The 57,387-nt window shown below is 71.5% G+C and carries 40 protein-coding genes and 7 pseudogenes; 27 read left to right on the top strand and 20 right to left on the bottom strand.

All coding sequences use genetic code 11. The annotated features are described in order from the left end of the window. Positions 1–127: 127 nt before the first annotated feature. Positions 128–658: an ATP-binding protein gene (locus AB0L74_RS29930; RefSeq protein WP_365659126.1), complete on the bottom strand. Its 531-nt coding sequence runs from the start codon at positions 656–658 to the stop codon at positions 128–130. 172 nt (positions 659–830) lie between these two features. Further along, positions 831–1,154 (bottom strand): hypothetical protein, encoded by a 324-nt coding sequence (locus AB0L74_RS29925; RefSeq protein WP_365659124.1) that lies wholly within the window; start codon positions 1,152–1,154, stop codon positions 831–833. A 360-nt stretch (positions 1,155–1,514) separates the two neighbouring features. On the opposite strand from AB0L74_RS29925, the gene AB0L74_RS29920 reads away from it, so the two are divergent. Further along, a complete protein-coding gene (locus AB0L74_RS29920) occupies positions 1,515–2,639 on the top strand; it encodes a PLP-dependent cysteine synthase family protein (RefSeq protein ID WP_365659121.1) in 1,125 nt (374 codons plus the stop codon). A 32-nt stretch (positions 2,640–2,671) separates the two neighbouring features. Here the strand turns inward: AB0L74_RS29920 and AB0L74_RS29915 are convergent, their stop codons facing one another. Next, entirely contained in the window at positions 2,672–3,526 is an 855-nt protein-coding gene (locus AB0L74_RS29915; protein ID WP_365659118.1) for a DeoR/GlpR family DNA-binding transcription regulator, read from the bottom strand. Between the two features lie 419 nt (positions 3,527–3,945). On the opposite strand from AB0L74_RS29915, the gene AB0L74_RS29910 reads away from it, so the two are divergent. After that, positions 3,946–6,207 (top strand): hypothetical protein, encoded by a 2,262-nt coding sequence (locus tag AB0L74_RS29910; protein WP_365659140.1) that lies wholly within the window; start codon positions 3,946–3,948, stop codon positions 6,205–6,207. On the opposite strand, the gene AB0L74_RS29905 is transcribed toward AB0L74_RS29910, so the two are convergent. From AB0L74_RS29905 to AB0L74_RS29885, 5 genes are all read right to left on the bottom strand, one after another. Further along, a complete protein-coding gene (locus AB0L74_RS29905) occupies positions 6,177–8,627 on the bottom strand; it encodes a right-handed parallel beta-helix repeat-containing protein (protein WP_365659116.1) in 2,451 nt (816 codons plus the stop codon). The two genes, AB0L74_RS29910 and AB0L74_RS29905, sit on opposite strands and share 31 nt — an antisense overlap. A gap of 221 nt (positions 8,628–8,848) precedes the next feature. Continuing rightward, positions 8,849–9,454, bottom strand: coding sequence for a hypothetical protein (locus AB0L74_RS29900; protein WP_365659113.1), 606 nt, complete (start codon positions 9,452–9,454; stop codon positions 8,849–8,851). Positions 9,455–9,645: 191 nt separating this feature from the next. Beyond that, the gene (locus AB0L74_RS29895) at positions 9,646–10,470 is read right to left on the bottom strand and encodes an MOSC N-terminal beta barrel domain-containing protein (protein WP_365659111.1); all 825 of its coding nucleotides are present in this window, start codon (positions 10,468–10,470) and stop codon (positions 9,646–9,648) included. A gap of 39 nt (positions 10,471–10,509) precedes the next feature. After that, positions 10,510–10,941, bottom strand: coding sequence for a DUF6643 family protein (locus AB0L74_RS29890; protein WP_365659108.1), 432 nt, complete (start codon positions 10,939–10,941; stop codon positions 10,510–10,512). A 240-nt stretch (positions 10,942–11,181) separates the two neighbouring features. Continuing rightward, positions 11,182–12,378, bottom strand: a complete 1,197-nt coding sequence (locus AB0L74_RS29885; protein ID WP_365659105.1) for a glycosyltransferase — start codon at positions 12,376–12,378, stop codon at positions 11,182–11,184. A gap of 39 nt (positions 12,379–12,417) precedes the next feature. Here AB0L74_RS29885 and AB0L74_RS29880 point away from each other — a divergent pair, with 39 nt between their 5' ends. From AB0L74_RS29880 to AB0L74_RS29855, 6 genes are all read left to right on the top strand, one after another. Beyond that, complete coding sequence (locus tag AB0L74_RS29880; protein WP_365659102.1) at positions 12,418–13,203, top strand: aspartate/glutamate racemase family protein; 786 nt, start codon at positions 12,418–12,420, stop codon at positions 13,201–13,203. Positions 13,204–13,307: 104 nt separating this feature from the next. Then, positions 13,308–13,853 (top strand): hypothetical protein, encoded by a 546-nt coding sequence (locus AB0L74_RS29875; protein WP_365659099.1) that lies wholly within the window; start codon positions 13,308–13,310, stop codon positions 13,851–13,853. Positions 13,854–14,139: 286 nt separating this feature from the next. After that, positions 14,140–15,750 carry an apolipoprotein N-acyltransferase gene (lnt, locus tag AB0L74_RS29870; RefSeq protein WP_365659096.1) on the top strand — a complete coding sequence of 537 codons (1,611 nt, stop codon included), beginning with the start codon at positions 14,140–14,142 and terminating at the stop codon, positions 15,748–15,750. A 68-nt stretch (positions 15,751–15,818) separates the two neighbouring features. After that, positions 15,819–16,298: an NUDIX domain-containing protein gene (locus tag AB0L74_RS29865; protein WP_365659092.1), complete on the top strand. Its 480-nt coding sequence runs from the start codon at positions 15,819–15,821 to the stop codon at positions 16,296–16,298. Positions 16,299–16,352: 54 nt separating this feature from the next. Continuing rightward, positions 16,353–17,153, top strand: a complete 801-nt coding sequence (locus AB0L74_RS29860) for a 3-hydroxybutyrate dehydrogenase (RefSeq protein WP_365659090.1) — start codon at positions 16,353–16,355, stop codon at positions 17,151–17,153. A 76-nt stretch (positions 17,154–17,229) separates the two neighbouring features. Next, complete coding sequence (locus AB0L74_RS29855; protein WP_365659087.1) at positions 17,230–19,320, top strand: GAF domain-containing protein; 2,091 nt, start codon at positions 17,230–17,232, stop codon at positions 19,318–19,320. Positions 19,321–19,365: 45 nt separating this feature from the next. Here the strand turns inward: AB0L74_RS29855 and AB0L74_RS29850 are convergent, their stop codons facing one another. After that, positions 19,366–20,739 carry an MFS transporter gene (locus AB0L74_RS29850; RefSeq protein ID WP_365659084.1) on the bottom strand — a complete coding sequence of 458 codons (1,374 nt, stop codon included), beginning with the start codon at positions 20,737–20,739 and terminating at the stop codon, positions 19,366–19,368. A gap of 369 nt (positions 20,740–21,108) precedes the next feature. Here AB0L74_RS29850 and AB0L74_RS29845 point away from each other — a divergent pair, with 369 nt between their 5' ends. Then, positions 21,109–25,533, top strand: coding sequence for a hypothetical protein (locus AB0L74_RS29845; RefSeq protein WP_365659081.1), 4,425 nt, complete (start codon positions 21,109–21,111; stop codon positions 25,531–25,533). A 119-nt stretch (positions 25,534–25,652) separates the two neighbouring features. Here AB0L74_RS29845 and AB0L74_RS29840 read toward each other — a convergent pair. Then, positions 25,653–25,977 (bottom strand): annotated as a pseudogene (locus tag AB0L74_RS29840) (transposase); the annotation flags it as partial. A 146-nt stretch (positions 25,978–26,123) separates the two neighbouring features. Next, entirely contained in the window at positions 26,124–27,062 is a 939-nt protein-coding gene (locus AB0L74_RS29835; RefSeq protein ID WP_365659078.1) for a helix-turn-helix domain-containing protein, read from the bottom strand. Between the two features lie 201 nt (positions 27,063–27,263). Here AB0L74_RS29835 and AB0L74_RS29830 point away from each other — a divergent pair, with 201 nt between their 5' ends. Both AB0L74_RS29830 and AB0L74_RS29825 read left to right on the top strand, forming a co-directional pair. Next, positions 27,264–27,953: a DJ-1/PfpI family protein gene (locus AB0L74_RS29830; RefSeq protein ID WP_365659075.1), complete on the top strand. Its 690-nt coding sequence runs from the start codon at positions 27,264–27,266 to the stop codon at positions 27,951–27,953. A gap of 309 nt (positions 27,954–28,262) precedes the next feature. Next, positions 28,263–28,703, top strand: a complete 441-nt coding sequence (locus AB0L74_RS29825) for a DUF6010 family protein (RefSeq protein ID WP_365659072.1) — start codon at positions 28,263–28,265, stop codon at positions 28,701–28,703. A 277-nt stretch (positions 28,704–28,980) separates the two neighbouring features. Here the strand turns inward: AB0L74_RS29825 and AB0L74_RS29820 are convergent, their stop codons facing one another. Next, positions 28,981–29,154, bottom strand: a complete 174-nt coding sequence (locus AB0L74_RS29820) for a transposase (protein ID WP_365659069.1) — start codon at positions 29,152–29,154, stop codon at positions 28,981–28,983. Between the two features lie 41 nt (positions 29,155–29,195). Here AB0L74_RS29820 and AB0L74_RS29815 point away from each other — a divergent pair, with 41 nt between their 5' ends. Continuing rightward, positions 29,196–29,834 (top strand): LysE family translocator, encoded by a 639-nt coding sequence (locus tag AB0L74_RS29815; protein ID WP_365659066.1) that lies wholly within the window; start codon positions 29,196–29,198, stop codon positions 29,832–29,834. Positions 29,835–29,911: 77 nt separating this feature from the next. Here AB0L74_RS29815 and AB0L74_RS29810 read toward each other — a convergent pair. Further along, positions 29,912–30,049: pseudogene (locus tag AB0L74_RS29810) on the bottom strand (IS5/IS1182 family transposase); the annotation flags it as partial. Between the two features lie 113 nt (positions 30,050–30,162). After that, positions 30,163–30,228 (bottom strand): annotated as a pseudogene (locus tag AB0L74_RS29805) (hypothetical protein); the annotation flags it as partial. 129 nt (positions 30,229–30,357) lie between these two features. Here AB0L74_RS29805 and AB0L74_RS29800 point away from each other — a divergent pair. Next, positions 30,358–30,677, top strand: a pseudogene (locus tag AB0L74_RS29800) (transporter); the annotation flags it as partial. A gap of 243 nt (positions 30,678–30,920) precedes the next feature. On the opposite strand, the gene AB0L74_RS29795 reads toward AB0L74_RS29800, so the two are convergent. After that, the gene (locus AB0L74_RS29795; protein WP_365659137.1) at positions 30,921–32,633 is read right to left on the bottom strand and encodes a discoidin domain-containing protein; all 1,713 of its coding nucleotides are present in this window, start codon (positions 32,631–32,633) and stop codon (positions 30,921–30,923) included. A gap of 438 nt (positions 32,634–33,071) precedes the next feature. On the opposite strand from AB0L74_RS29795, the gene AB0L74_RS29790 reads away from it, so the two are divergent. The 4 genes from AB0L74_RS29790 to AB0L74_RS29775 all read left to right on the top strand — a co-directional run bounded on the left by AB0L74_RS29790 (position 33,072) and on the right by AB0L74_RS29775 (position 41,461). Further along, a complete protein-coding gene (locus AB0L74_RS29790; RefSeq protein WP_365659064.1) occupies positions 33,072–35,267 on the top strand; it encodes a discoidin domain-containing protein in 2,196 nt (731 codons plus the stop codon). Positions 35,268–35,601: 334 nt separating this feature from the next. Continuing rightward, a complete protein-coding gene (locus AB0L74_RS29785; protein WP_365659134.1) occupies positions 35,602–37,716 on the top strand; it encodes a discoidin domain-containing protein in 2,115 nt (704 codons plus the stop codon). A gap of 89 nt (positions 37,717–37,805) precedes the next feature. Continuing rightward, positions 37,806–38,882, top strand: a complete 1,077-nt coding sequence (locus AB0L74_RS29780; protein WP_365659061.1) for a DUF1996 domain-containing protein — start codon at positions 37,806–37,808, stop codon at positions 38,880–38,882. Positions 38,883–39,001: 119 nt separating this feature from the next. Next, entirely contained in the window at positions 39,002–41,461 is a 2,460-nt protein-coding gene (locus AB0L74_RS29775; RefSeq protein WP_365659058.1) for a glycoside hydrolase family 3 C-terminal domain-containing protein, read from the top strand. Between the two features lie 6 nt (positions 41,462–41,467). Here the strand turns inward: AB0L74_RS29775 and AB0L74_RS29770 are convergent, their stop codons facing one another. Further along, a complete protein-coding gene (locus AB0L74_RS29770; RefSeq protein WP_365659055.1) occupies positions 41,468–42,790 on the bottom strand; it encodes an ROK family protein in 1,323 nt (440 codons plus the stop codon). Between the two features lie 195 nt (positions 42,791–42,985). Here AB0L74_RS29770 and AB0L74_RS29765 point away from each other — a divergent pair, with 195 nt between their 5' ends. From AB0L74_RS29765 to AB0L74_RS29740, 6 genes and pseudogenes are all read left to right on the top strand, one after another. Continuing rightward, positions 42,986–44,302, top strand: a complete 1,317-nt coding sequence (locus tag AB0L74_RS29765; protein ID WP_365659052.1) for an extracellular solute-binding protein — start codon at positions 42,986–42,988, stop codon at positions 44,300–44,302. Positions 44,303–44,316: 14 nt separating this feature from the next. Further along, the gene (locus AB0L74_RS29760) at positions 44,317–45,312 is read left to right on the top strand and encodes a sugar ABC transporter permease (protein ID WP_365659048.1); all 996 of its coding nucleotides are present in this window, start codon (positions 44,317–44,319) and stop codon (positions 45,310–45,312) included. A 28-nt stretch (positions 45,313–45,340) separates the two neighbouring features. Beyond that, positions 45,341–46,180 (top strand): carbohydrate ABC transporter permease, encoded by an 840-nt coding sequence (locus AB0L74_RS29755; RefSeq protein ID WP_365659132.1) that lies wholly within the window; start codon positions 45,341–45,343, stop codon positions 46,178–46,180. A 55-nt stretch (positions 46,181–46,235) separates the two neighbouring features. Then, positions 46,236–47,591, top strand: a complete 1,356-nt coding sequence (locus AB0L74_RS29750) for a GH1 family beta-glucosidase (protein WP_365659045.1) — start codon at positions 46,236–46,238, stop codon at positions 47,589–47,591. A 120-nt stretch (positions 47,592–47,711) separates the two neighbouring features. Next, positions 47,712–47,930: pseudogene (locus AB0L74_RS29745) on the top strand (KR domain-containing protein); the annotation flags it as partial. Beyond that, positions 47,867–48,130: pseudogene (locus tag AB0L74_RS29740) on the top strand (IS5/IS1182 family transposase); the annotation flags it as partial. The pseudogenes AB0L74_RS29745 and AB0L74_RS29740, both read left to right, overlap by 64 nt. Positions 48,131–48,271: 141 nt before the next feature. Here AB0L74_RS29740 and AB0L74_RS29735 read toward each other — a convergent pair. The 3 genes from AB0L74_RS29735 to AB0L74_RS29725 all read right to left on the bottom strand — a co-directional run bounded on the left by AB0L74_RS29735 (position 48,272) and on the right by AB0L74_RS29725 (position 50,406). Beyond that, positions 48,272–49,075: a maleylpyruvate isomerase family mycothiol-dependent enzyme gene (locus tag AB0L74_RS29735; protein WP_365659042.1), complete on the bottom strand. Its 804-nt coding sequence runs from the start codon at positions 49,073–49,075 to the stop codon at positions 48,272–48,274. A gap of 204 nt (positions 49,076–49,279) precedes the next feature. After that, the gene (locus AB0L74_RS29730) at positions 49,280–50,047 is read right to left on the bottom strand and encodes a TSUP family transporter (protein ID WP_365659039.1); all 768 of its coding nucleotides are present in this window, start codon (positions 50,045–50,047) and stop codon (positions 49,280–49,282) included. After that, on the bottom strand, positions 50,014–50,406 hold the full coding sequence (locus tag AB0L74_RS29725; protein WP_365659036.1) for a serine hydrolase: 393 nt from the start codon (positions 50,404–50,406) through the stop codon (positions 50,014–50,016). The genes AB0L74_RS29730 and AB0L74_RS29725 overlap by 34 nt, the downstream gene beginning before the upstream one ends. Positions 50,407–51,218: 812 nt before the next feature. Here AB0L74_RS29725 and AB0L74_RS29720 point away from each other — a divergent pair. The 3 genes and pseudogenes from AB0L74_RS29720 to erm (AB0L74_RS29710) all read left to right on the top strand — a co-directional run. Then, positions 51,219–51,929 carry a glycoside hydrolase family 11 protein gene (locus AB0L74_RS29720; RefSeq protein WP_365659033.1) on the top strand — a complete coding sequence of 237 codons (711 nt, stop codon included), beginning with the start codon at positions 51,219–51,221 and terminating at the stop codon, positions 51,927–51,929. Positions 51,930–52,179: 250 nt separating this feature from the next. Continuing rightward, positions 52,180–52,518 (top strand): hypothetical protein, encoded by a 339-nt coding sequence (locus tag AB0L74_RS29715; protein WP_365659030.1) that lies wholly within the window; start codon positions 52,180–52,182, stop codon positions 52,516–52,518. Between the two features lie 214 nt (positions 52,519–52,732). Then, a pseudogene (gene erm / locus AB0L74_RS29710) lies at positions 52,733–53,542 on the top strand (23S ribosomal RNA methyltransferase Erm); the annotation flags it as partial. Positions 53,543–53,789: 247 nt separating this feature from the next. Here erm (AB0L74_RS29710) and erm (AB0L74_RS29705) read toward each other — a convergent pair. After that, positions 53,790–54,752, bottom strand: a complete 963-nt coding sequence (erm, locus tag AB0L74_RS29705; RefSeq protein ID WP_365659027.1) for a 23S ribosomal RNA methyltransferase Erm — start codon at positions 54,750–54,752, stop codon at positions 53,790–53,792. Positions 54,753–55,904: 1,152 nt separating this feature from the next. Between erm (AB0L74_RS29705) and AB0L74_RS29700 the strand changes: the two genes are divergently transcribed. Next, the coding region (locus AB0L74_RS29700) for a beta-ketoacyl synthase N-terminal-like domain-containing protein (RefSeq protein ID WP_365659129.1) at positions 55,905–57,387 on the top strand (1,483 nt) is incomplete at its 3' end.

Raw genomic sequence — 57,387 nt, 5'->3', positions numbered from 1 at the left:
ATCGAGACACCGCAAGGCGGCGACCGCCGCGGGAGAACCGCGGGGGAGAGGCGAAGCTCCGGAGCGGCCGACCGAACCGGGAGAGGGAGTGAGGGAGAGAGAGGAAGGGGGCCGGGCCGCCGCCCGGTCAGCCGGCGACGGCGGACCGGGCCGGAGCGGGTTGGGGCCGGCCGAGGCCGACCTGCTCGACCTCGGGGAAGGGATGGGCGGGCGCCTCCTGGACCGTGCGCCGCGGCGGGCGCGCGGCGGCCCGTGGCGCGGGCGCGGCCGTGGGAAGCGTGAACCAGACGACCTTGCCGGAATCCCCGTCCGGCCGGGCGCCCCAGCTGTCGCTCATCGCGGCCACCATCGCCAGACCGCGCCCGCGGGTCGCCAGCGGGTCGGCGTCGTCCACCACGGGCAGACGCGGGTCGTGGTCGCGCACCGAGACCGTGAGCCGGTCGAGCAGCAGCTCCAGCTCCACGGTGCACGTCTTGTCGGGCCGGGCGTGCAGATGGACGTTGGTCAACAGCTCCGTCACGCCGAGCGCCGCCCGGTCGATCAGGGAATCGAGATGCCAGTAGCGCAACTGCGCAGATACGATTCTGCGGACCTGGCCGATCCGCGACGGCAGGGCTTGGAGCTCCACCGTGCAGTGCCTGCTTGGGTGACTGATCACGGCTGCGACTCCCCGACGTGAGGTCCGGAAGAACACGGAGAACGGATCCAGCGGGGCGTCTGCGCCCGCTGTCATGGCCGGCGGGCTGGTTCGCAGCGTTATCGCCGGTAAACCCAGAGTGACGTGAGACCAGAGTGACGCAAGGGGTACGGCACCGCAACTCACGGACACCTCAGCCACCGCGCCCCGCCGCGCGGTGCACGGCCTCGATGAAACGGCGCGCCGAGGGCGGCCCCGGCTCGCCCGGAGCGGGATCGCTCTCCCGGAGGGTCAGCACATACCGCTTGCCGCCCAGGTCCGCGAGCGCCCGGTCCGCCCCCGCGAACCACGGCTTGGAAGCGCGCACCGCCTGTACCGGAGCACTGTCGATCACCCGGCCGTAACTGGTGAGCAACTCCAGCCTGCCGTCGCTGATCCGGACCTGCCCGGCCCGGGTGAGCGAACGCAGCCGCTGCTCGATCCGCACCCCCGAGGCCGTGAACTCCGGCTCCGCCATGCCGCCGCCCCCTCCCGCGCGTCGGTGTGCCGGTCGAGCCCCTGCGGGCCGGTACCGGCGCGTGTCGTGACCGCATGTGCCGCTGCCCCCGTGCGGGGCCCTGGTCCCGGCCCGCCCGGTGCAGTCTGCCCGCACGGCGTCCCCAGCACCAGTACATGTGTGCGCCCCCGGACAGCACGTGGGAGCACGCGCGCGCGGCGCAGCGCCCGCATGCGCCCCCCTGGCCCGGCGCGCCGCCCCAGGGGCCTCTTGGGGTGGCTCAAAGGCCTGTTTATGCAGGTGAGAAGCGTGCGCCGGGCACTTATGATCGATGTACCGGCCAGCGCCGCGCTGTCGGCGCGCAGCGTGAGGAGCCCTGTCGTGAGCACCACCGAGCAGCCCCGTACCGGCGACACCCTGGACGTCGACCGCAGCGACGCCGCCTACCGCGCGTGGCTGAAGGAAGCCGTCCGCAAGGTCCAGGCCGACGCCAACCGCTCGGCCGACACCCACCTGCTCCGCTTCCCGCTGCCCGAGCCGTGGGGCATCGACCTGTACCTGAAGGACGAGTCGACCCACCCGACCGGCAGCCTCAAGCACCGCCTCGCCCGCTCGCTCTTCCTCTACGGCCTGTGCAACGGCTGGATCCGGCCGGACCGCCCGGTGATCGAGGCGTCCAGCGGCTCGACGGCCGTCTCCGAGGCGTACTTCGCGAAGCTGATCGGTGTGCCCTTCATCGCCGTCATGCCGCGCACGACGAGCACCGAGAAGATCCGCCTCATCGAATTCCACGGCGGGCGGTGCCACTTCGTCGACGACTCACGCAGGATGTACGAGGAGTCCGCCCGCCTCGCGGCCGAGACCGGCGGCCACTACATGGACCAGTTCACCTACGCCGAACGGGCCACCGACTGGCGCGGCAACAACAACATCGCCGAGTCGATCTTCCGCCAGCTGAGGCTGGAGCGGTTCCCGGAACCGGCGTGGATCGTCGCCACGGCCGGCACCGGCGGCACCTCCGCCACCCTGGCGCGCTACGTCCACTACATGCAGTACGACACCCGCGTCTGCGTCGCCGACCCGGAGAACTCCTGCTTCTTCGACGGCTGGACGACCGGCGACCCGGACGTCACCTGCGACTGCGGGTCCCGCATCGAGGGCATCGGCCGGCCGCGGATGGAACCGAGCTTCGTGCCCGGTGCGATCGACCGGATGATGAAGGTGCCGGACGCGGCGAGCGTCGCCGCCGTACGGGCCCTGGAGCGGGCCATCGGCCGCAAGGCCGGCGGCTCGACCGGCACCGGGCTGTGGAGCGCCCTGAAGATCGTCGCCGAGATGGTGGCCGAGGGCCGCCGGGGCAGTGTGGTGACGCTGCTGTGCGATCCTGGGGACCGGTACCTCGACAAGTACTACTCGGACCGGTGGCTGGCCGGACAGGGCCTGGACATCGCGCCGTACGCGGCGGCGATCGAGTCGCTGCTGGAGACCGGCGTCTGGCCCCGCTGACCGCGTCGCGCGACGACGGGCGGCGCCGGCCCTCAGGCGGGCTCCCGCCCCTCGTCCCCGCGGTCCCCGCCGTCCTCGCCCGGCCCCCCGGCGACCACCACCCGCAGATGCTCCGCGATCTCCGCGCGCGCGTCGGCCGGCAGTCCCGCGTCGGTCACCAGGGTGTCGACCTGCTCCAGCTTCGCGAAGGAACTCAGGCCCACCACACCCCACTTGGTGTGGTCCGCGACCACCACGACCCGCCGGGCCGACCGCACCAGCCGGCGGTTGGTCTCGGCCTCCGCCAGGTTGGGCGTCGACAGGCCCGCCTCCACCGATATCCCGTGCACCCCGAGGAACAGCACGTCGAAGTGGAGCGCCGCGATCGCCTGGTCGGCCACCGGGCCCACCAGCGAGTCGGACGGTGTGCGCACCCCGCCGGTCAGCACCACCGTGGCCGCGCCCGGCCGCGCGCCCGAGGTGCGCTGCGCCGCGTGGAAGACATCGGCCACCCGCACCGAGTTGGTGACCACCGTCAGGTCCGGCACGTCGAGCAGCCGGTGGGCCAGGGCGTACGTCGTCGTCCCGCCCGACAGCGCGATCGCCGCGCCCGGCGCGACCAGCTCGGCCGCGGCCCGCGCGATGTCCTCCTTGGCGGTCTGCTCCAGGCCCGACTTGGCTTCGAACCCCGGTTCGTGGGTGCTCGCCTCGACCACCGGCACCGCGCCCCCGTGCACCTTCTCCAGCACGCCTTGCCGGGCCAGCGCGTCGAGGTCGCGGCGGACCGTCATGTCCGACACCCCGAGCCGCCGGGTCAGCTCGTTGACCCGGACACCGCCCCGGCGGCGGACCTCGTCCAGGATCAGGGCGCGCCGCTGCTCCGCGAGGAGGTTCTGATTCTCGCTCACGTACGCTCCCGGTCCTTTCGCCTCAAGTCGCCTCAAACCCGCCCGGCACGCTCGGCGAACCCGTCCCACGAGGACATTCTTCCGGCTCCGGCGCGCGGCGTCCCATCCTCGCACGCCCGCTCACCGGACGCGCCACCACCTGACCGACGCGCACATGTCACTCAGGTCTCACCTCTGCGTCACTCCCGCCACGGATCGGGGAAATTCCGTGACAGGGGGTGCACACCGCCCGCGGAGCGGAGATCCTGTGCCCGCACGGACACAGCCGACGGCACGTCACGGGGGAAGTGCGCACAGTGGAACAAGCACGGGAACACGCCGCGGCGGGCGGGCAGCACGGCTCCGCCCCACCACGCACGGCGACCGGAACGGCACTGGAACTCCTGGTCCACGGAGTCGGCGGCACCACACCCGACGCCATGCTGGACGATCCACGGACCGTACGCGTCACCGGCGACGACGTCGCCGCCGTCTTCCGGCGGTCCGAGGACGCCGACGCCGAATCGCGGCCGGGGGACTACCAGGGGCGGCCGGTGCCCGAGGCATACGTCTGGTGCAACCTGACCTCCGGCAACGGCACCCGCGCCCTGTGGCTGCTGCTCCTGCCGTTCATGGTGGTCAACCTCGCCCACTGGATGCGGCCCCCCGCACACGGCCGCATCCGCATGATCCGCCTCTACGGCCTGCTGGTCCGGCTCGCCGGCCTGACCCTCACGGTGCTGCTGGTCGCGGCGGCCTGCGAAGTCGCCCTGGACCTGGCGGCCTGGCAGTGCGCGGGCACCCGCGCGTGCGCCGAACGGCACTCCTGGCTCGGCTTTCTGTCACCCGCCGTCTCCGGCGGCGGGTGGTGGAGCCAGCCCGGCCGCCGGCTCGCCCTCGCGGCCGTGGTGCCCGCCGCCCTCACCGGCCTGCTGTGGTTCCTGTCGCTGCGCACCTGGAGCGCGTACGAGTCCCAGCAGCCGCTGGACCGCGCGGGCGAGCCCGGCGAGGACCCCGCCCGCACCGCGCTGGGCCGGCCCGGCTTCTGGTACGGGCGCCGCCTGGTGGCCCGGCTGCGCGCCGCGCACACCGCCGCGGCGCTCCTGACGGTCGCCGCAGCGCTCGCCGCCCCGGCCGCGCGCTTCGACCGCGGACCCGGCGGCCCCGCGCTCCTCGACGCCCTGGGATGGCTGCTGACCGCCGCCGTCGCCGCCTGCGCCGCCGCCGTGGTCGGAGCGGTCTGCCGGCGGGGCCGCAGCGAGCGGCGCCTGGACCGGGACCTCGACGTGCGCCTCGTACGGTGGCTGCCGCTCGCCGCGCTCGCCCTGCTGGCCCTCGCCCTGCTGTACGCCGGGTGGGAACGCCCGGCGTGGGTGTCGGCCGGACGGCTGCCCGGCGACACGGCCTTCGGCGGCGTCAACCTCGTGCAGGGCCTGCTCGTGATCGCCCTCGGCGTGGTCGCCCACCTGCTCCACCGCGCCCACCCCGACCGCCGCGCCGCCATGCGCGGCCTCGGCGGCCCCGCCGTCGCCATGCTGGCCTGCGCGCTCGGCGGGGTGATGTCCGGCGGCGTCGCCCAGCGGGTGTCGGACTGGCTCGACGGCACCGGCGCCGCCATCAAGGGGCCGCCGGTCCTGCTCACCTGGCAGGCGTCCGTGATCCCGCCGCTGCTGGTGGTGCTCCTGACGCTGTTCGCCTGGCTCGCCCACCGCGCCTGGCGGCTGGCCCGCGCGGAACGGGCCGCCGTGGCGCGCGACTACCCCGGCGAGCCCGGCGACACCGAGCGGACCCGCCGCATCGCCCGCGCCCGGGCGATGGCCGCCCTCACCGACCGGGGCCCCCGCGTCATCGCCGTCGTCGCCGCCACGACCCTGCTGCTGGGCCTCGGCGCGCTCGCCGGCGCCCTGGCGACCGGCCGGACCCCGGCCGGCGCCGCCGCCGGCGCACCGGCGTTCGTCCGCGGCGCGGCCGAGACGGCCCAGGCCCTGGGCTCGTGGCTGATCGGACTCGGCTTCGTCCTGCTCGTCACCTGCGGCCGCCGCGCCTACAAGGACGCCTCCGCCCGGCGCACCATCGGCATCCTGTGGGACGTGGGCACCTTCTGGCCGCGCGCCGCCCACCCGTTCGCGCCGCCCTGCTACGCCGAGCGCGCGGTGCCCGACCTGACCTGGCGCATGGCGACCTGGACGCGGGCGCACGGCGGGCGGCTGGTCATCTCCGGGCACTCCCAGGGCAGCGTCCTGGCCGCCGCAGCCGCCTGGCAGCTCGCGACCGCCGAACGCAAGCGGGTCGCCCTGCTGACGTACGGCTCCCCGCTGGAGCGTCTGTACGGCCGCTGGTTCCCGGCCCACTTCGGCCCCGCCGCGCTCGGCTCCCTGCACCAGGACGTCGACTGCTGGCGCAACCTGTACCGGCTCACCGACCCCATCGGCGGCCCGGTGGGGCTGCCCGGCGACCGCGGCCCCGCGGTGGACCGGGAGCCCCTGAAGGACCCCCTGGCCTACGGCCGCACCGAGGCCCACCCCCTGCCCGGACCCATCCTCGGCCACTCCGACTACCAGGCGGACCCGGCCTTCGCCGAGGAACGGCAGCGGCTGCTGGCCCGGCTGCGCCCGGAGGTGCCGGCACCGCGCCCCACCGAGGACCCCGTACCGGGCGCGGACGGCGGCCCTCAGAGCTGTTCGGGCAGATCCTCGGCGTAAAGGAGGGTCAGGTCGTCCGTGCTGGGGTCCGCCAGCTGGGCGACCCGGCTCGCATGCCGCTCCACCATCGCCTCGAAGGTCTGCCGGGCGGTGCGGCCGTTGCCGAACGCCGGCCCCTTGGGGAGCGCCGCGAAGTACCGCAGCAGCGCCTCGGCCGCGCCGGACGCCAGCCGGTACTCGTGCTCCACGGCCTGCTGCTCCACGATTCGCAGCAGCTCCTCGGGGCCGTAGTCGCCGAAGGTGATGGTCCGTGAGAAGCGGGAGGCCACACCGGGGTTGACGGACAGGAACCGTTCCATCTCCGCCGTGTAGCCCGCGACGATCACCACGACGGCGTCCCGGTGGTCCTCCATCAGCTTCACCAGGGTGTCGATGGCCTCCTTGCCGAAGTCCCGCCCGGCGTCCTCCGGAGACAGCGCGTACGCCTCGTCGATGAACAGCACACCGCCGCGCGCCCGCTCGAACGCCTCCTGGGTGCGGATCGCCGTGGACCCGATGTGCTCGCCCACCAGGTCGACCCGGGACACCTCGACGAGATGGCCCTTCTCCAGGACGCCGAGCGAGGCGAGGATCTCGCCGTACAGCCGGGCGACCGTGGTCTTGCCGGTGCCGGGGGAGCCCGTGAAGACCAGATGGCGCTTGACCGAGGCCGCCTTCAGACCGGCCCGCTGCCGGCGCCGGCCCACCTCGATCATGTCGGTCAGGGCCCGCACCTCGCGCTTGACGCTCTCCAGGCCCACCAGCGCGTCCAGTTCGCCGAGCACGTCCTTCGACGTCCGCGCGGGCCGCTCGGGCGGTACGGGGACCACCGGCGGCTCCGGCTCGGCCGCCGGCGGGCCGGGGAACGTTCCCAGCAGGCCGGGTGACCCGGCGGACGGGCGGCTCACCGTCTGCACGGCCGTCTCGCGGACCGTGTGCGCCCGCAGGCCGCCGCTCTCGTCGCTCGTGCAGTCCTCGACCACCGGGCCCGCCTCCACGCCCGTGGCGGGACCGCCGTCCGCGAATTCGTACCCGCCGCGCGCGCACCGCTCCGTGCGGCACCGCCGCAGCGTCGTACGGCAGCCGTCGATCACGTGGAAGCCGTAGCCGCCGCTGCCGGTCACCCGGCAGTCGAGGAAGCTGCCGCGCCCGCCCGCCGACACGTAGAAGCCGGCTTCCGAGGGGGAGTCGACCGTGCAGCGCTCGACGGTGGGGTCGGCGCCCTTGGTGACGATCACGCCGGTCTGGGTGCCGTCCAGGGTGCAGTTGCCGAGCGCGCCGCCGCTGCCGTGGTCGCGGAACCAGGCCCCCGTCGCCGCGTCCCGGATCCGGCAGTCGTCGAGCTGCGCGGTGGCGCCGTCGCTCACCGACACGGCCGTATTGCGGACCTGGAACAGGTCGCTGTCGACGACGTCCGCGCGGGAGCCGCGGTCCAGGACGAACAGGGCGTCCGGCACATCGTGCACCCGGCAGGAGTCCAGGACCGCCGTGGCGCCGTCGCTGACCCACACCGCCGGGTAGTCGCCGGTGCTGTCGAAGATCTCGCACTGGTTGGCGTCCACCCGCGTGCCCGGGTCCCACACCGACAGGCCGTTGCGCCCGAACTGCCGCACGCTGGTGCGGGTGAGCGTCAGGACCGAGCGGGAGCGCAGGTCGACCGCGTTCTCCGGGATGTCGTGGATCCGGCAGTCGGCGAGCGTGAGCACGGCGTCGGTGTCGAGCGTCACGCCGTCGGCGGTGGTGCGGTGCACATCGCAGTCGGTCAGGTGCGCGGTGGCCCGGCCGGCGACCTGCACGCCGCTGCCCCGCACCTCGTAGATCTCGCAGCCCACCGCCTCCAGCGCGGAGGTCTCGCCCGTCACCGTCAGCCCCGAACCCGCGGCGTGATGGACGCGGCACCGCTCCAGCCGGGGGCGCCCGCCGGTGCGCACCGCGACGCCCGCCTGTCCGGCCGCGACGACCTCGCACTCCTCGAACACGCCGCCCCCGCCGTCGAGGACGGCGACACCGACGCCCGCCGGATTGTCGACCGTGCAGTGCCGCACCGTCGGCCGGGCGCCGCCGCGCACCTCGATCCCGGCCGCCGACCGCGTGACGACCCGCACGCCGGACAGTTCCGGCGTGCCCTCCTCGATCAGCACGGCGGGTGCCGCCGCGTCCTGGCCCTCCACGTGCAGGTCCCGCACCACCGCCGAGGCGCGCACGGTCAGCGGCACCCCGTCCACCGGTGCGATCCGCACCGATCCGTGTCCCCCCTCGGGGGCGCGCAGGGTGACCGCCCGCTGGACGACGAGGTTCTCCCGGTAGGTCCCGGGAGCGACGGTGAGGACGTCACCGTCGGCCGCGGCCTCCAGGGCGGCGGCGAGCGATGCGTACTCACCCGTGCGGCGCCGCCACCGCGACGTGCCGGTGTGCGTCACCTGGACCGTGCCCTGTGCCATGGCGTTGCTGTGCCCCCACCTCGTCGTACTGATGGCTCGTTCGCCGTCGGGGCGTCCCGGCCGGGAGCGCGACCGTGCTCGGCCCCGCGGGCCTTCGCGCGCTCGCGCTCTCCGACCCGGCGCCCCTGTGGCTGTCTTCCGCGCGGGTCGTTGCCGAAGCGGTTCGGCCGGTCCACCGTAGCGTGCGCGCCGACGGCGGACGGACCGGAGTCGGCAGCCGGTCAACTGCCGGTGCCCGTCCGGCCCCAGTCCGGGCCCACGCGGTCCCATGCCCGGTCCAGGCGCGCGTACCGGCGGCGGACCATGCGCCAGACGGTCAGCCGCCGGGCGGCCTCCACACCTCCCACCGCCACCAGCGCGGCACCGAACCCGGCGAGGACGGCGTGCGTGGCCGCGGTGGCGGGGTCCAGCGGACGGGCCGCCGTCCGGCCCCGGCCGTCCGTCCACACCCGGAACCGGTCGCCGGCCTGCGGGGCCTTCAGGCTCGTCATCACCGCGCCGTGGCGCTCGGTGCCGTCCGGTGCGGTCCAGCCGGCGAGGACACGGGTGCGCAGGTCCTGGGCCGCGCCGGTCTCCGGGTCGATGTCGAGAGCCGCACGCTCCAGCACCCGTACGACGGTGGCGGTCACCGGGTGCCGGGAGGCGTGCTGCTCCCGGACGGACCGCTGCAAGACGTCCTGGGCGGCGCCGCCGGCGAGCACGCCGGCCAGGGGTGCCGCCAGCAGCGTCAGCAGGAGGGCGGCGAGTGCCACCCACGCCTCGGCGAGGTCGGTCGTGCGGCACAGCGGGTTGTGCCGCCAGCGCCACAGTCCGCTGATCGTCCGCACTCTCCGCACCCCCTTCCCGCTGCGTAACACCCCTCGGCGGAGCCGTTCGCGAACGGCACCCTCCACGAGCGGGCCGCACACCTCCCGAAGCGGCGCCGTCTCGTGGCCGGACCTCTCACGGACTCCTCACGCCACGCCAACGCGCGGGCACCTGAGGGGGTTCCGCGGCCGGGCCGCGCGTGAGGGCTTCTTCACCCGACGGCCTCGACCGGGTCACCGACGCGGACCGTGCCCGCGTGGAGGGGCACCAGGTTCTGCCCGAAGACGAGCTTGCCGCCGATGAGCCGGTGGCGTCCGAGCGTGTGCAGGGGTTCCCGGCCGCGCACGGCGACCGCCTGGTCGGTGGTGGTCACCACGCACCGCCCGCACGGTTTGGCGACACGGAAGGCGACCTCGCCGACGGTGACGCGCGTCCAGCCGTCCTCGGCCCAGGCGGCGGTGCCCGACACGACCAGGTTCGGCCGGAAGCGGTTCATGGGCAGCGGCCCCTCGGCCGCGTGGTCGCCCTCGGCCACCAGGGAGTTGAGGGCGTCGAGGGAGGCCGTCGTCGTGAGCAGCAGCGGATAGCCGTCGGCGAAGGAGACGGTCTCACCCGGCCGCGCGTACAGCGGGTCGACGGGCCGGCGCGTCGCGGGGTCGTCCATGTACACCAGCCGTACGTCGGCGCCGAGGTAGGCGCTGCACCAGGCGTGCGCCGCCGCCTCCCCGGCCGGGACGGCCTCGACCTTGTCCCCGAGGATTTCCACCGGGACGGTGCTCTGCGCGAGCGGCACCGGCACCGTCAGCGGTTCCATACCGGGCGCGGACAGCCGGACGCCGCCGGGCAGAAGCTCGGCGGCGGCCAGAGCGAGTCGTGGTTGCTGCCGCTGTGTGACGACCTTTCCCCCGTCGTCGATCAGCATCCAGCGGCGGTCTCCGGCCAGCCCCCAGGGCTCCACGACGGCCTCCCGGGACGCCAGGCCCCGGAACGACTTGACCGGATGAACATGAATCGCTTGCAGTCGCGCGTTCCCCATGGGGCCATCCTGCCAGGAGGCACCGACAGCCCCGGTGGATCAGTAGCCGCGATACTGCTGGTTGTTGTACGGATCCTGGTACGGCGCGGGCGCCGGCCGCGGAGCCGCGGGGCGCATCGCCTCGTACCCCGCGGGGGCGGGCGCCGCCGGACGCGGCGGCTGCGGGCCGGGATAGCCGCGCGGCCCGGTCGCCTGCTGCGGGATGTACGGGGCGGGCGCCTGGTGCAGCGGAGCGTGCTGCGGCGCCTGCTGCTGGTAGCCGTGGACGGGCTGGGGCGGAGGTGCCGGAAGGGCGGGCACCGCCGACGGGAGCGCGGGCAGCTGGCTGCCCGGCGCGTCGTACGCGGCCGGGACCCGGATCGGGGCGATCTGCGGGGTGCCCCGCTCGGCCACGAGTGAGTCGTAGATAGGGGTGTCCCGGAAGGAGGCGGAGTAGTAGCCGCCGCCATAGGTGGAGCGGGGGGAGGTCATGGCACCTAAGTTAATCCCACGATGTGCTGGTTGGGGAGACCGATAAGAGGGTTGTTTTCCGCGCCCGTCGTGACGGGGGATCCCCAATAAGAACGAACCTGACAAAAATGGGCGTCACGCCCGGCGATCTTCCGGTAATGGCCGTGTTTCGGGTGGGTTGCCGACGGCCCCCCGAGGGCCTCTCCGGGCGGTCGGCGGACGGGTACCGCAGGGGGGCGGCCGGGGCGCGCCGCGCGGTGCTCAGCCCTCGTCCGGCACGGCGTCCGGACGCGCGTACGTACGGCCCTTCCAGGCCGCGCCCCGCCCCCGGTAGTGCCGCACGGCGGAGTCGACCGTCATCAGCAGATACAGCGACGCGGTGAACGGCAGCAGGGGAGCGAGCCACCACGGCTGCCGGTAGTAGCGCAGCGTCGGCAGGTACGTTCCCGTCATCACCAGCCACGCCAGGCCGCCGAGAACCGCCGCCGCCGTACCACCGCCGGCCGCGCCCGCGGCGACGGCCGCCGGCGGCACCAGGTACACCAGCGCAAGCCCGGCGACCGTCCCGGCCAGCACGAGCGGGTTGTGCCGCAGCTGGGCGTAGGCGCTGCGCGACACCATCCGCCACAGGTCGCCCAGCCGCGGATACGGACGCACGCTGTCGACCCGGTCGGCCAGCCCCAGCCAGATGCGCCCGCCGCCCTTCTTGACGGCCCGCGCGAGCGCCACGTCGTCGATGACCGCGTGCCGGATCGCCTCCGGGATCCGCGCCCGGTCGGCGGCCCCGGCCCGCAGCAGTACGCAGCCGCCCGCCGCGGCGGCCGTCCGCGCGCCCGGCCGGCCGACCCGGCGGAACGGGTACAGCTGCGCGAAGAAGTACACGAAGGCCGGCACGACGAGCCGCTCCCACCGGCCGCGCACCCGCAGCCGGGCCATCTGCGAGACGAGGTCGAAGCCGCCGGTGCGGGCCGCCGCCACCAGCTGTCGCAGACTGTCGGGGGCGTGGGCGATGTCGGCGTCCGTCAGCAGCAGGTACTCGGGGGCACGCGCGCGTGCCAGCCCGATGCCGTGCCGGACCGCCCAGAGCTTGCCGGTCCAGCCCGCGGGCGGCTCACCGCCGGGCGAGTCCACCGTGAGCGGCAGTCCGCCGTGGCGCCGCGCCAGCGCGCGGGCGAGCTCGCCGGTGCCGTCCGAGCTGCCGTCGTCGATCAGGAAGACCTCCGCCCGCCCCGGATAGTCCTGCGCGAGCAGCGACGGCAGGCTCGCCGGCAGGACCGCGGCCTCGTCGCGGGCCGGCACCACCACGCACACCGGCGGCCACACCGCCGGCTCCCGGCGCGGTGGCAGCCTGACGTCCGCGCGCCAGAACAGGCCCTGGCCGAGCAGCAGCCACACCCAGGCGGCGAGTGATACGGCAGCGGTCCACACAACGGCGCTCACGTGCGCAGTGTGCCCCACGCGACCGCCCCGGCGAGGGCCATCGTCTATCGTGGCCGGGTGAAGATCGCGCTCATGGACTCCGGAATCGGGCTGCTGGCGGCCACCGCCGCGGTGCGGCGTCTGCGGCCCGACGCCGATCTCGTGCTCTCGCTGGACCCGGACGGGATGCCCTGGGGCCCGCGGACCCCCGAGGACCTGACGGAGCGTGCCCTGGCCGTCGCCGAGGCCGCCGCCGCCCACCGGCCGGACGCCCTGATCGTCGGCTGCAACACGGCGACCGTGCACGCGCTGCCGACGCTGCGCGCCCGGCTCGAACCCGAGGTTCCGGTCATCGGCACCGTCCCGGCGATCAAGCCCGCCGCGGCCGGCGGCGGCCCCGTCGCGATCTGGGCGACGCCCGCGACCACCGGCAGTCCCTACCAGCGCGGGCTCATCCGCGACTTCGCCGACGGCGTCCCGGTCGCCGAGGTGCCCTGCCCGGGACTCGCCGACGCCGTCGAACGGGCGGACGAGACGGCGATCGACGCCGCCGTCGCGGCGGCCGCCGCCCGGACCCCGGACGGGGTGAGGACCGTCGTCCTGGGCTGCACCCACTACGAGCTCGTCGCCGAACGCATCCGGGCCGCCGTGCAGCGCCCCGGCTCCCCGCCCCTCGTCCTGCACGGCTCCGCCGGGGCCGTCGCCGCCCAGGCGCTGCGCCGGATCGGTGCCCGGCCCGAGCCCGGCGCCCCGGCCGACGGCGGTCTGACCGTGCTGCTCAGCGGACGGCCGGGCCCGCTGCCCGCCGCCGCCCTGGCCTACGAGGAAGGCAAGCTGCTGGAGGCCGTCGCCCCCGTCCGGTGAACGGCGGGCCGCGCCGTCCGACCGCGTCGGCGCGCGCCCGGGCCGGCCCAGTCACCCTTCGCGACGGCGTACCCGCGGAGCGAAACCTGAGTAACCTCGTATCCATGAGGGACCACCGGCACGGCGAGCACACCCCGCCGCCCGACGTCTGGACCGGGCGGGCCACGAACCGGGCGCAGTGGCTGCTGGCGCTCATCGGCGCGGCGTGCCTGGCCCTGGGTATCGCGCTGGCCGTCGACTCGGCGTGGGAGTCCGGCATCGCCCCCCTCGTCATGGCCGTCGTCGGCTGCATCGCGGCGGGCCTGCTGGTCCTCTTCGGCACGCTGGCCTTCGTCCACGTGGCGCTCCGGGTCGACGAGGACTGCCTGGAAGTGCGCTGCGGGCACATCGGCGTGCCCCGGCGGCGCATCCCGCTCTCCCATGTGGCGGGTGCGGAGTTCGCGCCGCACGTCACACCGCGCCACTGGGGCGGCTGGGGCTACCGCTGGCGTCCCGAGAAGGGCACCGCCGTCGTCGTCCGGCGCGGCGAGGGGATCATCCTGCGCCTGTGGGACGGCCACACGTTCACGGTGACCGTGGACGACGCGGAGGCGGCCGTCCGCGTCATCAAGGACCGGCTGCGGCCGAAGGCGCCCGGCCCCGCCCACTGAGCCTCCCCGCGCCCTCCGCCCCGCCCGGTGGTGGGGGAGACGCCGGCTGGGCCGGGTTCCGGTCGGTCAGCCGGGGGAGAGCCGTGGCCGGCCGGCGGAGTCGGCGGGGGACGGGACGGCCGGCTTCCGCGCGTTTGGGCCGGCGGGTGGGCTCCGCCGGCGGGTGCGGGCGCGGCACCGCGGTGCCAGGCGCCGCCATCACAGCAGATCAGTGGCCCGATGGCGTCCGCGCCGGCCCCTGGACCGCGTTTGCCGGCCGCACAGGCACCCGCCGTACACTCCGGGAGTGACCGTCACCGCAACCTCCGTCGGCGAGCCGGACCGGCTGCGGTCGCGGACCGCGCGCACCTCGCGCGGCCCGCGGCTCGCGCGCCTGCTGCCCGCCGTCGCGGCCGCGTTCTCCGGAGCGCTGCTCTACCTCAGCTTCCCGCCCCGCACCCTGTGGTGGCTGGCCGTGCCCGCCTTCGCCGTTCTCGGGTGGGCGCTGCGCGGGCGCGGCTGGAAGGCGGGCCTCGGTCTCGGTTACCTCTTCGGGCTCGGATTCCTGCTGCCGCTGCTGGTGTGGACCGGCGTCGAGGTCGGCCCCGGCCCCTGGCTCGCCCTCGTGGCCATCGAGGCGGTCTTCGTCGCGCTGGTCGGCGCGGGGGTGGCGGCGGTGTCGAAGCTGCCGGCCGGGCCGGTGTGGGCCGCCGCCCTGTGGACCGCCGGGGAGGCCGCACGCGCGCGCGTGCCCTTCGACGGCTTCCCCTGGGGAAAGATCGCCTTCGGCCAGGCCGACGGGGTGTTCCTGCCGCTCGCGGCGGCGGGCGGCACGCCGCTGCTCGGCTTCGCGGTCGTCCTGTGCGGCTTCGGCCTGTACGACCTCGTACGCCTGGCACCGCGGGCCCGCCACACCCGTGCCGTGCGGCGGGGCGCGGCGGCCGCGGCCTTGCTGAGCGTGGCCGTTCCGGTGGCGGGGGCCGTGGCCGCCCGCCCGCTGGTCAGCGACGAGGCCGAGGACGGCACCGCGACCGTGGCCGTCGTCCAGGGCAACGTGCCCCGCGCGGGACTCGACTTCAACGCCCAGCGACGGGCCGTACTCGACTACCACGCGCGCGAGACCGAGCGGCTCGCCGCCGCGGTCGAGGCCGGCGAGGTGGCGCGGCCCGACTTCGTGCTGTGGCCGGAGAACTCCTCCGACATCGACCCGTTCGCCAACGCCGACGCGCGCGCCGTCATCGACGCGGCGGCCCGGGCGATCGGTGTGCCCATCTCGGTCGGCGGCGTCGTGGAACGTGACGGGAAGCTCTACAACGAGCAGATCCTCTGGGACCCGGCCAAGGGCCCCGTCGACATCTACGACAAGCGGCAGATCCAGCCGTTCGGCGAGTACCTCCCGCTGCGCTCGCTCATCGGCGCGATCAACAGCGAGTGGACCTCGATGGTCCGCCAGGACTTCAGCCGGGGCGGCGAGCCCGGCGTGTTCACCATGGACGGCACCCGGGTCGGCCTGGTCACCTGTTACGAGGCCGCCTTCGACTGGGCCGTGCGCTCCGAGGTCGCCGACGGCGCCCAGATGATCTCCGTGCCCAGCAACAACGCGACGTTCGACCGCAGCGAGATGACCTACCAGCAGCTCGCCATGTCCCGCGTCCGCGCGGTCGAGCACAGCAGGACCGTGACCGTGCCGGTGACCAGCGGCGTCAGCGCGATCATCATGCCCGACGGGCGGATCACGCAGCAGACCGGCATGTTCGTCGCCGGTTCCCTGGTGCGGGAGGTGCCCCTGCGCTCCTCGCAGACGCCCGCCACGCGGCTGGGCGTCCTTCCGGAGATCGCCCTCGTCCTGGTCGCCGCGGGCGGGCTCGGCTGGGCGATCGGCGCGGCTGTGCGCGGGCGACGCGCCGGTGACGTGTAGCCGTACGCCCGTCGCACGCCCCTTGCCGGTGCGGGAGGCGGCCGATGCCGCCCCTTAGGGTCGGGCCCATGGCTACTCCCGATTTCATCCGCGCCCTCCGCGCCTCGGCCGGGCACCAGCTGCTGTGGCTCCCCGGCGTCACCGCCGTCGTCTTCGACGACCGGGGCAGAGTGCTGCTGAACCGGAGGTCCGACACGCGCCGGTGGTCGGTGATCGGCGGCATCCCGGATCCGGGTGAGCAGCCCGCCGCCTGCGCCGTGCGCGAGGTGTACGAGGAGACCGCGGTACGGTGCGAGGCGGAGCGAGTCGTCCTGGTCCAGGCGCTGAGCCCGGTCAGGTACGACAACGGCGACGTCTGCCAGTACATGGACGTCACGTTCCGCTGCCGGGCCCTGGCGGGCGAGGCGCGGGTCAACGACGACGAGTCGCTGGAGGTGGGCTGGTTCACGGTGGACGCGCTGCCGGACCTCAAGGAGTTCGCGCTGTTCCGGATCAAGCAGGCCATGTCGGACGCGCCCACGTGGTTCGATGCCACCGATTTCGGCTGAACTATAGGGCGTGACCACATGGGGTGGGGCGCGAAGGCTGCCTAGGGTCGTGCCATGACCTCGCCCAGCGCCCTTCCGGGACCCCAGGCCCCCGTCCTCGACCTCGGCGGCCGCACCGCACTCGTCACCGGCGCCGCCGGCGGCATCGGCCGTGCCTGCGCACTGCGGCTGGCGGCCGCCGGGGCCAAGGTGAGAGCGGTCGACCGGGACGCCGCGGGCCTGGAGGCGCTCGCCGGGCACGCAGGGGATCTGGCGGGCACCGTGGAGCCGCGCGTCGTCGACCTGACCGACCTCGACGCCGCCGAGCTCGTCGCCGCCGGCACCGACGTCCTCGTCAACAACGCCGGATCGCAACTGGTGCGGCCGCTGGAGGACTTCCCTCCCGACGTCTTCCACACCATGCTCACCGTGATGCTGGAGGCGCCGTTCCGGCTGATCCGCGGGGCCCTGCCCCACATGTACGGGCAGGGCTGGGGCCGCATCGTCAACGTGTCCTCCGTCCACGGACTGCGCGCCTCGCCCTACAAGGCCGCCTACGTCGCCGCCAAGCACGGTCTGGAAGGGCTGTCCAAGACCGCCGCCCTCGAAGGCGCCGCCCGCGGCGTCACGTCGAACTGCGTGAACCCGGGCTACGTCCGCACCCCGCTGGTCGAGAAGCAGCTCACCGACCAGTCCCGGGCGCACGGCCTGCCCGAGGACCGGGTCCTGACCGACGTGCTGCTGCGGGACAGCGCGGTCAAGCGGCTCATCGAACCGGAGGAGGTCGCCGAGGCCGTGGCGTACCTGTGCGGCCCGCGGGCGTCCTTCGTGACCGGCACCTCGCTCGTCCTGGACGGCGGCTGGACGGCGCACTGAACCCGGCGCGGTCCCGGTCCCGCCGAGTTTTCCACAGGGCTGCCGCGGCGGCCCGCCGATGGGGAATCCTGTGACCATGTCCCGCGATCATGTGCAGTCCACCGGGCGCCCCGCCACCGCCGCCGGGGAGCCGGCCGGCCACGGCGCCGCCACGGGCCGGAGGCCCGCCGGTCCCGGAGAGGTACCGGCGGGCGGCCCCGGCGGCTTCGGCCCCGCCCGCGCGGGGACGTCCGCGGCGGGCGGGCCTGCGGGCGGCGCGAGCACCGCGGACCCGGCGGCCGGGAGCACCGAGACACCGTTCCTGGAGCTGCTGGCCCGGGGCGCGTCCGCCGACGCCTACGAGCAGCCGGTGTCGCTCGCCCGCGCCGAAGGCCGGTCGGCCGAGCGGATCGCCGCGCTGGAGCGCGCCAAACTGCTCGCCCTGCGGGTGCGTTCGGAGCTGGAGGGACGGCGCCGCCGGGAGGCCGAACTGTCCGCCCTCTTCGAGACCGCCCACGACCTGGCCGGACTGCGGGACGTGGACGCCGTCCTGCGGGCGATCGTGCAGCGCGCCCGCTCCCTGCTCGGCACGGACGTGGCCTACCTCAGCCTGAACGACCCGGCCCGGGGCGACACCTACATGCGCGTGACCGAGGGCTCGGTCGCCGCCCGCTTCCAGCAGCTGCGTCTGGGCATGGGGGAGGGCCTCGGCGGCCTCGTCGCCCAGACCGCCCGCCCCTACGTCACCGACGACTACTTCCAGGACGACCGCTTCCAGCACACACGCACCATCGACGTGGCCGTACGCGACGAGGGGCTGGTGGCCATCCTCGGCGTCCCCCTGATGCTCGGACACCACGTCATCGGCGTGCTGTTCGCCGCCGACCGGCGGGCCCGGGTCTTCGAACGGGAACAGATAGCCCTCCTCGGCTCCTTCGCCGCCCTCGCGGCAGCGGCCATCGACACCGCGAACCTGCTCACCGAGACCCGCTCCGCCCTCGCCGACCTGGAACGGGCCAACGAGATCATCCGGGACCGCAGCGGCGTCATCGAACGCGCCTCCGACGTCCACGACCGCCTCGCCGAACTGGTCCTGCGCGGCGGCGGAGTGCACGACGTGGCCGCCGCGGTCTCCGAGGTCCTCGGCGGCCACGTCGAGTTCACCGAAGCCGCTGCCGCACCGGCCGGCGCCCTGGAGGCGTCCCGCACCGAGGGGCACGCGGTACGCCACGGGGACGACTGGATCGCCGCCGTCACCGCGGGCGGCGAACAGCTCGGCGCGCTCGTGCTGCGCGGCCACCCCGGACTCGACCCGGTCGACCAGCGCACCCTGGAACGCGCCGCGATGGTCACCTCGCTCCTGCTGCTCGCACGCCGGTCCGCCGCCGAAGCCGAGCAGCGCGTCCGGGGCGAGCTGCTCGACGACCTCCTGGACGCCCGTGACCGCGACCCGCGGCTGCTGCGTGACCGCGCCCGGCGGCTGGACGCCGACCTCGGCACCACGCACACCGTGCTCGCGGCCCGCCTCGACGGCCCCGCGGCCGACGCCGACCAGGAGGCGGACGCCCGCCGCCGCCTGTGGGCCGCCGCCTCCCACCTCGCCGCGACGAGACACGGCCTGGCCGCCGCCCGTGACGGCGGCACCGTCCTGCTGCTGCCCCTCGGCCCGGCCCAGACCGCCGCCGAGGTGGCCCGCCGCACCGCCCGGCACCTGGGCGCGGCCGTCCACGAGGCGGTCACCGTCGGCGCCTCCGCCCCCGTCGAGGATCCGGCGGCCCACCCCGAAGCGGTGGCCGCCGCCTACGCGGAAGCCCGGCGCTGCCTGGAGGCCCTGCGGCTGCTCGGCCGCTCCGGAGACGGCGCGGCCGCCGAGGACTTCGGCTTCCTGGGGCTCCTCCTGGCCGGGGACGGCGACATCGGGGGCTTCGTCGACAGGACCATCGGCGAAGTCGTCTCCTACGACGAGCGGCGCGGCACGGAACTGCTGCGCACCCTGGAGGCGTACTTCGCCTGCGGGATGAGCCCCGCCCGCACCAAGAACGAGCTCCACGTCCACGTGAACACGGTGGCGCAGCGTCTGGAACGCGTCGGCCGCCTGCTGGGCGACGACTGGCACAGCCCCGCCCGCGCCCTGGAGATACAACTCGCCCTGCGCCTGCACCGCCTGTCGGCGCCGGCACCGCGCTGACCCCCCGTACGCGCGGGAGGGCACGGGGGGCAGGGTCCGGGCGGATCACCTGGCGCGGGCGTCCTCCTGCCGGGTCGCGGCCGGTGCGGCGCCGGCGGCGGACGTGATGTCGGCCAGGTCCCGGTGGCGGGTCTCCTTGCCCGCCGCCACGGCGACGACGGTCAGCACGGCCGCGGCGATCACGTACAGCGAGATCGGGGTGGAGCTGTCGTAGTCGGACAGCAGCGCGGTGGCGATCAGCGGCGCCGGGGCGCCCGCCGCGACCGAGGCGAACTGGGCACCGATGGAGGCACCGGAGTAGCGCATCCGCGTCGCGAACATCTCGGAGAAGAAGGCCGCCTGAGGCGCGTACATCGCCCCGTGCAGGACCAGGCCCACGGTCACCGCGAGGAGCACGCTGCCGAACTCACCCGTGTCGATCAGCCCGAAGAACGGGAACATCCACAGGCCCACGCCGACCGCGCCCAGCAGGTACACCGGACGCCGGCCGATCCGGTCCGACAACGCGCCCCAGGCCGGGATGACCGCGAAGTGCACGGCGGAGGCGACCAGCACCGCGTTGAGCGCGGTCTGCTTGGAGACGCCGGCCGAGGTGGTGGCGTAGACGAGGATGAAGGCGGTGATGACGTAGTAGCTGATGTTCTCCGCCATACGGGCTCCCATCGCGACCAGCACGTCGCGCCAGTGGTACCGCAGCACGGAGACCAGCGGCAGCCGCTCGGCCTGCGCGGACTTGGCCGCCGCCCGCTCCAACGCCTGCTTGAAAACCGGCGATTCGTCGACGGACAGACGGATCCACAGACCGACGATCACCAGGACCCCGGAGAGGAGGAACGGGATCCGCCAGCCCCAGTCGCCGAACGCCGCGTCCGACAGGAGGGCGGTCAGCAGGGACAGCACTCCCGTCGCCAGCAACTGCCCGGCGGGCGCGCCCGTCTGCGGCCAGGAGGCCCAGAACCCGCGCCGCCGCGCGTCCCCGTGCTCCGACACCAGCAGCACCGCCCCGCCCCACTCACCGCCGAGCGCGAACCCCTGGACCAGCCGCAGCACGGTCAGCAGCACGGGCGCGGCGGTCCCGATGGTCGCGTGCGTGGGCAGCAGCCCGATCGCGAAGGTCGCCCCGCCCATCAGCAGCAGACTCAGCACCAGCAGCTTCTTGCGCCCGAGCCGGTCGCCGTAGTGACCGAACACCAGGGCGCCCAGGGGCCGGGCGGCGAACCCGACGGCGTACGTCAGGAACGACAGGAGCGTGCCGACGAGCGGGTCCGACTCGGGAAAGAACAGCTCGTTGAAGACGAGCGCGGCGGCGGAGCCGTACAGGAAGAAGTCGTACCACTCGATGGTGGTGCCGATGAGGGACGCGGCGACGATGCGCTTGAGGTTGTTCGGTGCTGGTGGGGCGGCTGCGGGCGACGACATCGGCACCACTTCCTGGCGTTCGACGGGAACGATTGCGTGTCGCCACACGGTAGGAACGCGCAGGTCAGAGGCGTATGTGGCGGGACGCCATAGTTCGGGGGGCGGCTATGCGCGCGGCCACCATGCCGGGACGGGGGAGGGAGACGGTGCATCGGTCCGGGAGGCACGGCCCGACGGTGATCCTGTGCGCTGCCTCCGTCGTCGCCGCTCAGCTTGGTCGCGCGTTCGCGCGCTTGGTCAGCGGAGGGAGACCGGGGCGATTGTCAGTGGGAGCCGGAGAATGGGGGAGTGACAGGTTCTGTGTTCGGCTTCCGTGTCCCTCGGGTGTGCAGGGTGCGAGGTGAGCGAGTCGCCGCCGAAGATCTGATCGTGCAGGCCGCCGAAGCGTTCCGAGCGGACGATGACGACGTGGTCATGGATGCGGGGCGACTTCGTCAGGGAGTCCTGGCGCTTCCCGCTGTCGTCGCGGCGGCAGGAGCCACGGTCGTGTTGGGAGAGCCGGGCGCCGGCAAGACTTCCGTGCTAGAGCAGCTCACCGACGAGATGCCCCGTGTCCACGACACCTGGAGCGGGGCCTCCGACGCGTGCCTGTGGGTGACAGGTGGGGATCTCACCGAGTACTCCTACCAGGAAGAGCTTGGATGTCATCTCGTCTCCCTGCCTTTGCAAGGAGACGCTGCGGGGACTGTCGGAGTGCTGACGGTAGTCCTGGACCAGGCCGACGAGAGTCCCCTTCTGCCACACCTTTCGAGATGGTTGAGAAGGTCGCTGAGCGGCCGGGACACCAGTCGGGTTCGGTTTCTCATGGCCTGCCGCACGGCTGACTATCCGGCGGCGCTGACGTCTGTGCTGGCCGAGGCGTTCGGTGCGTGCCGGTGCGTCGATCTGGCTCCGTTGAGTCGCAGGGAGGCTGTGTCTTTGGCCGACAGCGCCGGTGTGCCGGGAGAAGAGCTGGTGGAGGCGGCTGAGGCGGCCGGCGCCGCTGTGCTGGTCGGCGTACCGCTGACCTTGGAATTGTTGGTGTTGACCTATCGGGCTGATGGCCGACTGCACGGGCGGCCGGAGGAGTTGTTCGCCCGCGGAGTGGCGCGCCTTGCTGAAGACCCCGACCCGCACCGTCTCAAGAAGGCGGTGATCACCACGGCCCCTCAGCGTCTGATGGTGGCGGGACGCATTGCCGCGTGGATGCTGCTGTCCGGTCACCGGACCGTTTGGCACGGCGGTACCTTCGAGGCCGGCGCCTACGATCTGCCGGGCGACGTACTGGTGGGGGGAACGGAGCGGACCGCCGCCGGCGCGTTCCAGGTCACGCCCCAAGTGGTCGAAGAATGCCTGGCGACCGCGCTGTTCACAGCGCCGGACGACGGCAGGTCGGCATTCCGCCACTCTTCCGTGGCGGCCTACCTCGCGGCCCGGTACCTGACCGACCGGAAGACCACGCCGAGGCAACTGGAGAATCTGTTCCTGATCGGCGCACCGGACGGGGAGACGGCGACCATTCCGGCACCGCTGCGGGAGACGGCGGCCTGGCTGGTGGCCATGGATCCCTCGGCCAGCGGCTGGCTGGCCGACGCCGATCCCGAGAGCCTGGCGGTGCACAGCGCACTCGTGCGTTCCGACGAGGTCCGCCGGCTCACCGTGAGCAGACTGCTGGAACGTGCGGCACAGGTCGAACTGGGCGACACGAGATGGCAGCTCTCCCGCTGGGACCTGCGCCATCCCGCGCTCGCTGACCAGCTCGCCGACGTCCTGGAGTCCAGTTCCGCCGAAGGCGGGGCCGAGTGGCAGTCCACGGCGCGAGTCCGTCTGGCGATCCAGCTGGCCCAGGAGGCCGGCACCGCTCATTCCAGGCTGGCCGACGCGCTGCTGAGGTTGGTGCGGAACGACGCGTGGCATCAAACGGAGCGTCGATTGGCGGCGCGCGCAGCGTTCGCCTGCGACCCAGGCCGTGCCGTGCCCGTCCTCGTGGAGGTGCTCGACTCGCTGTCCGATCCGTCCCGCGCCGAGCGGGTGGATCCCGACCATGAGCTGCGAGGCACGCTACTGAACCTGCTGTGGCCGCACCATCTGGACGCGGCGACGATGCTCGGTGCCCTTCGCCCTCCGTCCCCTGATCTGTACGGCAACTACGCCCACTTCTTGAGGAACATGCCGGCGGAGTGCGGGGACGAGGACCTGCCGCGTCTTCTGGCTTGGGTATCAGAAGCAGTGTCCCGGCCGGACAGCGGCTTCGTCTTCTCGTCCGACCGCTTCGAGATCTCGCTGATCAACGGGGTGATCGACCGCGCTCTCAAGGCTCCGGACGCGGCTCGGCACGCGGGCACCTTGGCGAAGATCATTTTCAGCTTCCTGCACGACCACCGCAAGGTCCAGGTGCCGGACTGCCTGCAACCGGATGAGCACGGACACGAGGCACCCGGGACACGGTCACTACGGAGGCTTCTGGCACAAGCCCTGGTCACGGAAGCTCTGCGAACAGAGGCCGCCCCGCGCTTGGCGGCCTGTCAGATCGCGTACGACTGGGAAGGGCGCTCACCGATGCGGCTCGGCACATCCTCGGTGCCCGAGCCGCCGACCCGCGACCAGCTCATCGACCGCGAGGACTTCCCGTGGGTCCTGAAGCAGGCCGCCGAGGCGGCGGCGACCGGCGACGACGCGGCCGTCCAGGTGTACGGCGAGCTGGCTTCCTGCACGTTCCCCCCGGACGACCCCCACGCACTCGAACTGGCCTACGACGATACGCACCCGGCCTGGCCGTATCTGCGCTCCTTCTACGAGGCCATCCCCATCGACAGTCCGCTTGCCCGGAGGTTGCGCCGCAGCCACAGCGCCGGCAAGAGGCACTGGCCGGAAGCAGCGGAGTTCATGGCCGATCTGGCGCGGCTCCTCGTCGAAGCCAGGGCGGGCGACAACGACGGTCTGTGGCAGTTCCTGTGGGGCCTGCGCGTGGACCCGCAGACGGGGAGCTTCGCGCAGGATGCGCGGGGCGCCATCGCCACCTGGCCCGCCGCTGTAGCTCTCGGCGACGATCTGTCCGACGTGCCCGAGCTCGCTCTCCGCTACCTCACCGCCGAGCACGACCGCGCCGATTCCTGGCTCCCGCACGCCAGCGGCAACAAACGCTCCTGGGCCGGATACGCCCTGCTCACCGAGCTGCACCGGACGGACCGCCTGCCCGAACTCCCCACGCGGACATGGAGTTCCTGGGCCGCCGCGATACTCACCGAGTATCTGGGCATGGCCACGAGCTACACGGAACCCGCACGGGTGGACCTGCTGCGCCTGGCAGCCCGCCACGCGCCCGAGTCCTTGGCCCATCGCGTCACCCAGGCAGCACGAGCAGCGCTCAGGACGGGCCGGCAACCCATCGAACTCAACGCGGTCGATCCCCGCTGGGCGGCGGAACTGCGTAAGTGCATGGAGCACCTCGCCACTGAGCTCTCCACCTGTCTCGGACTCGTGCCCGAGGCGGCGGACAACGTCCTGGCAGGCTCGCCAGCGATCGAAGACCATCCCATGTGCTTGCCCGATAACGATGAGGCGCGTGACGCGGCGCTGCGCACCTGGCACAGCATCCTGGCCGCTCTTCTCACCACCGACAGCCACACCGCGCACGGCATCCTTGACGCCAGTATCGACGGGCCCCGGGAAACCCCGCTTGCCGCACGAGCCGCCGTCCTCGCCGCCCAGGCCCTGCTGGCCGCAGATGCCGAGGCGCACTGGACACGAGTCAAGGCGTTCGCAACCGGTCCAGAACTCGGCCGCGAGCTGGCCGAGGCATGCGCTAGGACCGCGGCGGAACGTATCCACAGCAACCTCGGCGAGGCTCTCATCGCCGACCTGTATCTCTGGCTCAGCGGTTTGTACGGCCCTGAGGAGGACCAGCCTCTTCGCGGCGTTCGCTGGGTCACCGCCGATGAGGAAGCCCGGAGATGGAGAGACCGCCTGCTCCCTGAGCTGAGCCGACGAGGCACCGCAGAGGCGGTTCGGCAACTGCGCCGCCTCGCGGCCCTGTACCCCAGTCGACTCTCTGTCGCGGCAGCACTTGTAGCCGCGACCAAGCAATACGCCGCCGCGAGTTGGAGCCAGGTGCGTGCAGAGGACGTCATACGGCTGCTGCAGGATCCGGCGCGGCGGGTCATCCGCACCAGCACAGACCTCTTGGACGTGGTTCATGAGGCCCTGGAGGAGGTGGGCCGGGCACTTCCCTCACACTGCGAACTGCTGTGGGACCGCACACCGGGCACGAGCCCTCGAAAGCCGTCCGCGGAGAACCCGGTCGTCCCTGACGTCTGGCGCCCGAAACCCGAAGCGGCCCTGTGTGCTTACCTCGCACACGAGCTGACTCTGCGGCTGGCCGGCCATCGTGTCGCGGTCAACCGGGAAGTGCTGATCCATCCGACCGACCCGTACGGCGCGGGCGACCGCACCGACCTACTCGTCGAGGCGACGCCCGCACCGGGCGACCACCCCGACATCGCTTCAAGCGAGTCGGTCAAGCTGGTCATCGAGGTCAAGGGCTCCTGGAACGTCGAGGTTCCGACGGCTCAGGCGGAACAGCTGGCGGGTCGCTATCTGCCGGAAGCAGGAACGGATGCAGGCATCTACATCGTCGGCTGGTATCCGATCGACCTCTGGGACGCCACGGGTGACAGCCGTAAGACCCAGGCAAAAAAGCTCCAGCTCGACACACTCCTCGCCGAGCTACAGGACCAGGCGGCGAGCCTCTCCCAAGCGGGCGCACTTCACCTCCGCCCGATGGTGATCAACGTTCCACGGCCGTACAGGCAGTAGGTGATCGACAGAGTTCGGTACGGTGCTCGTGCAACTGCGTGCTGGGAGCGGTCGCAGTCTTCTGAGACGCAACATCGAGGCACCGTGACGTCCATGTCTTCCCGATGACGCATCATGTGGAAAGCGACGTTGGAGAGCCAGCCGCGTCGCGGGGGGGGGGAGGGGACCAGACCCCTTCGACGGGTTGCGGTCGGGTGCGTAAGGCGGCAGGTAGTAGATGGTCAGCCAGTCCCGGGTCGCGGCCCATTCCCGCAGGCCGGCGGCCTTACGGACGTTGAGGTCGTCCCAGATGAGCACGATCGGGCCGCCGAGCCGCTGGTGGGCCGCGATCAGCAGGTCGCGGTAGTCGCGCCAGGAGAAACTCTTGCGCCCGTCCCGGCTGCCGTCGTCCCGGCGGGGCCGGTAGACCAGCCTCGACCGGCGGCCGGGTTTGTAGCAGGTCAGCGGCGAAACTGCTGCCGTTCGGCCGACAGCCCGCCCCCTTGTGGTTACCGCAGGTGCCGGTGATACCGCAGCCGACGACCAGCCGTCAGCCCCTACGACTCCACGAGTTCGACCTCAGTGCAGTAGAGGCCATCTCATTTGGCTGTTCAACTGAACGTGCGCCGGTAGGTCTGTGGGCTGACGCCGGTGGTGCGTTTGAAGCGGTCACGGAAGGTGGTGGGTGAGCCGAAGCCGACCTGGCTGCCGATGCGCTCCACGGAGTGCTCCGTGGTTTCCAGCAAGTGCTGTGCCTGGCGGATGCGGGCCCGGTGGAGCCACTGGAGCGGCGTGGTGCCGGTCTGGTCGCGGAAGCGCCGGATCAGGGTTCGGGTGCTGGTTCCGGCCCGCTCGGCGATGTCGGCAAGGGTGAGGTCGCGGGCCAGGTTTTCCTGTAGCCAGGTGAGCAGCGTCTCAAGCTCGGAGCCCCGCGGTGTGGGTGCGTGGTCGTAGACGATGAACTGCGCCTGCCCGCCCTCTCGTTCGAGAGGCATCACTGACAGGCGGGCGGCGTCGGCGGCGACGGCCGAGCCGTAGTCACGGCGGATCATGTGCAGACACAAATCCATGCCCGCCGCGGCGCCGGCCGAGGTGAGCAACTGGCCGTTGTCGACATAGAGGACGTCCGGGTCGACGTCGAGGTCCGGGCGGGCGGCAGCCAGCAGACCGGCCGCGCGCCAGTGGGTCGTGACGCGCAGTCCGTCGAGGAGCCCGGTCTCAGCCAAGGGGAAGGTGCCCACGCAGATGGAGGCGATCCGGGTGCCGTCGGCAGCGGCCGACCGCAGCGCGTCGTGCACGGCGGGAGGGAGTGAGGCAGCGAGATCGGCGACGCCCGGCACGATGATCGTGTCCGCGCCCTGAAGGCCCTCCAGGCCCCAGGGGGCACGCAGGGTGAAGGCTCCGGCGTCGACCTCGTCGCGCTCGGCGCACACCCGTACCTGGTAGCCGGGCCGCCCGTCGGGCAGGCGGGTCCGGGAGAAGACCTCGATCGGGGTGGACAGGTCGAACGGGATCACCTGATCCAACGCGAGCACGGCAACCGTATGCATGGCCAGAACTTACCTCCCCACCAGCTTGACGGACCCGGGCCGTCGTTCCGGAGGGCCCACGTCAGCGCAGTCCACACGCGTTAAGGAAGTATTGGCACTATTCCGTTGCAACCTGTCGCTAGTGCCACTGGGCGAGCACCCAGGAAGCCGGTTGACTTCGGAGCGTCCCGATGGAATCGACGCCGAAGGAACCCCACACCCATGCACACCCAGGTCGTCCTGTTCGATGGCTTCGACCCGCTCGATGCCATTGCCCCCTACGAGGTCCTGTCCGCCGGCGGCTCGGCGACGGACGGCGCGGTGACCGTCGAACTGGTCACCGCAGAGGGCCCTCGTGAGGTCGTCAGCGGCACCGGAGGACTGACGCTGCGCGCCGTCGGCGCCCTCGATCTGGAGCGCGCCGACATGCTTCTGCTACCCGGCGCCTCCGGCCGCGTGGGCGAACCCGGCGAGGCCCCGGAAGAAGAGGCGGGCGTCGGCGAGCGGAAGCGGGACGAGTTCATCCCGGTGCTGCTGGGCCGCACGCTGACCACCGAACTCCCTGCGCTCCTCAAGCGGGCGATGGACGACCCGGACATCACCGTCGCCACCGTCTGCGGCGGCTCGCTCGTCCTGGCCATGGCCGGCCTGCTGGAGGGACGTCACGCCACCACCCACCACATGGGCCTCGACATGCTGGACGCCACCGGCGCCCACGCGGTCCGCGCCCGCATCGTGGACGACGGCGACCTGATCACCGGCGCCGGCGTGACCTCCGGTCTCGATCTGGGTCTGTACCTACTGGAGCGCGAGGTGGGCCCCCGCGTCGCGCACGCCGTCGAAGAACTCATCTCCCACGAGCGGCGCGGCACCGTCTGGCGCGCGCAGGGTCCAACGCCCACCACTTACTGAGCGCCCGTCCCTTCGCAGACAGTCGCTCACCATCCCCCTGCACAAGCAGGAAGAACATCGGCATGCACGTCGAAGGCACCGTCGCCGTCGACCCGATCACCGTCCCCGCGAGCATGTTCCCCGCGACGCCGCGCCCTCGCCGACACCTGACTGATCGCCTCGATCCTGCTGACCGCGACGGCCGCCAGCGTACGGGCACTCCTGATCCTGCTCGCCCGGGACCGCGCTCTGGCCAAGACGTCGGTGCTCGCGCTGCGACAGCTCGACCGCGGCGATTCGGCCCGCCCCAGGAGAAGAAGACATCCCCTCATGAACCTTGTGTCACCAGTGATCGTCGGCATCATCTACTGCCTGCTGATGTCCCTGATCAAAGAACCGCACCGACGCCACTTCAACGCGATCATGGTGGGCGGAGCCGGCGCCGCCTATCTGAGCGGGGGCGGCTTCGGCCCGTGGGAGCTCCCATTCGTCGCACTCACGGCCTACGTCGCCTACCGCGGCCTGGACTCCTGGGCCTTCATCGGCGTCGGCTGGCTGCTCCACACGGCCTGGGACACGGCCCACCACCTCAAGGGCAATCCGATCCTGCCGTTCTACCACGACGCATCTCTGGCATGTGCCATCTGTGATCCGGTCATCGCCCTGTGGTGCTTCCGCGGAGGACCTCCCCTGATCGCGCTCGTCCGCCGCCGGTTCCGGCCCGGCCGGACAGCAGTCCACGCGCACGATCACGTCTCGGCCCCCTCCTGACCGGACCGCACCGGCACCCGACGGTCAGCCTGGGAGCCGGAAGACCGCCCCCGCCTCTTAAACCGTGTCCTACGTGGTGAGGCGGACGAGCCGCTTGTAGCAGCAGAGGGCGGCGGCTCGGTCACCGGGGACGTGGAGAAGGTGCTGGGCCGCCCGCCCCGCGACTTCACCGACTACGCCCGCACCGCTGCCACACACGGTGCGAAGCGGCCAAGGACTGGAGCCTGGTGAGGATTGGGTGCCAGGTGCCGTTCCGCCGCCATCGACGGAACAGGTCCTAGACCCGATCCCACGAACCGTACTCGACAGGCACGTCCCGCCACGGAACACCGGTGCGGACCCGGAACCGTATGCCGTCGATCAGCTGCCGCCGAGCCCAGGCGGGTGGCGCCTGCCTTGTTGGCAGGTCCGGTAGATCTTGCGCTGGTCTGCCTCTACTCCGAAGAGACACGACCTACGCCGGGGCGATCTGGTGGGGTAGGCTGGCATTCCATGGCAATAAGCTCCGCCCTGTGGTCCTTCGCCCTAGTGGTAGGGCTTCTCACTGTGACTCCCGGACTCGACACGGCGCTGATCTTGCGCACGTCGGCCCTCGGGCGGCGCAGGAGAGCCTGGGGCGTCGTCCTCGGAATCCAGACCGGCACCCTGGTGTGGGGGGCGTTCACCTCCCTCGGAGTGACCGCGCTTCTCACGGCCTCCCATCTCGCTTACACCGCGTTGCGCTGGATCGGCGCCGCTTACCTGGTCTGGATGGGGTTCCGCATGCTCCGGGACACCTTCCGGGGGCTGCCCATGGCAGACACCGACGATTCTGCTCCGGCCGCCGGCGCGGACTCGCTCAGCGGCGGTTGGCGGCAGGGGACGCTCACCAACCTCCTGAACCCGAAGATGGGCGCCTTCTACGTCGCCGTCCTGCCTCAGTTCATCCCTCCAGGCACCGGCCACTTCACCATGGGCCTCCTGCTCACCACGGTGCACATCTTGATCGGTCTGCTCTGGTCCGCCGTCCTCATCGGCTTCGCCCGCGTCCTGCATGGGTGGCTCCGCAAGCCCCAGGCTCGCCGTCTGCTCGACCGGATCACCGGCACCGTCATCGGCGTCTTCGGTATCAGGCTGGCACTCGGCAACTGACGATCCGAACGTCCGGGTCCAGCCACCTGCTCAGCACCGGACCCAGACCAGGTGGACGCGACGTGGAGGGCGGCCTCGTAGGCGATGGCGAGTTTGTCCGTCCGCAGGGCCAGGCCGCTCCACTGCTTGAGCCGGGCGATGCACCGCTCGACGGCATTGCGCTCCTTGTACTTCTCGGCGTCGAAGCCGGGCGGGCGGCCTCCGGCGCGACCGCGCCGCAGACGGTGACCGAGTCTGGTCGGCGGGCTGCGGGATGACGGCCCCGATGCCTCCATGAGACCCGAGTTCGATGGGGGGCACGCCAAGGTGAGCAGGTGCGGTACTTCCACGCGATGGCCTCAAGGGTGCGGCGGTGGTCGGCCCGTCGTCGTCCACGGACCGGATCGGGCGGCATCAGCGGCTCGATCCGCCCCCACATCGCATGAGTGATCACTCACCGGACAGACACGTCCGATCAACTGACTAACCGGTCAAAGGGGCACGCTCTAGTCCTCCCCGCCGAGGCCGGACTGACTCGCTCGGCCTGGACGAGACCGGATCCCCCCTCGTCGTGGAGTACAAGCGCGGTGTCGACGCCGGCGTCATCAACCAGGGGCTGTTCTACCTGAGCCGGCTCGTGGACCACCGGGCGGAGTTCGAGCACCTGGTCGCGACCGGCTCGGGCCACGGCCGCGGGCCAGGTGCTGTGGAGCAGCCCGAGGCTGAGCTGTAGCGCCGGGGGCTTCACCCGCTACGACGTGCCACGCCGTGCGCGAGCACCGGCGCAGCGTCGGCCTGGTCCGCTACCGACTCTTCGGCAGCGACCTGCTCGGCCTGAAGGCCGTGGCCTCGGTCAGCGGCGGGCCGCCGGCCGTGCGATGGGTCCGCAGGTCGAGGGCCGCGCACCAGCCCTGCCGCTCCCACGGCACCGGGCCCCGCGCCCGGGCGGTGTCCGCGTCACCTCGGACGGAAGTGGGCCCCCAGCGCGTTCGAGCCGATCTGGACGCGGCGCGCGGAGTGGCCGGGATCGGCGGTCCCGGCCACATGGTTCGCGGTCGGCCGGTGACGGCCGACGAGGTTCGTCCGGTGACGGTCACGAATGACACGTCACTGGTAGACCCGCACGTAGTCCACCAGCATCTTCGCCGGGAACGGGGTCGAAGCGTCGGGTGGTCCGGGCCAGTCGCCGCCGACGGCGAGGTTGAGGATCAGGTAGAAGGGGTGGTCGAAGACCCACGGACCGCGAGTCTGCTCGATCTGGGCCTTGTCGAGTGTGAGGACGGTCCGGCCGTCGAGGCTGTAGACGATGCCCTTGCTGTCCCAGTGGGCGGCCCACACGTGGAAGTCGTCCGAGTAGTCGGCGTCACCCGGCAGCTTGTAGGGGGCGCCGATCCCGCCGCCGCCGTTGTAGGCCGGCGCGTGGACGGTCGAGTACGAGGTCTTCACGTCCTTGCCGAGGATCTCCATGATGTCGATCTCGCCGTTGTACGGCCACGGACGGCCGTCGAGGAAGTCGGCACCCATCATCCAGAAGGCGGGCCACAGACCGTTGCCCTTGGGCACCTTGATCCGCGCCTCGACCCGGCCGTACGTGAACTCGAACTTGTTACCGGTGTTGATCCGGGCGGATGTGTACTGGCAGGTGCCGCTCCCGGTGAGCGGGTCGGTCGGGCACGAGGTGCCGGGGGTGGCCTGTTTGCGTGCCTCTATGACGAGGTGACCCGCGCCGTCCATGCTCACGTTGTCGTGGTTGGTGTAGTACTCCAGCTCGTTGTTGGGGCCGGTGCCGGGGTCCGCGGACCATTTGGCCGGGTCGGGCTTGGTGCCCGCCGGGGAGTTGAACTCGTCCTGCCAGACGATCCGGGGCGGGTCGGCGGGGTCGGGCGGCAGCGGGGACGGGGTGATCGGGTCTCCGCCGGTGCCGTACACCTGGAACTCCCACAGGGAGTAGCCGTACTGGGTGGCCCGCTGCGTGCCGTACACGCGGACGTACCGACCGGTGCCGGACACGGCCAGGGTCTGCTTGAACCCGGTGCCGGCCGTGGTCGAGTAGATCGAGGTCCAGTTCGTGTTGTCGGGTGAGACCTGGATCTGGAACGACCTGGCGTAGGCCGGGTCCCACTGGAGCACCACCTTGCTGATCCGCGCCGTCGCGCCCAGGTCGACGGATATCCAGCCGGGGTCGGTCCAGCCGTTCGTGGGGCTGGTCGCCCAGCGGGTGGCGGGATCGCGGTCGAAGGCGCGGGCCGGGGCGCATTCCCGGCAGTGACCGTCGTTCTGCGAGCTGGACGCCGCGCCGGTCCTGCCGTAGGACAGGAGCTTCTCGCCGGGGGCGGGATCCGGGTCGCCGCCGGTGTCCTTGGTGCCGTACACCTGGAACTCCCACAGGGAGTAGCCGTACTGGGTGGCCCGCTGCGTGCCGTACACGCGGACGTACCGGCCGGTTCCCGAGACGGTCAGCCGCTGGTGGCCGCCGGTGCCCGCGGCGGTCTCGTGGACCGTGGACCAGGTGCGGGCGTCGGCGGACACCTGGACCTGGAACGCCTTGGCGTAGGCGGCTTCCCAGTTCAGGGCGACCTCGCTGATCCTCGCCGAACCCCCCAGGTCGACCTGGATCCACTGAGGGTCGGCGAAGGCGCTGGACCAGCGCGTGCCGGGATCGCCGTCCACGGCGTTGGCGCCGGCGAACGGGTCCTCCGTGGACGAGACCGTCACCGGTCTGCCCTGGGAGAGCAGAGGGTCGGCGGCGTGGGCGGGCGGGGGGCCCGGTATGCCGGCGAACGACAGCAGGGTGACCGCGAGGGCTATGAGCAGGCCCATGCGGCGGCGCAGCGGACTCACGATGACTCCTCAAGGCGATCGGGTGGGGCGAGAAGGACAGGGAGCGCTCTCTGGAGGGGGAGCCTGCTGGCGCCGAGGGGGCGTGTCAAGGGTTTACGTTCACCTTGAGAAAACGGGTAATCCGGACCTGGCGGAGGGTCAACTCGCCTTGTGCCGGCGAACGGTTCCCCGTGTGTCATGCCTGTCGGCGGTAACCCTCCGGAAACCTTCCCGGCCGCAGCGCGGTGCGGCTGATCGGTGAGGGCCGGTTCCCCGTCGGTGCCACACCGGGCCGTGCCCTGGATGCACCGGCACTCAACCGCTACTTAATGAAAGATGAAAGATAAGTGATGACAGATCCTTGACCGCCCCGTCTCGTTACGGGCAAGGTTCCGGAGAGCGCTCTCCCGTGTCGTTCTCGTTTCCAAGGAGCCCCAGGTGCCCGTAGTCGGCATACCGTCAGTTGCGCCTCCGCCACCGCGCAGATCCGTTCGCCGAGGCGTCGTCGGCGCGGTGGTCACCGCTCTCGCCGCCACCCTTCTCACCTTCGCGCCCGCCCAGGAAGCCGAGGCCGCGCCCGTACTGCTCTCCCAGGGCAAGCCGGTCACCGCCTCCAGCCAGGAGCACGGCGGCACCCCGGCCGCCGACGCCGTCGACGGCAACGCCGGCACCCGCTGGTCCAGTGCCCACTCCGACCCGCAGTGGATCCGCGTCGACCTCGGCGCGACCACCAAGGTGAGCCAGGTGGTCCTGGACTGGGAGGCGGCGTACGGCAAGGGCTACCGCATCGAGCTCTCCACCAACGGCTCCGACTGGACGACGGCCTACCAGACCACCACCGGCGACGGCGGCACGGACACCATCGCCGTGGCGGGCGAGGCCCGTTACCTGCGGATGTACGGCACGGCCCGCGGCACCCAGTACGGCTACTCGCTCTGGGAGTTCAAGGTGTACGGCGAGAGCGGCACCGGAGGCCCGCAGCTCCCCGGCGGGGGAGACCTCGGCCCGAACGTGCACGTCTTCGACCCGTCGACGCCGGGTATCCAGTCCAAGCTGGACGAGGTGTTCCGCCAGCAGGAGTCGGCGCAGTTCGGCAGCGGCCGGCACGCGTTCCTGTTCAAGCCGGGCACGTACAACGGCCTCAACGCGCAGATCGGCTTCTACACCCAGATCGCGGGCCTCGGCCTGAAGCCCGACGACACGACCATCAACGGTGACGTGACGGTCGACGCGGGCTGGTTCAACGGCAACGCCACGCAGAACTTCTGGCGGGCGGCCGAGAACCTGGCGCTGAACCCGGTGAGCGGGACCAACCGGTGGGCGGTCTCCCAGGCGGCGTCGTTCCGTCGCATGCACGTCAAGGGCGGGCTGAACCTCGCGCCCAACGGCTACGGCTGGGCCAGCGGCGGCTACATCGCCGACTCGAAGATCGACGGCCAGGTCGGCAACTACTCGCAGCAGCAGTGGTACACCCGGGACAGCGCCATCGGCGGCTGGTCCAACTCCGTGTGGAATCAGGTCTTCTCCGGTGTCGAGGGTGCCCCGGCGACCAGCTTCCCCGAGCCCCGCTACACGACCCTGAACACCACCCCCATCTCCCGCGAGAAGCCGTTCCTCTACCTCGACGGCAACGAGTACAAGGTGTTCGCGCCGGCCAAGCGCACAGGCGCCCGCGGCACCACCTGGGCGAACGGCACCCCGCAGGGCGAGTCGATCCCGCTGAGCCGGTTCTACGTCGTCAAGCCCGGTGCCACCGCCGCCACCATCAACCAGGCACTCGCCCAAGGGCTGCACCTGCTGTTCACCCCGGGCGTCTACCACGTCGACCAGACCATCAACGTCGACCGGGCGAACACCATCGTCCTGGGCCTCGGCCTGGCCACGATCATCCCCGACAACGGGGTGACCGCGATGAAGGTCGCCGACGTCGACGGCGTGCGACTGGCCGGGTTCCTCATCGACGCCGGCCCCGTCAACTCCCAGACGCTGCTGGAGGTCGGCCCGCAGAACGCCTCGGCCGACCACGCCGCCAACCCCACCACCGTCCAGGACGTCTATATCCGGATCGGCGGCGCCGGCGCGGGCAAGGCGACCACCAGCATGGTCGTCAACAGCGACGACACGATCATCGATCACACCTGGGTGTGGCGCGCCGACCACGGTGAGGGCGTCGGCTGGGAGACCAACCGCGCCGACTACGGCGTCCGCGTCAACGGCGACGACGTGCTGGCCACCGGCCTGTTCGTCGAGCACTTCAACAAGTACGACGTCGAGTGGTACGGCGAGCGCGGCCGCACGATCTTCTACCAGAACGAGAAGGCGTACGACGCGCCCAACCAGGCGGCCATCCAGAACGGCTCCACCCAGGGGTACGCCGCCTACCGCGTCGACGACTCCGTCGACACCCACGAGGCGTGGGGCCTGGGCAGCTACTGCAACTACAACGTGGACCCCTCCATCCGTCAGCACCACGGCTTCAAGACCCCGGTCAAGCCGGGCGTGAAGTTCCACAGCCTGCTGGTGGTGTCCCTCGGCGGCATGGGCCACTACAACCACGTCATCAACGACACCGGAGCGTCCACGGTCCCCGCGGGAACCTCGACCGTGCCGTCCACCCTCGTGTCCTTCCCCTGACACACCGTCCGCCGGCCGCCGGGTGATCCGGCAAGTGGGCCGGCACCGACTCCCCACCGGTCCGGGTGACATCCCCGCGCCCCGGCCCGGAGGGGCCCCGGGTGCCCGGTGCCTGAACCGGGCACCCGGGGCCGCGGCCCCGTAACGCCCCCCATGCGACCGTGCCGTTCCGAACCGGGCGGCACGCCGCGGCCACGCGCCGAACGGGGACCGGGGATCCCCCTGGTGAGCGCTCCCCACCCGGCACACCGACCTGCCAGGAGCAGATGTGTCCAGACCCCCCTCCCCACCCGTCCTGACCCGCCGCCGCACCGGCCCGACCGGCTTGTCCGCGCTGGCTCTGGGCGCGCTGGTGGCGTCCTCGCTCACCCTCGCCACCCCACCGGCCCAAGCGGCCGACAGCCTGCTGTCGCAGGGCAGGCCCGTCACCTCCTCGTCGCACGAGGGAGACGCCTACGCCGCGTCGGCGGCCGTGGACGGCAATCTCACCGGCACCCGCTGGTCCAGTCAGTGGAGCGACCCGCAGTGGCTCCAGGTCGACCTCGGCCGGCGCGCGAACCTCAGTCGGGCCGTCCTGACGTGGGAAGCCGCGTACGGCAGGAGCTACCAGATCCAGGCGTCCGACAACGGCACCGACTGGCGGACGCTGAGGACCGTGACCGGCGGCGACGGCGGCACGGACGACCTCGCCCTGACGGGCTCCGGGCGCTACGTGCGGATGCTGGGAACGGAACGGTCCGGGGGCTACGGCTACTCCCTGTGGGAGTTCCAGGTCTACGGGACCACGGACGACACTCCGCCGCCCCTCACGAGCGCGGTCCGGGTGACGGGCTCCCAGGGGAACTGGCAGCTCACCGTCGGCGGTCAGCCGTACACCGTCAAGGGACTGACCTGGGGGCCGGCCATCGCCGACGCACCCAGGTATATGCCGGACGTGAAGTCGATGGGCGTCAACACGATCCGCACCTGGGGCACCGACGGCGGCACCAAGCCGCTGCTGGACTCGGCGGCGGCCAACGGCATCCGCGTGATCAACGGCTTCTGGCTCCAGCCGGGCGGCGGCCCGGGCAGCGGCGGCTGCGTGAACTACGTGACCGACTCGACGTACAAGAACACCATGCTGACCGAGTTCGCGAAGTGGGTGGAGACCTACAAGTCGCACCCGGCCACGCTGATGTGGAACGTGGGCAACGAATCGGTGCTCGGACTGCAGAACTGCTACAGCGGCACCGAACTCGAAGCCCAGCGCAACGCCTACACCTCTTTCGTCAACGACGTAGCCAAGAAGATCCACTCGATCGACCCGGACCACCCGGTCACCTCGACCGACGCCTGGACCGGCGCCTGGCCCTACTACAAGCGCAACGCGCCCGACCTCGACCTGTACTCGATGAACTCCTACGGCGACATCTGCAACGTGCAGGAGGACTGGGAGGCGGGCGGCTACACCAAGCCCTACATCATCACCGAGGGCGGGCCCGCCGGTGAGTGGGAGGTGCCGGACGACGCCAACGGCGTCCCCGACGAGCCGACCGACGTGCGGAAGGCGGACGGCTACACCCAGGCGTGGAACTGCGTCACCGGCCACCGGGGCGTCGCGCTCGGCGCCACCCTCTTCCACTACGGCATCGAGCACGACTTCGGCGGCGTCTGGTTCAACCTCCTGCCCGACGGCCTCAAGCGCCTGTCGTACTACGCCGTCAAGAAGGCCTACACCGGGTCGGCCAGCGGCGACAACACGCCCCCGGTCATCACGAACATGGCCGTCAGCCCCGCATCCGCGGCCCCCGCGGGCGGGGAGTTCAGCGTGCGCGCCGACGTCCGCGACCCGGACGGCGACCCGGTCACGTACAAGATATTCCTCAGCGGCAACTACGCGAACGGCGACAAGCGGCTCGTCGAGGCCCGCTGGCGCTCCACCGGGAACGGCGCCTTCGCCGTCACCGCGCCCGAGAAGCTGGGGGTGTGGAAGGTGTACGTCCAGGCCGAGGACGGACGCGGGAACGCCGGTATCGAGACCAAGTCGGTGAAGGTCGTCGCCCCGCCGGTCACCGGTACCAACGCGGCGCTGAACAAGCCGACCACCGCCTCCTCCTTCCAGGCGTCGTACGGCGACTGCCCCTGCGAGCCCGCCAAGGCCACCGACGGCCGTGCCGGCACCCGTTGGGCCAGCGACTGGAGCGATCCCCAGTGGATCCGCGTCGACCTCGGCGCCCCCACCGCGATCCGCAAGCTCCAGTTGCAGTGGGACCCGGCCTACGCGAAGTCCTACGAGGTCCAGGTGTCCGACGACGGAAACACCTGGCGCACGGTCCACTCCACGACGACCGGCAACGGCGACATCGACACCATCGACGTCGCGGCGACCGCACGGCACGTCCGTCTCCACCTGACGGCCAGGGGGACGGGCTGGGGCTACTCGCTCCACGAGTTCGGCGTCTACAGCTGACGCACGCACCGCACCAGGCCCCCGGCAGGGGGCGGCGCTCAGCCCCCTGCCGGGCCACCATCCCCCCACCTATGGGCTGGAGGCCCTCCATGAGATGGCGTTCGAAACAGCTCTCCGCGCTCCTTCTCGGCAGCGCTCTCGTCGCATCGGTCCTCGGTCTGGGCACGGTCGCCACCGCGGCCGATCCGGGAAGTCCCGCCCTGGCCGGCGGCCACACCGGACACACGACGGCCGTGTCGATCCAGGCGTCCGGCGACGACCCCGACGGGGACGGCTACATACCGGCCGTCCCCCAGGTCACCGGCGTCACACCGTCCACGCACACTCCGCCGCCGCGGTACCACAAGGAGTTCCAGGCCAACTGCTCCGTCACGCACACCGCGCCGGACGACCCGATCGTGTACCCGGGACAGCCGGGCAAGTCCCACGACCACACCTTCATGGGTAACACCTCGACCGACGCGCACAGCACCACCAACTCGCTCTACGGCGGCGAGACCAAGTGTCTCGCACCCGCCGACGGCTCCGCGTACTGGATGCCGTCCCTGTACAACGGGGACAAGAAGATCCTCCCGGTGGGCCCGCAGGTCATCTACTACAAGGCCGGTGTCACCGACTACACCAGCGTGCGGCCGTTCCCCAAGGGGCTGCGGTTCGTCGTGGGCGACCCGACGCAGAGCGCCGACGAGTTCCGCCGCCACCGCGGCTTCGTCGAGGGCTGGGAATGCGGTGACAGCTTCTTCAACGTCGACATCCCGGCGAGCTGTCCGAGCCGGCCCGACGTCCAGCTCAACATCCGTATGCAGGCCCCCAGTTGCTGGGACGGCAAGTACCTCGACACCCCCGACCACAAGAGCCACATGGCCTACCCGGTCGTCAAGCCCGGCACCAACGACAACATGTGCCCGGCCTCCCACCCGGTCGCCGTGCCGATGATCGAGTTCAAGATGGCCTTCCCGGTCAACGGCGACATGAGCCGGGTCCGGCTGGCCAGCGGGCGCGGCTACTCCTTCCACTACGACTTCTTCAACGCGTGGGAGGAGCGCACCCTCAAGGCGCTGGTCGACGGCTGCATCGTGGGCGGCTTCCAGTGTGACGCGCGCGGCTACGACCTGTACCACCCGGAGCGGGCCCCGGTTCTGAACGCGGACTACCGACTGCCCTGACCGACCGTACGACCGGGCCCGGCCGTTCCCGCTCACGCGAGGACGGCCGGGCCCTCCGCCCTGCCCGGCGGCCACCGGCAAGGGGCAGGACCGAGCAACTGCGAGAAGAGGGGCGGGACATGGACCCGGACAGGGACGACAGGGTGCTCGACCGGCACATCGCCGAGCTGTCCCTTGAGCAGAAGGTACGCCTGCTCACCGGTGCGACGACATGGCGCACGGCGGGGGAGGCCGGCATCGGACTGCGCGAGATGGTGATGTCGGACGGGCCGGCCGGCGTCCGCGGTGAGGCGTGGGACGAGCGACGCCCCTCCGCGCTGCTGCCCTCCGCCTCGGCCCTGGGAGCCATGTGGGACGAGGGGCTGGTGGAGGAGCTCGGCGGGCTGCTGGCCGCGGAGGCCGCCCGCAAGGGCGTCGACGTGGTGCTGGCCCCGACGCTCAACCTCCACCGGACCCCGCTCGGGGGCCGGCACTTCGAGTGCTTCTCGGAGGATCCCGAACTGACGGGCCGCACCGGCGCCGCACTGGTCCGGGGCATCCAGGCCCATGGTGTGGCGGCCACGGCCAAGCACTATGTCGCGAACGACTCCGAGACCGACCGGCTGACCGTGGACGTGCGCGCGTCCGAGCGGACCCTGCGCGAGGTGTACCTGGCACCCTTCGAGGCGGCCGTCGAGGCGGGCGTGTGGCTCGTCATGGCGGGCTACAACCGCGTCGACGGCGTGACGATGACGGCCCACCCCCTCCTCGACGAGCCCCTCAAACGGGAGTGGGGGTTCGACGGAGTCGTCGTGTCCGACTGGGCCGCTGTGCGGTCGACCGAGGACGCGGCCCGCGCCGCCCTCGACCTGGCGATGCCGGGGCCGCAGAGTCCCTGGGGCGCCGCGCTGGTCCAGGCGGTGAAGGACGGGAAGGTTCCGGAGGAGGCCCTCGACGACAAGGTGCGACGACTGCTCCGGCTCGCCGGCCGGGTAGGCGCCTTCGCACCGCGCCGCCGGCACCGCGTGCCGGCGCGGCGCTCGCAGGAGCCCCGGGCGCTGCTGCGCCGGGCGGTCGCGGCCGGCTCCGTCCTGCTCGGCAACCGAGGGGTGCTCCCGCTCGATCCGGCGCAGCTTTCCACCGTCGCGGTCATCGGCGCGCATGCCGCGGCACCCCGCACGCAGGGCGGCGGCAGCGCGGGTGTCTTTCCCTCCGACGTGGTGACCCCGCTGGCCGGGATCCGGGCCCGGCTGCGCGGCCGCGCCCGGGTGGCGCATGTCCCCGGTCCGCTGCCCGCGGGCCTCGCTTCGGTCCCGCTCGGCACCGACCGGTGCAGCGATCCGAGGTCCGGCGCCCCCGGGGTGCTGCTGCGCGTCCTGGACGAGTCGGGGCGGGAACTGCGCGCGGAGCACCGTCTCTCGGGCCGGCAGCTCGAACCGGATCTGCCTCCGGGGGCCCACACGGTGGAGATCAGCGCCCTGCTGCGGCCGCGGCGGACGGGGGAGTGGACGTTCGGCGTCGGAGGCTTCGGCCGGATGACGCTCACCGTCGACGGGCTCACGCTCCTGGACGGTGTGTTCCCCCGCGAGACGGACGACCCCGCGGTCGTCCACGTCAATCCGCCGGTCCAGGGGGCACGGGCGACGCTGACCTCGAAGCGGCCGGTGCACGTGGTGGCGCGGCGCGAGCTGGTCCCCGGCTGCGGGCGCGCCACCGTGGTCACCGCGGCGCCGCCGGAGCCCGATGCCCGGAGCACGATGGCGGCCGCGGCGGAGGCGGCCCGGGAGGCGGACGTGGCGATCGTGGTCGTGGGTACCACCGAGCATGACGAGACAGAGGGATACGACCGGAGCGATCTGTCCCTCGGCGGGCGGCAGGACGACCTCGTGCGCGCGGTGGCCGCGGCCAATCCGCGCACGGTCGTGGTCGTCAACAGCGGCGGTCCGGTCGAGCTGCCCTGGCGGGAGGACGTGGGCGCGGTGCTGCTCGCGTGGTTCCCGGGACAGGAGGCGGGCGCGGGGCTCGCCGACGTGCTGTTCGGGGTGGAGGAGCCCAGCGGGCGGCTCCCCACGACCTGGGGCTCGTCTCTCGCGGACACGCCCGTGACGCGTACGCGACCCGCGGGGGGCCGTCTCGACTACGCCGAGGGCCTTCACATCGGCCATCGGGCCTGGCTGCGGGCCGGCCGGGCACCGGCCTTCTGGTTCGGCCACGGACTCGGGTACACCACCTGGGAGTACGAAGCCGCGGACGTGCCGGCAAGGGTCACGACGGGCGACGCGTTCACGGTGCGGGTACGCCTGCGCAACACGGGGAACCGCGCCGGGCGGGAGGTCGTCCAGGTCTACGCGGCCCGGCCGGGGTCGGCCGTGGAGCGGCCCGTACGCTGGTTCGCCGGCTACGCGGCGGTGCGGGCGGAGGCGGGCCGGACGGTGACCGCCGAGGTGGAGGTGGCGCCCCGCGCCCTGCGTCACTGGTCGGAGGAGGAACGCGCCTGGTCCACGGAGCCTGGGCCGTATCGGATCATGGTGGGCAGGTCGGCGGGGGACCTGCGGTGGGAAGGGGAGGTGACGGTCGAGCGCCGGGCGCTCACCGGCTGAGCCCCCTCACTGCGCCGCCCGTTCCCGCAGGCTGGTCTGCCACACGGGGCTCTGCTGCTCCGGGCCCGCCTCGGTGCGGCGGCCACCGCGGGCGAAGAAGTCGGCGAGTGGCAGGATCGCGGCTCCGACGGTGACGGCGTCCGGTCCGAGGGTGCCGAGGTCGATCCGGACGCGCGCCGCCGGGTACTTCAGCGAGTACGACGTGGTGTAGGTACGCACCGTGTCGAGGAAGCGCCGGCCGAGCTGGAGGCCCGCCCAGCCGCCCACGAGAATCCGTTCGGGCTGGAACAGGTTGATCAGGTCGGAGAAGCCGGCGCCGAGGTACTCGGCGGTCTCCTCCAGGACGGCCAGAGCGGTCGCGTCGGCCGGCGCGGTCCTTCCCTCGGCGTCGGGGGCGGGGTACGCGGCGGCGAGCATCGCGGTCAGCGCGGTCTCCTCGTCCGCGCCGGCCGGTGGCCGCCCGCCCGCCTCCGCCCACCGCTCCAGGAGCGCTTCGGCGCCGGCGTACGCCTCCAGGCAGCCCGTCGCACCGCAGCGGCAGTGCCGGCCCCGTACCCGTACGGTCAGATGTCCCCACTCCAGGGCCATGCCGGACCGCATGTCGTCGGCGACCACGCAGGCGCCGACACCGGAGCCGAAGAGGACCACCACCGCGTTCTGCGCGCCTCGCCCGGCGCCGAACCACATCTCCGCCTGGCCGAGCGTCTTGGCGCCGTTGTCGATGTAGTACGGCACGGTCTCGGGCAGCAGCCGGGACTCGCGCAGCAGCCGCTCCAGCGGGACGGCGTCCCAGCCGATCGTCTGGCCGTGCACCACGGCGCCGTCCTCCGCGTTCCCGGCGACGATGCCCGGCACGCCGATACCGACACCCAGCAGCCGCTCCGCCGGAATCCCGGCCCGGCTCAACACCTCGGGGATGCCTTCACGGAGGTGGCCGACCACGACACCGACGTCGTAGCGGTCCACACGCCGCAGACTTTCTGTCGCCAACGGCCGCTCCACCCGGGCGAGTTCGGTAAGGGCCAGGTCGAAGAGCTCGATCCGCACACGCGTCTCGCCGACGTCCACGCCGATCATGTAGCCGCTGTGCGCGCTGATGCGCAGGAGCGTACGGGGGCGGCCGCCGGCCGAGTCCACGCTGCCGGCCTCCTCGACCAAGCCCTCGGCGACCAGTTCGGACACCACGTTGCTCACCGAGCCCGAGCTCAGCCCGGTGACCGGACCGAGCGAGAAACGACTCAGAGGCCCGTCGAAATACAGGCGTTGCAACACCGCCGTGCGATTCTCCCGCCGCAGGTCACGCACCGTACGGCCGCTGCGCATCTTCACCCTGCCCCCTCGTCTCCGATGTCCTGCACGCAACTTACATGGGACCGAGGCCTTGACGCGACCTTCACTTGAAGTTTAACTCACACCGTAAATTAAGCGGCGGGGGGCTTCAGGGCTCGAACGCGGGACGTCACTCGTGTCGCACCCTCCCCGCAGGCGAAGTCCGTCCACCTTCCCGGAAGGGCCCCTGGAGTCATGCGCAGAACCAGAGCCGCAGCCGTCGGCGCCGTCACCCTCTCACTCGTTCTTACCGCGGCCGCCTGCGGAGGGGGGTCTTCCGGCTCGGAGGGGTCCAACGAGCGGCCGAAGACGCTCACCTACTGGGCTTCGAACCAGGGTGCCAGCCTCGAGGTCGACAAGAAGGTCCTCCAGCCCGAACTCGACAAGTTCGAGAAGCAGACCGGCATCACGGTGAAGCTGGAGGTCGTGCCCTGGTCCGACCTGCTGAACCGGATCCTCACCGCCACCACCTCCGGCCAGGGACCCGACGTCCTCAACATCGGCAACACCTGGTCGGCCTCGCTCCAGGCCACCGGCGCCCTGCTGCCCTGGGACGCGAAGAACTTCCAGGCGATCGGCGGCAGGGACCGTTTCGTCGAGTCCGCCCTCGGCTCCACGGGTGCCCGAAGCCAGGACCCCACCGCCGTGCCGCTGTACTCCATGGCCTACGCGCTCTACTACAACAAGAAGCTGTTCGCCGAGGCCGGCATCGACAAGCCGCCGGCCACCTGGGACGAGCTGGTCGCCGCGGGCAAGAAGCTCACCGCCAAGGGCAAGAACGGCATCGGCGCCGAGGGTTCCAACCTCTCCAACAACATCCACCAGGTCTTCGTCCTCGGCAAACAGCACGGCGCCGACTTCTTCACCCCCGACGGCAAGCCGGACTTCACCTCCGACGGCGCGGTCACCGCGGTCAAGCAGTACGTCGACCTCATGGCCACACACAAGATCATCGCCCCGGGCAACGCCGAGTACGCCCAGAACCAGTCCCTGAGCGACTTCGCCAAGGACAAGACGGGCATGGTGCTGTGGCAGACCGCGTCGGCCACCTTCAAGTCCCAGGGCATGAACGAGGACGAGTGGGGGGTGGCGCCCGCCCCGGTGCAGTCCGGCAAGCCCGGCCCGGGCACCGCCACCAATTCCATGGTCGCCGGCATCAACATGGCCGTCTTCAAGAACACCAAGAACATCGACGGCGCCAAGAAGTTCGTCAAGTTCATGACCAGCGACGACGAGCAGGTCATCCTCAACAAGGCCTACGGCTCCATCCCGCCGGTCAAGACAGCCCAGCAGGATCCGGCCTTCAACAGCCCGTCGCTCGCCGTCCTGCGCGAGACCCTGGCGACCAGCGCCACCGCACTCCCGCAGGTCCCCGAGGAGTCCCAGTTCGAGACCGTCGTCGGCACCGCCGTCAAGGAACTCTTCGCCGACGCCGCCGCCGGGCGGCCGGTGACCACCGAGTGGGTGCGGGCCAAGCTCGAGAAGGCCCAGCAGCAGATGCCCAAGAAGTGAGTACGGACACCTCCATGACGACCCTCACCGCTGCCCCTGGCACAGGCGAGCGGAAGGCACGCGAGAACACCCCCGGAGCGCCGCGCACGCGCCGCTCCGGGCGGCTGCGTCGCATCGGCCTGCCGTACCTCCTGTTGCTCCCCGCGCTCCTGCTCGAACTCCTGGTCCACCTGGTGCCGATGGTGATCGGCATCGTCGTCAGCTTCAGGGAGCTCACCCAGTTCCACATCCGCGACTGGAGCACCGCCCCCTGGGCCGGGTTCGACAACTACTCCCTCGCGGTCGACTTCAACGCCCCCGTCGGCGAGGCGCTGCTGCGTTCCTTCCTCGTCACCTGCCTGTTCACCCTGCTCTCGGTCGGTCTGTGCTGGCTGCTCGGGGCGGCCGCCGCCATCTTCATGCAGGAGGGCTTCCGCGGCCGTGGCATCCTGCGCACGCTCTTCCTCGTCCCGTACGCGCTGCCCGTCTACGCGGCCGTCATCACCTGGGCGTTCATGTTCCAGCGCGACAACGGACTGGTCAACCACGTCCTGCACGACCAGTTGGGACTCACCGACAGCCCGCCCTTCTGGCTGATCGGCGACAACAGCTTCGTCGCACTGCTCGTCGTCTCCGTCTGGAAGGGCTGGCCCTTCGCCTTCCTGATCATCATGGCCGGACTGCAGAACATCCCCCGGGAGGTCTACGAAGCCGCGGCCCTCGACGGAGCGGGAATCTGGCAGCAGATCCGCCGCATCACCCTGCCGACGCTGCGCCCGGTCAACCAGGTGCTCGTCCTGGTGCTGTTCCTGTGGACCTTCAACGACTTCAACACCCCCTTCGTCCTCTTCGGCGAGGCGGCACCGGAGTCCGCGGACCTCATCTCCCTGCACATCTACCAGTCCTCGTTCCAGACCTGGAACTTCGGCACCGGCTCCGCCATGTCGGTCCTCCTGCTGCTGTTCCTGCTCGTGGTGACAGGCGCCTACCTCCTGTTCACGTCCCGAGGAAGGAAGGCCACCGATGCCTAGCCAGTCCCGGCGCCAGGCCCGCTCCCCGATGGCCGCCCCGCAGTCCTTCCTGTGGAGCCGGCGGATCTTCCTGTCGCTCCTCGCCGGCTTCGTACTGCTGCCGGTGTACGTGATGATCTCCAGCTCGCTCAAGCCGCTGGAGGACGTGTCCGGCAAGTTCCAGTGGATCCCCTCGGGCCTCACCGTCCGCCCGTACTCCGACATCTGGGAAACCGTTCCGCTGGCCGACTACTTCATGAACTCGCTGATCGTGGCCGGGGCGGCGACCGTCTGCTCCGTCACCATCGCCGTGTTCGCGGCCTACGCGGTCAGCCGTTACTCCTTCCGCGGCAAGCGGGTCTTCACGGTCACGGTGCTCTCGACGCAGATGTTCCCCGGCATCCTCTTCCTGCTGCCGCTGTTCCTCATCTACGTCAACATCGGCAACGCCACCGGCATCGCCCTCTTCGGGTCCCGGGGCGGCCTGATCCTCACCTACCTCACCTTCTCCCTTCCCTTCTCCATCTGGATGCTGATCGGGTACTTCGACTCGGTGCCCCGCGACCTGGACGAGGCGGCCAAGGTGGACGGCTGCGGGCCGCTCGGTGCCCTCTTCAGGATCATCGTGCCCGCCGCGGTCCCGGGCATCGTGGCGGTCGCGGTCTACGCCTTCATGACCGCGTGGGGCGAGGTCCTGTTCGCCTCCGTCATGACCAACGACACCACCCGGACCCTCGCCGTCGGTCTCCAGGGCTACTCCACCCAGAACGACGTGTACTGGAACCAGATCATGGCCGCCTCCCTGGTCGTGAGCCTGCCCGTCGTCGCAGGCTTCCTGCTCCTCCAGCGCTACCTCGTCACCGGACTGACCGCCGGCGCCGTCAAGTAGCAGCCGCGTCCCCTTCCCTCACCACCCCTGCGATCACCCCAGAGAGGCACCCTCTGTGTCCGATTCGATAGACCTCGCCGCCTTTCCCCCCGACTTCGTATGGGGCACGGCCACATCCGCCTACCAGATCGAGGGCGCCGTCGCCGAGGACGGCCGCGCCCCGTCGATCTGGGACACCTTCTCCCACACCCCGGGAAAGATCGACAACGACGACCACGGCGACGAGGCCTGCGACCACTACCACCGGTGGCCCGAGGACATCGCCCTCATGAAGGAACTGGGCACCGGCGCCTACCGGATGTCGGTCGCCTGGCCCCGCGTCGTCCCCGGCGGCGACGGGCCCCTCAACCCGGCCGGCCTCGACTTCTACGACCGTCTCGTCGACGGCCTCCTCGACGCGGGCATCACGCCCAACATCACCCTCTACCACTGGGACCTCCCGCAGGCCCTCCAGGACCGCGGCGGCTGGACCAGCCGCGACACGGCCGAACACCTCGCCGCCTACGCCTTGGCCGTCGCCGGACGGCTGGGCGACCGGGTCACCCGCTGGGCCACCCTGAACGAACCGCTGTGCTCCGGGTGGATCGGCCACCTGGAGGGCAGGATGGCCCCCGGCCTCACCGACGTGACCGCCGCCGTGCACGCCTCGTACCACCTGCTCCTCGGCCACGGACTGGCCGCCCAGGCGATCCGCGCGGCGGCGCCCGGCGCCCAGGTCGGGCTCGTGACCAACCACTCGACCGTGGAGGCCGCCTCCACCCGGCCGGAGGACGTCGCTGCGGCCACCCGCATGGACGGCCACACCAACCGCTGGTGGCTCGACCCGGTCTACGGCCGCGGCTTCCCCGCCGACATGCGCGAGCTCTACGGCGTCGAACTGCCGGAGCGCCCGGGCGACCCGGAGACGATGGCCGTCCCGCTCGACTGGCACGGCCTCAACTACTACTTCCCGGTCACGGTCGCCGACGACCCGGCCGGCCCCGTCCCGTACGCCCGTGAGGTCCGCCTGCCCGACGTGCCCCGCACCGGCATGGACTGGCAGATCGACGCCGACGGCCTGGAGTCGTTCCTGCTGCGCCTGACCGACGACTACGGCGTAAGCCGGCTGTACGTCACCGAGAACGGCTCCGCCTTCCCCGACACCGTCGGCCCCGACGGCACCGTCGACGACCCCGAGCGGGCCCGCTACCTGGAACAGCACGTGAGCGCCTGCGCCCGCGCCGTACGCAAGGGCGCCCCCCTCGCCGGTTACTACGCCTGGTCCCTGCTCGACAACTTCGAGTGGGCCTACGGCTACGACAAGCGCTTCGGGCTCATCCACGTCGACTACACGACGCAGGCACGCACCATCAAGTCGAGCGGCCGCCGCTACGCGGACATCATCCGCGCCCACCGGCAGATCCAGGTCTGAGCCGCGGTCCGGAGGGCGGGGGAGGCTCCTGTCGGCGGACACGTGTGCCTCGGCAGGAGCTTCGTGAAAGTGACCGCCGCCGGTCATCAGCGGCGGACCCTGGCCGGCGCCTCCGACCCCGGCGACAAGGTACTGCTCATTTCGGGCACCGAGGTGGGCAAGCGCGTCGCCCAGCACCAGGCCGTGGTGGATGCCGCCCGCACGGCCGGTGTCGCCCTCCTGGCGTACACCAGCATCCTGCACGCTCCGCAGGCCGACTTCATCCTCGGCCGTGACCACCAGGCCGCCGAGGAGAGCATCCTCGGCTCCGGCCTGCCGTTCGGCCCGCTGCGCAACGGTATCTCCCGATCGCCCGACGCGGAGTCGCCCAGGGCTGCGGGCTCGGGAAGGTCCGCCGGGTGGTCGAGCGAGCCCTCGCCTGGTGGCACCAGTTCAAACGACCCCGTATCCGCTACGAACGACGCGCCGACCTCCACCAGGGCATGCTCGGACTCGCCTGCGACCTCGTCTGCCGACGGCGCCCGCGCACTTCATCCTGAGCGGCGAGCCGCTCTGGCCCGAGGCGTCCAGGGCAACCCGGCCGCAGATCGCGAACAGCGGACCCAAGCCATCACAGCGTGGTTGTAGCCATTGGCGGCAGGCGGGTACTCGGGGCGGACGAGGTGGCACGCCGTCACGCGCTACTGCTCCGGCTCCCAGGCTACGAACTGGTCGAAGACACCCCGGCTGTCGTCGAGCTTCAGGGAGTCCAGCGGAATGCGGCCGTAGAAAGCGAGGACCAGCTCACTGGCCGAACCCTCGATAGAGGCATCGGTCGCCCCCGGCACCTCCTCGGTCGCGGTAGCCGCAGGTGTGGCGGGTGCGGGCAAACGGGCGGCCCGGGCACCGTCGCCGGAGAGCCAGTTGCGCCAGGAGCGGCCCTCGGCGGCGTGGTACTCGATGACAGCGGGCTCGTACGGCCAGGCCTCCGTCGTGGTGCAGAGGGTGAAGATGAACTCCTCGACGCCGTCGAGGGCCACCTCCTCGGGCAGCGACTCGGGGGCGCCCACGGCCAGCTGGGCGTCGTAGGTGTGCACCGCGATCTCGTGGAGCTGGTGCCGGGCAACGGCACCGCAGGTCTGCGGCGACTGAGAGTTGCCCCACCACGCCCAGCAGCCGCGATCAGGGCCGGCCTCCCGCAGCGCGTCCAGCATCAGCTGCGTTGACTCGGCCAACCAGCCCAGCAGGGCCTCGCGCTCCCGAGGTGCGGCCGCGTCCCCCTGCGGTGCGGGAGCCTTGGCCGAGGCGTCGGGCCCTGCGTCGATGGTGGCGGCCCAGGCGCGGCGTCCCTCACCCAGGTGCTGCGCCAGATCGAACAGCGTCCACTCGGGGCAGGTCGGCACCCGCACGCCGAGGTCGGGCGCGGAGGCCACCGCGGTACGGAAGGCGGTCGATCGTTCGTCGATCAGTCGCAGCAGGTCAGGGAAGTCTAGATTCTCTTGCACGCCGGATGTCTAGCACCCTGCTGAGGTGAAGGGACAGCGATTTTCACAGCCTCTGCGGCGAACGCACGGCACGGGCCCCGCACTCCGATGACGCCGCGTCCTCATTCGTAAACGATCAGTAAGGCCGGTTCGGGCTCACTACGAGCAATCCGCCACGGCCTCGCCCCAATAGTCACCGAAATCGATTCTGGGCGGTCTCCCGCGTCAGCGGAGGGCTTGGGCGGCGTACAGGGCGCCGAGGGCCGCGGCGAGCGTGCCGAGCAGGAGTCGCAGGCCGGTCTCCGGCAGATGGGGCTGGAGGCGGGCGCCGAGATAGCCGCCGATCAGACCGCCGATCCCGCAGGCCAGTCCCAGCCACCAGTTGGGCGCCACGCTGTCGGAACTGACCAGGGACAGCGCCGCGTACACGCTCGCACCGGCGAGCGAGGTCGCGAAAGTGGCGGCAAGGGCCGCGGGAGCGACGCGGGAGACGGGCATACCCCTGCCGACGAGTATCGGTCCGAGAAGGGAGCCGCCGCCGATTCCGTAAACACCACCCACCACCCCGACCACCACCGCCAGGCCGGTCACCGCACGCGCGGACGGCTCGGTGGCCCGAGTGCGGGCCGGGCGCAAGGTGCGCGCGCACAGCCACAGGCCCAGCGGGAGCAGGAGGGCGGCGATCAACAGCCGGAATACGGCCGGGCCGGGCAGGGCGAAGACCCGGATGACGGCACCGATCACCACCCCGGGCAGCGTGCCCAGGACCAGACGCCTGGTCAGCGCCCCGCGCAGGGCGTCGGTTCGGCGATAGCGCCATAGGGCGCCGGGCCCGGCGACGACGTTGAACAGCAGATTGGTCGGCGTGACGGCGGGGCTCGGCACCGTGAAGACGCTCACCTGGACCGGGAGCAGGTACACCGCCCCCGACACCCCGACCGGCGCGGTCACCACCGCGATCAGCAGCCCGGCGCACAGCCCGCCCCCTGCCATCCACACGTCCACTGCCACCCCCGTCCGTCGATCACCGGACCAGTATCGGCGGGCCCTCTGCCGGTGCACCGGTACGCAATGAGGTGTTCACAACGGCAGTCGCGTCCGGGCAGGCAGCCGCACATGTGCGCTTGGGCGACGGCGGAGGGTGCCACGCGCGAGTACGGCACCACCAGGGTGTCGCCGCGCCAGAGGCGGCCGCGCCCGGCATCCGCCCACCCGCCGCCCAGGCGGACGACCTCGCGACCGTCCCGCCAGGCCGACAGCCCCGCTCCTGTTTCCCGGCCGTCGTCCACCAGGCGCTGAAAGACCTGACGCACGGCGTCATATCCGTCCTCGACGAACCCTTCGACCTTCATCGCACGCACCCCATCCGACAGGTAGGTGCAGCAGACCGCCCGGACACCCCGAACGTTACCCGCCGGGGGTATCCAGGGAGCGCACGCGTTGACCACGCGTCTACGTGAATGAGCGCAGGCGCAGGCTGTTCGTCACGACGAACGCCGAGAAGAACGCCATCGCCGCGCCCGCGTTGTGCCGCCGAGAGACGGGGCGACGCCGACGGCCTCGTCGGCGTCGCCCCTGCCGTGGCCGTCGCCGCGCCGCAACGCGCTCGACACCACTCCCGCATCAACGGCAGGAAGAGGGGGGTCGGTGGTGCGGCCGGTGGTGTCGGGGAGCCGGTCCACGCGGTTGCGGTAATGGAGGAAGGCGGTGCCGTCGCCGGCCCTCAGGTGCGGGAAGGGTTCCGCGAGCTGTGCTTCGAAGGGGTCGAGTGCGGGCCGCGGAGCCGGACCGTCGCGAGCGCCCCCGCCGGTTCGAAAGTTTCGAACGTCGCGCACATGCTTGCGTTACGTCTCTTCCCTATCTCATTCCACCCCTCACAACGGTTCGCGTGAGGGGTGGCTTGACCAGCGAAGGCGTGCTCACCGAGACCTGCTCTGTTAAGAAGATATTTCCGAAAGCCTGTCGAAAGCGTTGACAGGGCCATGCCGCTCTACGAAAACTGTGGCCACCGAACGACAGGAGACCGTCGTTCCCCTCGCGTCATGTGACCGGGGATGGCGGCCGGTCGTCGCGGCACGACGACGGGCGACCCCCGCCGTGTTCCACGCAAGGCCGCGGGCAGCAGAAGCCGCCCGCCCCCCACCAGCCTTCATCGGGAGGACGCATGCAGCAGGACCAGTTTCAGCAGAACCCCGCTCCCTTCAGCGGCTTGAGCCGACGAGGCTTCCTCGGCGGCGCCGGCACCGTCGCGCTCGCCACCGCCTCCGGACTGCTGCTGCCCGGCACCGCCCACGCCGCCACCACCATCACCACCAACCAGACCGGCTACGACGGCATGTACTACTCGTTCTGGACCGACGGCGGCGGCTCCGTCTCCATGACGCTCAACGGCGGCGGCAGCTACAGCACCCGGTGGACCAACTGCGGCAACTTCGTGGCCGGCAAGGGCTGGAGCACCGGCGGTCGCAGGACGGTCCGCTACACCGGCTACTTCAACCCGTCGGGCAACGGCTACGGCTGCCTCTACGGCTGGACGTCGAACCCGCTAGTGGAGTACTACATCGTCGACAACTGGGGCAGCTACCGGCCCACCGGCGAGTACAGGGGCACCGTCTACAGCGACGGCGGCACGTACGACATCTACAAGACGACGCGGTACAACGCCCCCTCCGTCGAGGGCACCCGCACCTTCGACCAGTACTGGAGCGTCCGGCAGACGAAGGTGACCAGCGGCTCCGGCACCATCACCACCGGCAACCACTTCGACGCCTGGGCGCGCGCGGGCATGAACATGGGCCAGTTCAGGTACTACATGATCATGGCCACCGAGGGTTACCAGAGCAGCGGAAGCTCGAACATCACGGTCAGCGGCTGACCTCCGTCCGGCGAACAACCGGCTGCGGGCTCCGTCCTCGTGGCGGTCCCGCAGCCGTGGCGGCTCGCCGCCGGGACGCCCCCAGGCGCAACCGCCGTAGCAGCACACCGAAGTCCCCACCACCCACGTCGCCCACGCGACCCCACCTGTCCCTTGCACCCCCTGGGGATGGCAGGAGCACCAGGGGGCCAACCGCTCCGGACCCCTGGCTGTCATGATCGCTCATGCTCGGACCCAATGAGCAGCAGGAGTGCCTGAAGCGCTGGCGGGCGACAACCCCCTGCTTCTCACCGAAGCCGACACAGTCGTCGAGCGCGGTGTCGCCGTCGCGGTGAGCGACCTGCCGATAACGCCGATGCCGATGGGACGGGGCTGGGGAGCAGTCGCGGGCGACGGCATCGGCACCATTTCCTGGGCCGGGTGCGCTTCCCCGCATCCGGCGACCGGCGGTTTCACCGGGGGGCCTCTCGCCTCGCCGCCGCAACGGCGGCCGCCGGCCGTTCCCGAGTCGGCCGACCGGCCGCCGGCGGGTGGCGAACGGGTCGGCATTTCGCGGCTGCCCGACGATCCCGCACTGATCGGTGAGTAACGTCGGCACGGCCTCAACTCGGCGTGTTAGGCTGATGACATGAAGTTCTCTCACGCTCAGGTTTGCTTTATGAGGCTGCGCCGCGCCTAGCGGCGGGCCCCTCTTCACGTGCTTCACCGCACTTCCGTGTGTCTGTGGCCCTCCGCTTCCGGCTCCTGCCGGTGCGGTTATTTGCGCTGCCCCGGCTCCGAACCTTTTTTCGCGGAGTGCACCCATGCCATATCCCTCGCAGGGCGGGCGACACGAACTCGGCCAGAACTTCCTCACCGACCAGTCCATCATCAGGGAGATCAATTCCCTGGTGGCCCGGACGAAGGGGTCGATACTGGAGATCGGCCCTGGTGACGGCGCCCTGACCCTTCCGCTGAGCAAACACGGCAGGCAAATCACCGCCGTCGAGATCGACCCGTTGCTTGCCAGGCGTCTCGACGTGCGCACGCCCGGTCATGTGACCGTGGTGAACCACGACTTCATGCGGTTTCCGCTGCCCCGCCATCCACATGTGGTCGTCGGCAACCTCCCCTTCCACCTGACCACGGCGATCATGCGGCGGTTGCTCGACGCCCAGCACTGGCACACCGCCGTGCTGCTGGTCCAGTGGGAGGTCGCCCGCCGGAGGGCAGGGGTCGGCGGGGCTACGCTGCTCACCGCCAGCTGGGCCCCGTGGTACGAATTCGACCTGCACGCCCGTGTTCCCGCCCGCGCGTTCCGCCCGATGCCGGGGGTGGACGGCGGCGTGCTGAGCATTCGGCGACGCTCGGCCCCGCTCGTCGACACGGTACGGCCCTACCAGGACTTCGTCCGCGAGGTGTTCACCGGCAAGGGACACGGGCTGAAGGAAATCCTGAAGCGGAACGGACGCCTCTCGCACCGGGGCGTGGCGGAGTGGCTACGTCACCACGGAGTTTCGCCGCAGGCGCTTCCCAAGGACCTGAACGCCCATCAGTGGGCCACGCTCTGGGAGTTGGCCAAGTCCGGGCCCGGCCGCGACCTACCGGCCCGGGAGCGGCAGCAGCACGGTCGGCCGTCCGCGCGACGGCGGCGCGTTCAGCACCCCACTGCCCAACCGAGGGCAAGGAGCGGGAACTTCGGCAGGTAGGCGGTCCTCGCACGTCTGTAGCCCGGCCGGCCCTCTCGAGTGCGGGCGGCCGGGCGGTGGTGCTGCGTGCTGCGTACCGAGCGTTGTGTGCTGGACGGGGTGCCGCGGCTGGACGGCACGTGCCTCGTACGGCGGGAACTGTTCCGGCAGTGAGCCTGAACTGCCCGCAGGGTCACCGTTTGCCGGTTCGGCGCCCGGACGAGGAACGGCGCCCGCCTTGCCGGTCCTGTGTCTGGCGTACCGGTGCGCGAGGTCCGCTGCCGTCACCATGGGAAGGACCGCCCCGGCGGCCGGCGGCCCTTTGAGCCTGCTGGGACGCGGTGCGGATGCCGCCGTCCGCGTACTGAGGTCGGGCCGCCTCGAACAGGACGACCCACTGCCTCAGGGTCAGGTCTTTCGGCAGCCCGTCGGCGGGTATGTGAAAGCGCTCGGCGAGGTCCATGTAGGTGCGTCTGGGAACATGGCGCCTGAGTATCTCGGCCAGGCCGCGCCCGGGGCCCGTGAAGACGGCCTCGGCGAAGTCCTGGAACGCGGCGCACGCGCGTTCCGGCAGCAAAGGCTGGGGCCGTCGCCTGATCGTGAGGATGCCCCCGTCGACGCGGGGCATCGGGCGGAAGGCTGTGGCGCGCACCCGGCCGCGCAGGTCGAACTCGTACCAGGGCGCCCATGAGGTGGAGAGCAGCGTACCGCCGCTCCGGCCGACGCGTTTGCGGGCGACCTCCCATTGCACTATCAGGGCCGCGGACTGCCACTGTGTCGACTCCAGAAGACGCCGCAGAATCTGGGTGGTGATGCCGAACGGAACATTTCCCACCACCGTGTCGATATCGCCAGGAATCCGGAAGTCGAGGAAGTCGCCCTGGAATATCCTCACGCGTCGGCCGTCGAACTTTTCCCGTAAATAGGAAGCCCAGTGGGGGTCCATCTCCACTGCGGTCACGGTCTCGAAGGAATGGATCAGCTCACTGGTGATGGCACCCTTGCCAGGACCTATTTCGAGAACGTTTGTTCCGGTCCCTGCCACGCAGGAAACGAGATCGCGCACGACTCTTTTGTCCTGGAGGAAGTTCTGCCCTAATTCACGTCGGAGATCGTCTCGCGTCGTGCGTGGTGAATAAGGGCCGCGCCCCGTCATGAATCTGTCCCCTCTGCGGCCGCCGTGGGTCAATGGCCTGCGCAGGGACCATACCCCGGCAATGCTCCACCCGGGAAGGATCCGGCGGCCGGCCGGGTTCGGTTCCCGGCACGGAAGGTGAAGACTCGTCACGGCAGCGCCGCAGGTGCGAGGGCGGTCCGTCGAGGGGTGCGCACGGCCTGGCGGGAGCGGGGGGAGACCGGCCTCGTGACGAAGGGCACACCGGGTGAGCTCGCACCTGACGCCATGACAAGTCGCTGGTCGGCCCTGTGGGTTGCTCACGATCCGCAGACGGCCGCCGCTTTGGATGGTCGTGGCGTCGGCCCCGCCGCCGGAACGCCGGGGCAGAAAAGGCGGCGGCTGAGAAACGGTCGTGACTGCCGGTACCTGGGCCCATCAGTGCCCACCAGCAAGAAGACGGAGCACTTCCTCATCAAACGCCACCATGGCAACTCCCCGCCTTGATTCCCGACGATCGGCGCGCGTCGGTGACGGTGGCGTACTACGCATCTCTCGCGCGGAAATCCGGGGTTGTGCTGCCGTCAGAATTCGGGTGGAGCGTCGCGCTGGCGCAGAAATCATTCCCTCGGCCAACGGGCCGCGCCAGGCGCTAGCGTCTGGAAATCGCCGCCATCTGAGGCCAAGGTGATGGGACACCACGTTGTTCTGTCGCGACTGGTCGGTGCGCGATGGGAGGAGATGGCTGCGCTGCCCGGCTCCCCCTGGGGAGGATCTGCGGGTGGTCCACCAAGGAGTACGGGTGGGCCGACCCCACCCGATTCGCGGGCGGAGTCGAGTATAGGGGCGATATAGGGGGGGCATAGGGGGGCTGCCCTGAGGTTGAGTATGAGGGACCTCGGGGAGAGCCATGCCGGGTGTTGGCGGCCGGAATTGCGAAGGCCTCTACGGAACATGGGCAGGGCGGGCAACGGCGTGGGGGTAGGGAGGGATTCCGCATCGGCCGTCCGGCTCAGAGATCTTGCGACTCCCGCGACGCGGGTCACGTCCGACTTGTTTCCTTCTGGTGTGCGCACTGAATTGATTCGTGGAGAGATGACGACAGTGTCCAAGACTGAGTCCGAGGAATTCGTGTCCGCATCGAGCGGGGCCGGCGCCGCGCACGGCACGGCCGAACCTGTCGCCGTCATCGGGATGTCGTGCCGTGTGCCCGGAGCTTCCAGCCCGGAGGAGTTCTGGCAGCTGCTCACGGCGGGTGCCCAGACGGTGGGCGAAATCCCCGCGGACCGCTGGGACTCGGAAGAGTTCTACGACCCCGACCGCAGTGCGCCGGGCCGCATGAACACCCGATGGGGCGGATTCATCGAAGACGTCGACCGGTTCGACGCGGCGTTCTTCGGGATCTCTCCCCGTGAGGCCGCCGAGATGGACCCGCAGCAGCGCCTCGCCCTGGAGCTGGGCTGGGAAGCGCTGGAACACGCCCAGATCGTCCCCTCCCTGCTGGCGGGTAGCCGCACCGGAGTCTTCGCCGGTGCCATCTGGGACGACTACGCCAGCCTGAAACACCGCCAAGGTGTCGCCGCGATCACCCCGCACACCATCACGGGACTGCACCGGGGCGTCATCGCCAACCGCCTCTCGTACACCCTCGGACTCCGCGGCCCCAGCCTCGTCGTCGACTCGGGGCAGTCCTCCTCGCTGGTCGCTGTGCACCTGGCGTGTGAGAGCCTCCGCCGAGGCGAGTCCGACCTCGCGCTGGCCGGCGGCGTCTCCCTCAACCTGGTGCCGGACAGCACGATCGGCGCGAGCAAGTTCGGCGGGCTTTCCCCCGACGGCCGTGCGTACACCTTCGACGCACGGGCGAACGGCTATGTGCGGGGCGAGGGCGGCGGATTCGTCGTGCTGAAGCGGCTCTCCCAGGCGATCGCCGACGGGGACCGGGTGCTCGGCGTCATTCGGGGCAGCGCGGTCAACAACGGCGGCTCCGCCAAGGGTATGACGACTCCTGACGTCGAGGCACAGGAAGACGTCCTCCGCCGGGCCCACGCCCAGGCCGCAACCGCTCCCTCCGACGTTCAGTACGTCGAGCTCCACGGCACGGGTACCCCCGTGGGCGACCCGATCGAGGCCACCGCGCTGGGCGCGGCACTCGGCACCGGCCGTCCCGCCGGGCAACCGTTGCTGGTGGGTTCGGTCAAGACGAACATCGGCCATCTGGAGGGCGCCGCCGGCATCGCAGGTTTCATCAAGGCCGTTCTGACGGTCCGCAGCCGTGCGATCCCCGCCAGCCTGAACTACGAGACCCCGAACCCCGCCATCGCGTTCGATGAGCTGAACCTGAAGGTGAACACGGAGCTCACCCCGTGGGAGCCGGAGCACGACGCGCAGCGGATGGTCGTCGGCGTCTCGTCCTTCGGCATGGGTGGCACGAACGCGCATGTGGTTCTTGAGGAAGCCCCGGCCCCGGTCACGGCTCCGGTGCCGGCCGAGGAGGTTCCGTCTGCGGCCGAGGAGGTTCCGGCTTCGCCTTCGGCTGCGGGTGATGGGGCGTCGGTGGTGGTGCCGTGGGTGGTGTCGGCGAGGTCTGTGGCCGCGTTGGAGGCTCAGGTTGCGCGGTTGGCGGGGTTCGCTGAGCGTCATGGGGATGTTGATGTCGTGGCGGTCGGGCGTGTGCTGG

The sequence above is a fragment of the Streptomyces sp. NPDC052020 genome, from assembly GCF_040680575.1.
GTDB lineage: Bacteria > Actinomycetota > Actinomycetes > Streptomycetales > Streptomycetaceae > Streptomyces.
Note: the sequence above shows the minus strand (reverse complement) of the source record. Positions and strands in the feature narration are given on the sequence as shown.

Bases quoted from the DNA above. Each gene is read 5' to 3' on its own strand.
- AB0L74_RS29855 (WP_365659087.1), top strand. From the start codon at position 17,230: ATGTCCCGCGATCATGTGCAGTCCACCGGGCGCCCCGCCACCGCCGCC.
- AB0L74_RS29835 (WP_365659078.1), bottom strand. From the start codon at position 27,062: ATGCATACGGTTGCCGTGCTCGCGTTGGATCAGGTGATCCCGTTCGAC.
- AB0L74_RS29860 (WP_365659090.1), top strand. From the start codon at position 16,353: ATGACCTCGCCCAGCGCCCTTCCGGGACCCCAGGCCCCCGTCCTCGAC.
- AB0L74_RS29765 (WP_365659052.1), top strand. From the start codon at position 42,986: ATGCGCAGAACCAGAGCCGCAGCCGTCGGCGCCGTCACCCTCTCACTC.
- AB0L74_RS29780 (WP_365659061.1), top strand. From the start codon at position 37,806: ATGAGATGGCGTTCGAAACAGCTCTCCGCGCTCCTTCTCGGCAGCGCT.
- AB0L74_RS29895 (WP_365659111.1), bottom strand. From the start codon at position 10,470: ATGGGGAACGCGCGACTGCAAGCGATTCATGTTCATCCGGTCAAGTCG.
- AB0L74_RS29910 (WP_365659140.1), top strand. From the start codon at position 3,946: ATGCTGGACGATCCACGGACCGTACGCGTCACCGGCGACGACGTCGCC.
- AB0L74_RS29830 (WP_365659075.1), top strand. From the start codon at position 27,264: ATGCACACCCAGGTCGTCCTGTTCGATGGCTTCGACCCGCTCGATGCC.
- AB0L74_RS29795 (WP_365659137.1), bottom strand. From the start codon at position 32,633: ATGGGCCTGCTCATAGCCCTCGCGGTCACCCTGCTGTCGTTCGCCGGC.
- AB0L74_RS29730 (WP_365659039.1), bottom strand. From the start codon at position 50,047: ATGGCAGGGGGCGGGCTGTGCGCCGGGCTGCTGATCGCGGTGGTGACC.
- AB0L74_RS29755 (WP_365659132.1), top strand. From the start codon at position 45,341: ATGGCCGCCCCGCAGTCCTTCCTGTGGAGCCGGCGGATCTTCCTGTCG.
- AB0L74_RS29815 (WP_365659066.1), top strand. From the start codon at position 29,196: ATGGCAATAAGCTCCGCCCTGTGGTCCTTCGCCCTAGTGGTAGGGCTT.
- AB0L74_RS29720 (WP_365659033.1), top strand. From the start codon at position 51,219: ATGCAGCAGGACCAGTTTCAGCAGAACCCCGCTCCCTTCAGCGGCTTG.
- AB0L74_RS29825 (WP_365659072.1), top strand. From the start codon at position 28,263: ATGAACCTTGTGTCACCAGTGATCGTCGGCATCATCTACTGCCTGCTG.
- AB0L74_RS29760 (WP_365659048.1), top strand. From the start codon at position 44,317: ATGACGACCCTCACCGCTGCCCCTGGCACAGGCGAGCGGAAGGCACGC.
- AB0L74_RS29850 (WP_365659084.1), bottom strand. From the start codon at position 20,739: ATGTCGTCGCCCGCAGCCGCCCCACCAGCACCGAACAACCTCAAGCGC.
- AB0L74_RS29905 (WP_365659116.1), bottom strand. From the start codon at position 8,627: ATGGCACAGGGCACGGTCCAGGTGACGCACACCGGCACGTCGCGGTGG.
- AB0L74_RS29875 (WP_365659099.1), top strand. From the start codon at position 13,308: ATGAGGGACCACCGGCACGGCGAGCACACCCCGCCGCCCGACGTCTGG.
- AB0L74_RS29890 (WP_365659108.1), bottom strand. From the start codon at position 10,941: ATGACCTCCCCCCGCTCCACCTATGGCGGCGGCTACTACTCCGCCTCC.
- AB0L74_RS29775 (WP_365659058.1), top strand. From the start codon at position 39,002: ATGGACCCGGACAGGGACGACAGGGTGCTCGACCGGCACATCGCCGAG.
- erm (WP_365659027.1), bottom strand. From the start codon at position 54,752: ATGACGGGGCGCGGCCCTTATTCACCACGCACGACGCGAGACGATCTC.
- AB0L74_RS29725 (WP_365659036.1), bottom strand. From the start codon at position 50,406: ATGAAGGTCGAAGGGTTCGTCGAGGACGGATATGACGCCGTGCGTCAG.
- AB0L74_RS29925 (WP_365659124.1), bottom strand. From the start codon at position 1,154: ATGGCGGAGCCGGAGTTCACGGCCTCGGGGGTGCGGATCGAGCAGCGG.
- AB0L74_RS29865 (WP_365659092.1), top strand. From the start codon at position 15,819: ATGGCTACTCCCGATTTCATCCGCGCCCTCCGCGCCTCGGCCGGGCAC.